General features: G+C 66.7%; 53 protein-coding genes (2 of these 53 cut by a window edge). 19 read left to right on the top strand and 34 right to left on the bottom strand.

Translation table 11 applies throughout. The annotated features are described in order from the left end of the window. A protein-coding gene (gene tyrS / locus ED208_RS02275) for a tyrosine--tRNA ligase (protein WP_123210220.1) crosses the window boundary here: on the bottom strand, positions 1-518 show its start. Its footprint begins 697 nt before the window's first position; 518 of the gene's 1,215 nt are visible here — the first part of the coding sequence; it begins with the start codon at positions 516-518; its stop codon lies beyond the left edge, outside the window. Positions 519-707: 189 nt separating this feature from the next. On the opposite strand from tyrS, the gene ED208_RS02280 reads away from it, so the two are divergent. Both ED208_RS02280 and ED208_RS02285 read left to right on the top strand, forming a co-directional pair. Continuing rightward, entirely contained in the window at positions 708-2,102 is a 1,395-nt protein-coding gene (locus ED208_RS02280; protein WP_123210221.1) for a M23 family metallopeptidase, read from the top strand. Positions 2,103-2,133: 31 nt separating this feature from the next. Then, a complete protein-coding gene (locus ED208_RS02285; protein WP_123210222.1) occupies positions 2,134-3,273 on the top strand; it encodes an anhydro-N-acetylmuramic acid kinase in 1,140 nt (379 codons plus the stop codon). A 7-nt stretch (positions 3,274-3,280) separates the two neighbouring features. Here ED208_RS02285 and erpA read toward each other — a convergent pair whose 3' ends face one another. The 4 genes from erpA to argC are packed head-to-tail and all read right to left on the bottom strand — an operon-like array spanning position 3,281 to position 5,963. Beyond that, positions 3,281-3,646 (bottom strand): iron-sulfur cluster insertion protein ErpA, encoded by a 366-nt coding sequence (gene erpA, locus ED208_RS02290; protein WP_123210223.1) that lies wholly within the window; start codon positions 3,644-3,646, stop codon positions 3,281-3,283. 59 nt (positions 3,647-3,705) lie between these two features. Next, positions 3,706-4,152, bottom strand: a complete 447-nt coding sequence (locus tag ED208_RS02295) for a bactofilin family protein (RefSeq protein ID WP_233574747.1) — start codon at positions 4,150-4,152, stop codon at positions 3,706-3,708. Between the two features lie 4 nt (positions 4,153-4,156). Next, positions 4,157-4,906: a DUF6776 family protein gene (locus ED208_RS02300; protein ID WP_123210224.1), complete on the bottom strand. Its 750-nt coding sequence runs from the start codon at positions 4,904-4,906 to the stop codon at positions 4,157-4,159. Between the two features lie 19 nt (positions 4,907-4,925). Then, positions 4,926-5,963 (bottom strand): N-acetyl-gamma-glutamyl-phosphate reductase, encoded by a 1,038-nt coding sequence (gene argC / locus ED208_RS02305; protein ID WP_123210225.1) that lies wholly within the window; start codon positions 5,961-5,963, stop codon positions 4,926-4,928. Positions 5,964-6,055: 92 nt separating this feature from the next. Here argC and ED208_RS02310 point away from each other — a divergent pair, with 92 nt between their 5' ends. Next, positions 6,056-6,490, top strand: a complete 435-nt coding sequence (locus tag ED208_RS02310; RefSeq protein WP_123210226.1) for a CopD family protein — start codon at positions 6,056-6,058, stop codon at positions 6,488-6,490. 57 nt (positions 6,491-6,547) lie between these two features. On the opposite strand, the gene bfr is transcribed toward ED208_RS02310, so the two are convergent. The 3 genes from bfr to ED208_RS02325 all read right to left on the bottom strand — a co-directional run bounded on the left by bfr (position 6,548) and on the right by ED208_RS02325 (position 8,018). Then, a complete protein-coding gene (gene bfr / locus ED208_RS02315) occupies positions 6,548-7,030 on the bottom strand; it encodes a bacterioferritin (RefSeq protein WP_123210227.1) in 483 nt (160 codons plus the stop codon). Positions 7,031-7,153: 123 nt separating this feature from the next. Next, positions 7,154-7,372, bottom strand: a complete 219-nt coding sequence (locus ED208_RS02320) for a (2Fe-2S)-binding protein (RefSeq protein ID WP_123210228.1) — start codon at positions 7,370-7,372, stop codon at positions 7,154-7,156. A 127-nt stretch (positions 7,373-7,499) separates the two neighbouring features. Beyond that, on the bottom strand, positions 7,500-8,018 hold the full coding sequence (locus ED208_RS02325; protein ID WP_199720481.1) for an RNA pyrophosphohydrolase: 519 nt from the start codon (positions 8,016-8,018) through the stop codon (positions 7,500-7,502). Between the two features lie 124 nt (positions 8,019-8,142). Between ED208_RS02325 and ED208_RS02330 the strand changes: the two genes are divergently transcribed. Continuing rightward, positions 8,143-8,793, top strand: a complete 651-nt coding sequence (locus ED208_RS02330) for an HAD family hydrolase (RefSeq protein ID WP_123210230.1) — start codon at positions 8,143-8,145, stop codon at positions 8,791-8,793. 20 nt (positions 8,794-8,813) lie between these two features. Here ED208_RS02330 and pdxH read toward each other — a convergent pair whose 3' ends face one another. Beyond that, positions 8,814-9,434, bottom strand: a complete 621-nt coding sequence (gene pdxH / locus ED208_RS02335) for a pyridoxamine 5'-phosphate oxidase (protein ID WP_123210231.1) — start codon at positions 9,432-9,434, stop codon at positions 8,814-8,816. Between the two features lie 63 nt (positions 9,435-9,497). Between pdxH and ED208_RS02340 the strand changes: the two genes are divergently transcribed. Continuing rightward, the gene (locus tag ED208_RS02340; protein WP_123210232.1) at positions 9,498-10,508 is read left to right on the top strand and encodes a YhdH/YhfP family quinone oxidoreductase; all 1,011 of its coding nucleotides are present in this window, start codon (positions 9,498-9,500) and stop codon (positions 10,506-10,508) included. Between the two features lie 17 nt (positions 10,509-10,525). Here ED208_RS02340 and ED208_RS02345 read toward each other — a convergent pair whose 3' ends face one another. The 6 genes from ED208_RS02345 to ED208_RS02370 all read right to left on the bottom strand — a co-directional run bounded on the left by ED208_RS02345 (position 10,526) and on the right by ED208_RS02370 (position 19,550). Beyond that, positions 10,526-11,668, bottom strand: a complete 1,143-nt coding sequence (locus ED208_RS02345; RefSeq protein WP_123210233.1) for a tetratricopeptide repeat protein — start codon at positions 11,666-11,668, stop codon at positions 10,526-10,528. A 140-nt stretch (positions 11,669-11,808) separates the two neighbouring features. Beyond that, a complete protein-coding gene (locus tag ED208_RS02350) occupies positions 11,809-12,879 on the bottom strand; it encodes an alkene reductase (protein ID WP_123210234.1) in 1,071 nt (356 codons plus the stop codon). 125 nt (positions 12,880-13,004) lie between these two features. After that, complete coding sequence (locus tag ED208_RS02355; protein WP_123210235.1) at positions 13,005-14,399, bottom strand: efflux transporter outer membrane subunit; 1,395 nt, start codon at positions 14,397-14,399, stop codon at positions 13,005-13,007. 14 nt (positions 14,400-14,413) lie between these two features. Further along, entirely contained in the window at positions 14,414-15,133 is a 720-nt protein-coding gene (locus ED208_RS02360; RefSeq protein WP_123210236.1) for an SDR family oxidoreductase, read from the bottom strand. 22 nt (positions 15,134-15,155) lie between these two features. Next, positions 15,156-18,332, bottom strand: coding sequence for an efflux RND transporter permease subunit (locus ED208_RS02365; RefSeq protein WP_123210237.1), 3,177 nt, complete (start codon positions 18,330-18,332; stop codon positions 15,156-15,158). Positions 18,333-18,344: 12 nt separating this feature from the next. Continuing rightward, complete coding sequence (locus ED208_RS02370) at positions 18,345-19,550, bottom strand: efflux RND transporter periplasmic adaptor subunit (RefSeq protein WP_123210238.1); 1,206 nt, start codon at positions 19,548-19,550, stop codon at positions 18,345-18,347. 193 nt (positions 19,551-19,743) lie between these two features. Between ED208_RS02370 and ED208_RS02375 the strand changes: the two genes are divergently transcribed. Then, positions 19,744-20,379: a TetR/AcrR family transcriptional regulator gene (locus ED208_RS02375; protein WP_123210239.1), complete on the top strand. Its 636-nt coding sequence runs from the start codon at positions 19,744-19,746 to the stop codon at positions 20,377-20,379. Between the two features lie 46 nt (positions 20,380-20,425). Here ED208_RS02375 and ED208_RS02380 read toward each other — a convergent pair whose 3' ends face one another. Continuing rightward, entirely contained in the window at positions 20,426-20,746 is a 321-nt protein-coding gene (locus ED208_RS02380) for a (2Fe-2S) ferredoxin domain-containing protein (RefSeq protein ID WP_123210240.1), read from the bottom strand. 22 nt (positions 20,747-20,768) lie between these two features. Beyond that, positions 20,769-21,581, bottom strand: coding sequence for a DUF481 domain-containing protein (locus tag ED208_RS02385; protein ID WP_158608396.1), 813 nt, complete (start codon positions 21,579-21,581; stop codon positions 20,769-20,771). A gap of 73 nt (positions 21,582-21,654) precedes the next feature. Here ED208_RS02385 and ED208_RS02390 point away from each other — a divergent pair, with 73 nt between their 5' ends. Beyond that, the gene (locus ED208_RS02390; protein WP_123210242.1) at positions 21,655-22,845 is read left to right on the top strand and encodes a (Fe-S)-binding protein; all 1,191 of its coding nucleotides are present in this window, start codon (positions 21,655-21,657) and stop codon (positions 22,843-22,845) included. Here ED208_RS02390 and ED208_RS02395 read toward each other — a convergent pair. Together ED208_RS02395 and leuS are read right to left on the bottom strand one after the other, a co-directional pair. Next, complete coding sequence (locus ED208_RS02395) at positions 22,802-23,356, bottom strand: LPS-assembly lipoprotein LptE (RefSeq protein ID WP_123210243.1); 555 nt, start codon at positions 23,354-23,356, stop codon at positions 22,802-22,804. The genes ED208_RS02390 and ED208_RS02395 overlap by 44 nt on opposite strands. Positions 23,357-23,361: 5 nt before the next feature. Beyond that, on the bottom strand, positions 23,362-26,019 hold the full coding sequence (gene leuS / locus ED208_RS02400; protein WP_123210244.1) for a leucine--tRNA ligase: 2,658 nt from the start codon (positions 26,017-26,019) through the stop codon (positions 23,362-23,364). Positions 26,020-26,133: 114 nt separating this feature from the next. Here leuS and ED208_RS02405 point away from each other — a divergent pair, with 114 nt between their 5' ends. The 5 genes from ED208_RS02405 (at position 26,134) to ED208_RS02425 (ending at position 31,780) form a co-directional block, all read left to right on the top strand. Continuing rightward, positions 26,134-27,435 carry a nucleotide sugar dehydrogenase gene (locus ED208_RS02405; RefSeq protein WP_123210245.1) on the top strand — a complete coding sequence of 434 codons (1,302 nt, stop codon included), beginning with the start codon at positions 26,134-26,136 and terminating at the stop codon, positions 27,433-27,435. Positions 27,436-27,689: 254 nt separating this feature from the next. Then, the gene (locus ED208_RS17530) at positions 27,690-28,115 is read left to right on the top strand and encodes a pilin (RefSeq protein WP_123210246.1); all 426 of its coding nucleotides are present in this window, start codon (positions 27,690-27,692) and stop codon (positions 28,113-28,115) included. 296 nt (positions 28,116-28,411) lie between these two features. Then, positions 28,412-28,837 carry a pilin gene (locus tag ED208_RS17535; RefSeq protein WP_123210247.1) on the top strand — a complete coding sequence of 142 codons (426 nt, stop codon included), beginning with the start codon at positions 28,412-28,414 and terminating at the stop codon, positions 28,835-28,837. Between the two features lie 121 nt (positions 28,838-28,958). Continuing rightward, positions 28,959-30,884: a hypothetical protein gene (locus ED208_RS02420; RefSeq protein WP_123210248.1), complete on the top strand. Its 1,926-nt coding sequence runs from the start codon at positions 28,959-28,961 to the stop codon at positions 30,882-30,884. Then, a complete protein-coding gene (locus ED208_RS02425) occupies positions 30,881-31,780 on the top strand; it encodes a glycosyltransferase family 2 protein (protein WP_123210249.1) in 900 nt (299 codons plus the stop codon). The genes ED208_RS02420 and ED208_RS02425 overlap by 4 nt, the downstream gene beginning before the upstream one ends. A 182-nt stretch (positions 31,781-31,962) precedes the next feature. Here the strand turns inward: ED208_RS02425 and ED208_RS02430 are convergent, their stop codons facing one another. The 8 genes from ED208_RS02430 to ED208_RS02465 all read right to left on the bottom strand — a co-directional run bounded on the left by ED208_RS02430 (position 31,963) and on the right by ED208_RS02465 (position 41,714). Further along, positions 31,963-33,069 carry a glycosyltransferase family 4 protein gene (locus ED208_RS02430; protein ID WP_123210250.1) on the bottom strand — a complete coding sequence of 369 codons (1,107 nt, stop codon included), beginning with the start codon at positions 33,067-33,069 and terminating at the stop codon, positions 31,963-31,965. After that, positions 33,069-34,238, bottom strand: coding sequence for a glycosyltransferase family 4 protein (locus ED208_RS02435; RefSeq protein WP_123210251.1), 1,170 nt, complete (start codon positions 34,236-34,238; stop codon positions 33,069-33,071). The genes ED208_RS02430 and ED208_RS02435 overlap by 1 nt, the downstream gene beginning before the upstream one ends. Beyond that, positions 34,235-36,142, bottom strand: coding sequence for an asparagine synthase (glutamine-hydrolyzing) (gene asnB / locus ED208_RS02440; protein WP_123210252.1), 1,908 nt, complete (start codon positions 36,140-36,142; stop codon positions 34,235-34,237). The genes ED208_RS02435 and asnB overlap by 4 nt, the downstream gene beginning before the upstream one ends. Positions 36,143-36,176: 34 nt before the next feature. Further along, a complete protein-coding gene (locus ED208_RS02445) occupies positions 36,177-37,163 on the bottom strand; it encodes a class I SAM-dependent methyltransferase (RefSeq protein WP_158608397.1) in 987 nt (328 codons plus the stop codon). A gap of 69 nt (positions 37,164-37,232) precedes the next feature. Next, positions 37,233-38,213, bottom strand: coding sequence for a methyltransferase domain-containing protein (locus ED208_RS02450; protein ID WP_123210254.1), 981 nt, complete (start codon positions 38,211-38,213; stop codon positions 37,233-37,235). A gap of 15 nt (positions 38,214-38,228) precedes the next feature. Then, on the bottom strand, positions 38,229-39,395 hold the full coding sequence (locus ED208_RS02455; RefSeq protein ID WP_123210255.1) for a glycosyltransferase: 1,167 nt from the start codon (positions 39,393-39,395) through the stop codon (positions 38,229-38,231). Beyond that, complete coding sequence (locus ED208_RS02460) at positions 39,361-40,638, bottom strand: lipopolysaccharide biosynthesis protein (protein ID WP_123210256.1); 1,278 nt, start codon at positions 40,636-40,638, stop codon at positions 39,361-39,363. The genes ED208_RS02455 and ED208_RS02460 overlap by 35 nt, the downstream gene beginning before the upstream one ends. Next, a complete protein-coding gene (locus ED208_RS02465) occupies positions 40,635-41,714 on the bottom strand; it encodes a UDP-N-acetylglucosamine 2-epimerase (protein WP_123210257.1) in 1,080 nt (359 codons plus the stop codon). The genes ED208_RS02460 and ED208_RS02465 overlap by 4 nt, the downstream gene beginning before the upstream one ends. 703 nt (positions 41,715-42,417) lie before the next feature. On the opposite strand from ED208_RS02465, the gene pilB reads away from it, so the two are divergent. The 6 genes from pilB (at position 42,418) to ED208_RS02495 (ending at position 47,975) form a co-directional block, all read left to right on the top strand. Further along, on the top strand, positions 42,418-44,160 hold the full coding sequence (gene pilB, locus ED208_RS02470) for a type IV-A pilus assembly ATPase PilB (protein ID WP_233574748.1): 1,743 nt from the start codon (positions 42,418-42,420) through the stop codon (positions 44,158-44,160). Between the two features lie 40 nt (positions 44,161-44,200). Next, complete coding sequence (locus tag ED208_RS02475; protein ID WP_123210259.1) at positions 44,201-45,448, top strand: type II secretion system F family protein; 1,248 nt, start codon at positions 44,201-44,203, stop codon at positions 45,446-45,448. Between the two features lie 15 nt (positions 45,449-45,463). After that, complete coding sequence (locus tag ED208_RS02480; protein WP_123210260.1) at positions 45,464-46,321, top strand: prepilin peptidase; 858 nt, start codon at positions 45,464-45,466, stop codon at positions 46,319-46,321. Further along, positions 46,318-46,914, top strand: a complete 597-nt coding sequence (gene coaE, locus ED208_RS02485; protein ID WP_123210261.1) for a dephospho-CoA kinase — start codon at positions 46,318-46,320, stop codon at positions 46,912-46,914. Before ED208_RS02480 ends, coaE begins: the two co-directional genes overlap by 4 nt. 90 nt (positions 46,915-47,004) lie before the next feature. Next, on the top strand, positions 47,005-47,784 hold the full coding sequence (gene zapD, locus ED208_RS02490; protein WP_123210262.1) for a cell division protein ZapD: 780 nt from the start codon (positions 47,005-47,007) through the stop codon (positions 47,782-47,784). Continuing rightward, positions 47,781-47,975: a DNA gyrase inhibitor YacG gene (locus tag ED208_RS02495; protein WP_123210263.1), complete on the top strand. Its 195-nt coding sequence runs from the start codon at positions 47,781-47,783 to the stop codon at positions 47,973-47,975. Before zapD ends, ED208_RS02495 begins: the two co-directional genes overlap by 4 nt. On the opposite strand, the gene ED208_RS02500 is transcribed toward ED208_RS02495, so the two are convergent. From ED208_RS02500 to ED208_RS02515, 5 genes are all read right to left on the bottom strand, one after another. After that, positions 47,960-48,907, bottom strand: a complete 948-nt coding sequence (locus tag ED208_RS02500; RefSeq protein ID WP_158608398.1) for a Nudix family hydrolase — start codon at positions 48,905-48,907, stop codon at positions 47,960-47,962. The genes ED208_RS02495 and ED208_RS02500 overlap by 16 nt on opposite strands. 7 nt (positions 48,908-48,914) lie before the next feature. Next, positions 48,915-49,046, bottom strand: a complete 132-nt coding sequence (locus tag ED208_RS17665) for a hypothetical protein (RefSeq protein ID WP_267897938.1) — start codon at positions 49,044-49,046, stop codon at positions 48,915-48,917. Beyond that, positions 49,043-50,260 (bottom strand): bifunctional glutamate N-acetyltransferase/amino-acid acetyltransferase ArgJ, encoded by a 1,218-nt coding sequence (gene argJ / locus ED208_RS02505; protein ID WP_123210265.1) that lies wholly within the window; start codon positions 50,258-50,260, stop codon positions 49,043-49,045. The genes ED208_RS17665 and argJ overlap by 4 nt, the downstream gene beginning before the upstream one ends. Positions 50,261-50,337: 77 nt before the next feature. Beyond that, positions 50,338-53,097 carry a preprotein translocase subunit SecA gene (secA, locus tag ED208_RS02510; RefSeq protein WP_123210266.1) on the bottom strand — a complete coding sequence of 920 codons (2,760 nt, stop codon included), beginning with the start codon at positions 53,095-53,097 and terminating at the stop codon, positions 50,338-50,340. A gap of 148 nt (positions 53,098-53,245) precedes the next feature. Beyond that, the gene (locus tag ED208_RS02515) at positions 53,246-54,175 is read right to left on the bottom strand and encodes a M23 family metallopeptidase (RefSeq protein ID WP_123210267.1); all 930 of its coding nucleotides are present in this window, start codon (positions 54,173-54,175) and stop codon (positions 53,246-53,248) included. A 28-nt stretch (positions 54,176-54,203) separates the two neighbouring features. On the opposite strand from ED208_RS02515, the gene ED208_RS02520 reads away from it, so the two are divergent. Further along, positions 54,204-54,530 (top strand): DciA family protein, encoded by a 327-nt coding sequence (locus ED208_RS02520; RefSeq protein ID WP_158608399.1) that lies wholly within the window; start codon positions 54,204-54,206, stop codon positions 54,528-54,530. Between the two features lie 96 nt (positions 54,531-54,626). Here the strand turns inward: ED208_RS02520 and lpxC are convergent, their stop codons facing one another. Together lpxC and ftsZ are read right to left on the bottom strand one after the other, a co-directional pair. Beyond that, the gene (gene lpxC, locus ED208_RS02525) at positions 54,627-55,541 is read right to left on the bottom strand and encodes a UDP-3-O-acyl-N-acetylglucosamine deacetylase (RefSeq protein ID WP_123210269.1); all 915 of its coding nucleotides are present in this window, start codon (positions 55,539-55,541) and stop codon (positions 54,627-54,629) included. 234 nt (positions 55,542-55,775) lie between these two features. Next, positions 55,776-56,419, bottom strand: partial view of a cell division protein FtsZ gene (gene ftsZ / locus ED208_RS02530; protein WP_199720483.1) — the 3' portion only. 616 nt of this gene lie beyond the right edge of the window; only the last 644 of its 1,260 coding nucleotides appear in the window; the start codon falls outside the window, past its right edge; it ends in the stop codon at positions 55,776-55,778.

A 56,419-nucleotide genomic window follows, 5' to 3' on the forward strand; every position in this document is an offset into this window, starting at 1 on the left:
GGGTACAGGAACTCGTGGATCGCGATCGGCTGGCCGGTGGCGTAGCGCTTGGTGAAATCGTCGCGCTCGAGCATGCGCGCGACGGTGTGCTGCGCCGCCAGCCGGATCATGCCCTCGGCGCCCAAGGGGTCGAGCCAGGCGCTGTTGAAGGCGATGGTGGTCTTTTCCGGGTCCAGGATCTTGAACACCTGTGCCTTATAGGTCTCGGCGTTTTCCTGGACCTGCTCGCGCGTCAGTGGCTTGCGCGTCTCGTTCTTGCCGGTGGGGTCGCCGATCATGCCGGTGAAGTCCCCGATCAGGAAGATTGCCTCGTGGCCGGCCTCCTGAAAGGCACGCAACTTGTTTAGCAATAGGGTGTGTCCCAGGTGCAAGTCTTTGGCGGTGGGATCGAACCCGGCCTTGATCCGCAGTGTCTGCGCTTTCGAGCTTGCCTCACGGATACGGGCGCGGAAGTCGGCAGCAGGAATGATTTCGTCGGTTCCGCGTTCCAATTCGGCGATCAGGGCATCGAAAGTCATGGGAAGGTGCAGGAAATGTTGTTGATATGGAGGAGGAAGTGTGGCCCGGAAACGCTTGCAAACAAAGGAAAACTATGTTTCCTTAGGTTCAACAACACGCGGAATGCCGATAACCAGCAATAACCAAGAGCATCTGCGCGGAAGCACGCCCCGGCAGGCGTGCAGAGTTCAAAAATTACGGCTTGAAGCATGAAATTTGATTATATCCCGGGCGCTTCTCCCGCCCGGCCGCAGCGTCGGCGCCTCGGTCTGGTCGCTGTTCTTGGCCTGTCGGTAACTGCCGGCTTGATCCAGCTGGGCGTCCGCGAGGGCAGCGCCGTTGCCGGCAATTCGCAGCCGGACAGCTCCGGACTGCATCAGAACCTCGCCGCCTCGGCGTTGGAGACCAACTCCGCCGCTGGCGGCCAGGGCGGCGCTGATTTCGACGGGATCATCCAGACCGCCGTCAAGGACGCGCTCACGGTCCCCGAGGCGAGCCAGTGGACGACCGTTTCCGTCAAGTCCGGACAAAGCCTGTCGGTTATTTTCGACGCCCTCGGCCTGGCCCACGACGAAGTCTTCAGCCTGCTCTCGCTCGGCGGCGAAGTGCAGCGCCTGAAGAAGCTCAACGCTGGCGATGAGTTGCACATCCGGGTGGCGGATGATCGTCTGGAAGGCCTGACCTACGCCCTGGACGAGCGCCGCACCCTGGAAGTGCGTCGTGGCGATCACGGCCTGGAAGCCGTCACCCTGACCGCCGAGATCGAGCGCCACAGCACCGAAGTGGCGGGCGAGATTCGCGACTCGCTATTCCTCGACGGCCGTCGCGCCAAGCTTTCCGACCGGCTGATCATGGAACTGGCCGACATCTTCGGCTACGACATCGATTTCGCCCAGGACCTCCACCCCGGCGACCGCTTCGCGGTGGTCTACGACCAGCTCTACAAGGGCAACAAGAAGCTCCGCGACGGCGACATCCTCGCCGCCGAGTTCACCAATCAAGGCCGCAAACTGCGCGCCGTGCGCTTTACCACGCCGGACGGCAACACCGCCTACTACACGCCGCAAGGGCAGTCGCTGCGCAAGGCCTTCATCCGCACGCCGGTCGATTTCGCGCGCATCTCCTCGCCGTTCAACCTGCGCCGCCTGCATCCCATCCTGCACACCATTCGCGCGCACAAGGGCACTGACTACGCCGCCGGCACCGGCACGCCGATCAAGGCCACCGGCGATGGCAAGATCAGCTTCCAGGGCAAGAAGAGCGGTTACGGCAACGTGGTAATGATCAAGCACGGCTCCGGCGTTGAAACCCTCTACGCCCACATGTCGCGCTTCCGCTCCGGGCTGTCGGTTGGCAGCCGGGTGCGCCAGGGCCAGGTGATCGGCTACGTCGGAAACTCCGGTCTCGCCACCGCCCCGCATCTGCACTACGAGTTCCGCATCGACGGCATCCACAAGAACCCGATGACGGTGCCGCTGCCCCGCGCCAACCCGGTGGACCCCCGCTACATGGCGCGGTTCCGCACCGACTCGGCCACCATGGTCGCGGCCCTCGAACGCGCCGACACCCGCCTGGCCAGCGCCAGTCCGGCCAACAAGAAGTAGCGCCAACTGATACCGCAGCCGCCGGCCGAGCATGCCGCAGCGTGAGCGCTACATCGGGCTGATGTCCGGCACCAGTGCCGACGGTGTCGATGCCGTGGTGGCGAGTTTCGAAGCCGGGCGCTACTCCGGGCTGCAGGGCGCGTTCCATCTCGACTACCCCGCCGATCTGCGCGAAAGCCTGATCGCGCTGGGCCGCGCCAGCAACGCGACTCTCAGCCTGCATGAACTGGCGCGACTCGATGTTGCCGTGGGCGAAGTGTTCGCCGAGGCAGCCCTGGGCGTGCTTCGCAGCGCCGGACTCGCCGCCGCCGACGTGGCGGCCATCGGCAGCCATGGGCAAACCGTCTTCCATGACCCGCGCGGCGTACACAGCAGTCTGCAGATCGGCGATCCGCACCGCATTTCCGCGCGCACTGGCCGCCCGGTGGTGGCCGACTTCCGCCGTGCCGACATCGCCCTGGGCGGCGAGGGCGCCCCGCTGGTGCCTGCGTTCCACCACGCGGTGTTCGCCGCCGCCGAACCACGCACCGTGGTCAACATCGGCGGCATCGCCAACGTCACCTGGCTCCCCGGCGCCGAAAGCGGCGCGGTGCGCGGCTTCGATTGTGGTCCCGGCAACGGCCTGATGGACGAGTGGATCCTGCGCGTGCAGGGTCGGCCGTATGACGAGGACGGCCGGCTGGCGGCCAGCGGCTGCGTCAACGAGTCGCTGCTGCAGGGCTGGCTGCGGGAGCCCTACTTCAGCGCCCCGCCACCGAAGAGCACCGGGCGCGCGCAGTTCAATCTGGACTGGGCCCGGCAACACGCGACGGTTCCGCTGGAGCGGCTGTCCGCTTCGGACGTGCAAAGCAGCCTCTGCGAGCTGACCGCCCGAAGCATCGTCGATGCCCTAGCTCCCGGCAGCCGGCGCGCCCTGGTGTGCGGGGGCGGCGCGCGCAATCTGTATCTGATGGATCGCCTGCAAAGCCTGGCACCGGCGGTGCGCTTCGAGACCACGGCGGCCTACGGCCTGCCCCCGGAGTGGGTGGAGGCGGCCGCGTTCGCTTGGCTGGCACGGCGGCGACTTAACAACGAACCGGGCAATCTGCCGGCGGTAACCGGCGCGATGTGCGCGACGCCTCTGGGCGCGATCTTTCAGGTCGCCGCCAGCGACCTCTGCGCCGTTCCCTGAAACGCGCTCAGACCGAGAACGAGGAACCGCAGCCGCAGGTGCTGGAAGCGTTCGGATTGCGGATCACGAACTGTGCGCCTTCCGCCGTTTCCTTGTAGTCGATCTCCGCGCCTTCGAGGTATTGCAGGCTCATCGGATCGACCACCAGGGTCACGCCAGCGTTGGCGACGCGATAGTCGTCCTCGGCCGGCTTTTCATCGAAGTTGAATCCGTACTTGAAGCCGGAGCAGCCGCCACCGGTCACGAACACGCGCAGCACCTGCTCGGGGTTGTCTTCCTCCGCCAGCAGTTCCTTGACCTTGTAGGCCGCCGAGTCGGTGAACACCAAGCTGGTCGGGGCAGCCACCAAGGCTGCGGAATCATTGAGGTCCATGGAACGCACTCCTGACAGATATTGCCAACATCGGGCCGAACCGCCCGCATTCAATGCTATCAGGCCACCCGGCTGAGGCCCGCCAGGCCGGAACCCGAGGCCTTGGCCTCGTCCTGGCCGGCGTCACCCTTCACATGGGTCAGCGCGGACATCACTTCGGTGCCCTCGTAGATCAACTGGCCGTTGACCAGGGCTCCGGCCTCCATTTGCAGGACCCGGTAGCGGACATCGCCGACGATCCGCGCCTTGGCGCCGAGGGTGAGCCGCTCGGACGCGCGCACCTCGCCGACGATACGGCCGTTGACCAGCACGTTGGGCACCCGCACATCGCCTTCGATCACCCCGGTCTCCGACAGCGACAGCGCCGCCGCCTTGTCGCCCGCCGACTGCACACCGCCCTTGATGCGACCATCAACATGCAGGCCACCGGCGAAGCGCACATCGCCGAGAATTTCGGTCTGCCGGCCGATCAGGGTTTCCATGGCCGCCGGCTTGGATCCGCCCATTCCTTTAATCATTACTGCGCTCCTGTAGGGATTCGATAGCGGCCCAGTCGTACTGATCCACCACGCTGGGACGGTCGTTCGCGGGCTTGAGGGTGACCAGCACGCGGGTGGGCTTGAAGCCCGCCGGCAGCCGAAACTCGCCGCTGAACTCCTCGAAATACTTGAAGGAAAATACCAGATTCTTGTCGCCGCTCGTGACCAGCTCCGCGAGTGGAATCTGGGTATTTTTCGCCCCCTGGACGCCCTCGATGCTGAGCTCGACATTGCCGGCGATGCGACTTTCCTCGCGCACCGACTGGATCAGCACCAGCTCGTACTTCCAGCCGGCGCCGGCCTTGCGCATCTTCAGGTCCTGCACCCGCACCCCGGCGCGCGCCTCCTTGGGCGAGACGATGCCGCGATAGAAGGCCAGTTGCTCGCGCAGCGAAGCCGACTCCGCCTCCAGCTTCGACAGCGAGTCCTTGACCGTCTTGCAGGCATCGCCGTCGATGGTCTTGGACTGCTCCGCGTAGGCCAGGGCATCGCGCAGTTCGCCGATCTCCTTCTTGGCGGCGCGCAGTTGCTGGCTGAGCGCGCGTCGCTCGTCCAGCAACCGGTCCCGCTCGCTGGTGGCTTTCTCGAAATCGGCCACCGCGCTTTTCTTGGTGTAGCGGTACAGCCCCCAGCCGGACAGCGCCAGAGCCATGGCAATGGCGGCGGTTAGCAATAGCCGCAGGCGCGGCCGGTGCCGCCGGATGATGATGGTATGGCGCATGCCCGCAGCTCCGGCCGTCTTAAGGCGCGAGCGCCGGAGCGTCCAAACCCAGGGTTTCGGGCAGGCCGAACATCAGGTTGAAACACTGCACGGCCTGGCCGGAGGCGCCCTTGACCAGATTGTCGATCACCGAGAGCACGACCACGGTTTCGCCATCCGGCCCCAGATGCGGGCTGATGCGGCAGACATTGGCGCCGCGCACGCTGCGGGTTTCCGGGTGGTCACCCACCGGCAGCACATCGACGAAGGCTTCGCCGGCATAGCGCTGGGCGTAGAGCCCGCGCAGATCCGCCAGCGGCTTGCGCAGGCGGGCGTAGAGCGTCGCGTGGATGCCGCGACTCATCGGCACCAGATGCGGCACGAAGGTGATGCCCACCGTCTCGCCGGCGCAGCCGGATAAACCCTGGGTGATCTCCGGCAGATGCCGATGCCCCGGCACGCCGTAGGCCTTGAAGCTCTCGGTCACCTCGCAGTACAGCGAGCCGATCTTGGCCTCGCGGCCGCCCCCCGAAGTGCCGGACTTGCAGTCGGCCACCAGGCCACGGGTGTCGACCAGGCCTGCCTCCAGCAAGGGCGCCAGGCCCAGCTGCACGGCGGTGGGGTAGCAGCCGGGGCAGGCCACCAGCCGCGCCCGGCGAATCGCCTCGCGGTGCAACTCCGGCAGACCGTAGACCGCTTCGGCCAGCGCCGCCGGGGCGCTGTGTTCCAGCTTGTACCAGCGCTGAAACTCGGCGGCGTCCTTCAGGCGGAAGTCCGCCGACAGGTCGAGCACCTTGACGCCGCGCTCGATCAGCGCCGGCGCCATCTGCATGGCGGTGCCGTGCGGAGTGGCGAAGAACACCGCGTCGCAGGCCGCGAGGCGCTCGGGATCGGGCACCTCGAAGACCGCATCGCAGTGTCCGCGCAGGGCCGGGAACAGCGCATCGGCGCGCTTGCCGGCTTCCTGCCGCGAGGTCAGTACCCGCAACTCCGCGCGCGGATGCCGCGCCAGCAGACGCAGCAACTCGGCCCCGGTGTAACCGGTGCCCCCGATAATGCCAATCTTGATGCTTTCCACCGTGATCCTTCCGCTTGGGCTGTCTCCGGCCGCCTTGAGGCGCGGCCGGGCGAGCGGCGATGATACGTGTTCACTTTCGCTTCGTGCGCCCCATGCTCTGGCTCAAAGCACTGCACATCGTCTTCGTCATTTCCTGGATGGCCGGCCTGCTGTACCTGCCGCGGCTGTTCGTCTACCACACGGAAGCCACCGACGAGGTCGGCCATCAGCGCTTCTGCGTGATGGAAAAACGCCTCTACACCCTTAGCCTGATCGCCATGATCGGCACCTGGCTGTTCGGCATCGCCACCCTGCTCTCGGCCGATGCCGGCTATGCGAAGGTGACCTATTGGAGCATGGGCTGGCTGCACGCCAAGCTGGCGCTGGTGCTGGCGCTGTCCGGCTACCAGGGCTGGCTGAAAGGCCGCTTGCGCGATTTCGCCAACCGCAAGAACACCCGCAGCGCCCGCTATTACCGGATCGCCAACGAGTTGCCGGCGGTGCTGATGGTGGTGATCGTGATTCTGGTGGTGGTCAAACCGTTCTGACCTCCCTCAGACATGAAAAAGGCCGCGACAGCGGCCTTTTTCATGCGCGAACCAGCCTTAGGAACCGCTCGGCGGCTCCATCTGGCTCTGGCAGTAGTTCTGCAGACCGACCGTCTCGATCAGCTTGAGCTGCTCCTCGATGAAGTCGATGTGCTCTTCCTCGCTCTTCTGGATCTGCACCAGCAGCTCGCGGGTCACGTAGTCCTTGACGGCCTCGCAATGGGCGATGGCGGCGGCGTACAGGGGATGCGCTTCCAGCTCCAGCTTCAGGTCGCACTCCAGCAGCTCCTTCACGTCCTCGCCGATGTAGAGCTTGCCGAGATCCTGGAGATTGGGGAGCCCTTCGAGAAACAGGATGCGGCCGATCAGCTTGTCGGCATGCTTCATCTCGTCGATGGACTCGTGGTACTCGTACTTGCCGAGCTTCTTCAGGCCCCAGTTTTCCAGCATGCGGGCATGCAGGAAGTACTGGTTGATGGCGGTCAGCTCGTTCTTGAGCGCGAGATTGAGATATTCGAGAACTTTCGCGTCGCCGCGCATGGCCGTGCTCCTGGGGTATCGAAGCCGCAGGTTACGTGCACCGAGATAGTTTCACAACCTATTGTTTTGTTTTGATATTCAACTGCTTTTGCGTGCGATTCTCAGTCGCCCGAAAAGACCAGCTCAGGCCGCGATCAAGCCCGGAGCAGAAAACAGCGGCTGCTCGGCCGCAGCACGGCGGGCGGTCGCTTCGGTCAGCGTCCGGCGCGCATCGGGGACGCACTTGCCACAGCAGGTACCCAGACCAGTGAGATTCTTGAGGTCGCGCAGCGACACGGCACCCTCGTTCACCGCGCGGTGGATGTGCTTGTGGCTGACGGCTTTGCAGACGCAGACGTACATGGCGGCGAAGGACTTCGGATTTCCGGGCGCAGGCGGGACTGCACTGCGCTTCGCAGCCTATTGCCAATGAGAATTGTTGTCAAACAGGAACGGGATGCAGTGCGCACTGGCACCGCGCCGAGCCGACTTAGTCCGCGAATTCTCCCGGCGGCGGCGCATCCGGCGCACCGGCGATCCCTGCCAGTTCCTCCAGCGCCTGCCGATAGACCTCGCGCTTGAAGAACACCACTTCGCGCGCCGGCTGCCAGTAATCCACCCAGCACCAAGCATCAAACTCCGGCCGCTCGCCGGCATCCAGGCGCACGTCGGCTTCCTGCGCCAGCAGGCGCAGCACGAACCAGCGCTGCTTCTGGCCGATGCAGACCGGCCGCCGGCCACGGCGCACCAGATGCTTGGGCAGGCGGTAGCGCAGCCAGTCGCTGGTCACGCCCAGCACCTCGACGTGCTCGGGCAGCAGGCCCAGTTCTTCCTGCAATTCGCGGAAACAGGCCTGCTCGGGGGTCTCGCCACGCTTGATCCCGCCCTGTGGGAACTGCCAGGCCTGCTGGCCGATGCGCTTGGCCCAGAGGACCCGCGCCCGGCCATCGGCGGGCATGCCGAGCACGATGATGCCGACATTGGGGCGGAATCCATCGGAGTCGATCACGTACACATCCCTGTAATTTGCACCGCATCTTTCCACAGGCGCTTGGCGAGCAGCAATCACAGGTAAAGGTGAGGCTCCGGTCCACTGGTATCCTGCGCCCCCGTCCTGCCCCGCCCCAGCACTCATGCACCTCGCGGTTTTCGACCTCGACCACACCCTGCTCGCCGCCGACAGCGACTACCTCTGGGGCCAGTTCCTCTGCGACCAGGGCCTGGTCGACCGCGAGCACTACGAAACCCGCAACCGCCAGTTCTATGCCGACTACGCCGCCGGCCAGCTCGATGTCGACGCCTTCTACCGGTTCTCGCTGGCGCCGCTGATGCTGAAGAGCCTGGCCGAGTGGCAGCCGCTGCGGCAGCGCTTCGTGGAAGAGCAGATCCGTCCCCGGGTGGCCCGGCAGGCGCCGGAACTGCTGGCGCACCATCGCGACCGGGGCGATCTGCTGCTGATCACCACCGCCACCCAGCGCTTCATCACCGAGCCGATTGCCGAGTTGCTCGGCGTCGAACATCTGCTGGCCTCCGAGCCGGAGATCGCCGACGGCCGCTTCACCGGCCGGTTGCGGCGCGCCAACTTCCAGGCCGCGAAAGTCAGCAGCCTGCAAGCCTGGCTGGCGGAGCGCGCCGTCACCCCGACCTCGATCACCGCCTACTCCGACTCCCGCAACGACATCCCGCTGCTGGAGCTGGCCGACCGCGCGGTGGCGGTCGATCCCGACCCGACCCTGCGCGCGCATGCCGAGAGCAAGGGCTGGTCGGTCATCAGCCTGCGCTGAGCTGCTTTGGCCCGGCGCGACTAGGGCTCCAGCCGCTCCAGCAACCAGCTTTCACCGGCACGGCGGTAGCGCAGACGGTCGTGCAGACGATTGAGTCGCCCCTGCCAGAACTCCACCCGCTCCGGCACCAAGGCGTAGCCGCCCCAGTACGGCGGCAGCGGCACCTCGCCCTCGGCATAGCGACGCTCGTTGTCGGCCAGCCGGGCGTCGAGCTGCTCGCGACTGGCCACCACCTGCGATTGCCGCGAGGTCCAGGCACCGATCTGCGAGCCGCGCGGCCGCGAGTGGAAATACTGCTCGGACAGTGACTCCGGCAACTTCCGCACCTGTCCCTCGAAGCGCACGCTGCGCTCCAGGCGATCCCACCAGAAGGTCGCCGCCGCGCGCGGATTGGCCGCCAGCGCCTCGCCCTTGCGCGAGTCGTAGTTGGTGTAGAAGCACAGCCCGCCCTGGTGCCAGCCCTTGTACAACACCACCCGCGCCGAAGGCTGACCATCGGCATCCACGGTGGCCAGCACCATTGCCGTCGGCTCGACCAAGCCGGCGCCTTCGGCATCGGCAAACCAGCGTTCGAACTGCGCGAGCGGGTCGGACAACACCGCAGTCTCGATCAGCGGCGGATTCTTGGTGTACTGGGCCATGGACTTCCTCTGCGGGCTTCGGCCGTAAACTTCCGGTCCCGTCCATTTTCTCAGGAAACCCGCATGTCCGACGTTCCGTCCAGCTTCCGTGCCCTGCGCGTCCGCAGCGAGGGCGGCCACAGCGCCCGGTTTGAAAATCTGGGGATCGGGGAACTCAGCGCTGGCGAGGTGGTGGTGCGGGTCGCCTACTCCGGCATCAACTACAAGGACGCGCTGGCGGTGACCGGCAAGGGCAAGATCCTGCGCGGCTCGCCGCGCACGCCGGGCATCGACCTCTCCGGCGTGGTCGCCCAGAGCAGCGACCCGCGCTATCCGCCCGGCACCCCGGTACTGGTCACCGGCTGCAACATCGGCGAGCAACTGGACGGCGGCTACAGCGAGTACGCGCGGCTGCCGGCCGAGGCCATCGTGCCGCTGCCTGAGGGGCTGAGCCTGGCCGAGGCCATGGCCATCGGCACCGCCGGCTTCACCGCCGCGCTGGCGCTGCGGCGGATGCTCGAGAACCACCAGTCGCCGGAGATGGGCAGCATCCTGGTCACCGGCCCCACCGGCGGCGTCGGCAGCATCGCCATCGCCCTGCTCAAGCGCGAGGGCTTTCAGGTCACCGCGCTCACCGGCAAGCCGGAGGCGGCGCGCGACTATCTGCAGGCGCTCGGCGCCGATGTGATCCTCGACCGCAACAGCCAGGCCATGGGCGGCAAGCCGCTGGAGACCGCGCTCTGGGGCGGCGCGGTCGACAACCTCGGCGGCGCCACGCTCAACTGGCTGACCCGCACGGTGAAACCCTGGGGCAACATCGCCAGCATCGGCCTGGCGCAGGCGCACACGCTGGAAACCACGGTGATGCCCTTCATCCTGCGCGGCGTCTCGCTGCTCGGCATCCACTCGGTGGAGTGCCCGCGCGCCTGGCGGCTGGCGATCTGGGACAAGCTGCGCGCCGACTGGAAGCCGGCCGGACTGATGGAACGCATCGTCGCCCGCACCATCGACCTCGACGGGCTACCCGCCGCCTGCGAGGACCTGATCGCCGGCCGGGTCACCGGCCGCACACTGGTGCGCATCCACGGCGACTGAACGCCGAAGGCCGGCCTTCAGTTGAGTTGCAGCTCGCGCAGGTGATCGAGCTTGGCGGCGTAGAGGTCGCGACTGCCGCGGGTGGTGCTGCTGTCCCGCGCCAGCCGGAGTTCCTCACTGGCCAGACGCGCCTCGCCGAGTTGCAGATAGGTCATGGCCAATGCGAAGTGGATCTCGTGCGCGTAGGGCATCCGGGCCAGCTCCTTGCGGAACAGGCGACGGGCCTCGCGGTAATCCCGGCTGCGCAGCGCCGCCAGCCCCAGATCGAAGTAGTGGTAGGGCGGCTCGGCGTCGATGCGCGCCAGCCGGGTGCGTAGCGCTTCGGCCTCGGTCCGCCGACCCTGCTGATCCAGCAGCCCGGCCAGATTCGACAGCGCCTCGGCGTCCCCCGGCTGCCGCTGCAAGGCATGCCGCAGTGCCCGCTCCGCCTGCGCCGGAAGTTCCTTCTTCAGATACACCACCGCCAGCGTGTTGTAGGCGTTCTGAAAATCGGGCGCGGTCCGCAGCGCCGCGCGCGCCCACCAGTAGGCCTGATTGAGGTCCCGCTGGGCGAGGCTCTCGGCGGCTCGGTTATTCATGTACATCGCCAGCACCGTGGCTTCGGAAACCTCCTGCCGATGCTGACCACGCAGCTCTTCGGGCGGCAGGAAATCAATCGTCGTCACCGACTGCTCGCCGTCGCGGAACCGGTCGCGGCCGGTTGCGCCCAGACCGATGTTGATGTGCCCGCTGAGCACCAGCATGCCTTCGCCGCGACTCCAGGTGTCCTGCCCAAAAACGTTCTGGTAGTGCACCGGAATGCCCAGCGGCCGGGCAAACGCTGCGGTCATGATCACCAGCGACAGACAGTTGCCAGCGCGCGCCTCGAAGGCCTGCGCGGCGTTGCGGGTCATGGTCGTGTCGTATTCCAGCCGCAGGTTGTCGCGCAGCGCCTCGAACAGGCCGTTGCGCGGCCCCAGCTCGCGGACCCGGTCGGCGATCACGCCATCGAGATAAGCCTGCATGGCCGGGCTGAGCGCGAACACGGAGCCGGCGTCGACCGGCTCGGCAGGGGCCGCGAACAAGGGGTCGGCGAACAGGCCGTCGGTGGGCGGCAGCAGCGGCCGGCTGGCGCAGCCGGAAACCAGCAGGACACTCAGCAGCGCAACGCTGGCTCTCATCCCGATTCTCCTCGCTCACCGCCGGCGGGCCCGCAACCCCGGGCGCGCCAGCCTGCGGCTGACGATAGAGACTCCCGGCCAGGATGAAAAGCCAGCCCCGGCGACCGGCCCTGGTCAGGGCCGGCGCGGCGGGGTTGGCCTCAGGCAGCCAGGGTCGGGTAGTCGGTGTAGCCCTTGGGACCGGGCGTGTAGAGCGTCGAGAAGTCCACCGCATTCAGCGGCGCCTTGCTGGCGAAGCGCTGCACCAGGTCGGGATTGGCGAGGAAGGCCTTGCCGTAGACGACGGCATCGGCACGGCCCTCGCGGATCGCGGCGTTGCCGCTGTCGGCGTCGAAGCCGCCATTGAGCAGCAGCGGGCCCTGGAAGTGCGCGCGGGCGATGCGCGCCAGTTCCTGCTCGGCGGGCAGATCCCACTGCTCGTGACGCAACTCCAGATGGCCGACGCCGCGCTTCTGCAGCTCCTTGGCGAGGTATTCCACCAGCGCCTGCGGCTGCGACTCCGCCATGTCGTTGAAGGCCACCAGCGGCGAGATACGCACGCCGACCCGGCCAGCGCCCAGCACCGAGATGCAGGCATCGACGATCTCCAGCAGCAAGCGCGCGCGGTTCTCGATGGAGCCGCCGTACTGGTCGTTGCGGTCGTTGACCGAATCGCGCAGGAACTGGTCGATCAGATAGCCGTGCGCGCCGTGGATCTGCACCGCGTCGAAGCCGGCGGCCTTGGCGCGTTCGGCGCCCTTGCGGAACAGCTCGACGATGCCGGGAATCTCCTCGGTGCGCAGCGGACGCGGCGTCTCGTAGGGCACCTTGCCCTTGGGCGTGTGGGTGAGGTCGTTGCGGATCGCCTTGTTGCTGGCGCTGATCGGCTGCACGCCGTTGATGTCGGAATGCGCGGCGCGGCCGGCATGCCAGAGCTGGATGGCGATGCGCCCGCCAGCGGCGTGGACGGCGTCGGTGACGCGCTTCCAGCCGGCCTGCGTGGCCTCGTCGAACAGACCGCCCTCGCCCAGGTAGGCGCTGGCATCGGGGGTGATGAGGGCGCACTCGGTGAAGATCAGTCCGGCGCCGGCACGCTGACGGTAGTACTCCACCATCAGATCGTTGGGGATGTGGCTGGTGCCGGCGCGGGTGCGGGTCAGCGGCGCCATCAGGATGCGGTTGCGCAGCTCGACATCGCCGAGCTTGAGCGGGCTGAACAGATCGAGGGACATGGAGACTCCAGAAGGTTTTCTTGAACTGAGGAAGGCCGCCGACCCAACCGGCGCCTCCGGCAAGGGAGAAGCTAGCAGGCCGGGCATCGCCGCGTATAACGCCTTGAACAAGCGCTCGGATTCGTTCACGCGCGTTCAGCCTCGGGCTCGCCGCCCCAGCCACCGCCCAGCGCCTTGTAGAGCGCCACCGCAGCGGTGTTGACGGCGGTCTCGCTGGCGGCAACGGCGTCTTCGGCAGCCAGCAGGCTGCGTTCGGCGTCGAGCAGCACCAGGAAGTCGATCACGCCGGCCTTGTACTGGATGCGCGCCAGCTCGGCGGCCCGGCGTGCGGCGGCGGCCTGGTCCAGCGTGTGCCGCAGGCGCTGGCGCGACTGGCTCACCGCCACGAAGGCGTTCTCGGTTTCCTCCAGCGCGGTCAGCACGGTCTGCTCGTAGCGCGCCGCCGCGCCACGGCTGCGGGCATCGGCGGCATCGACGCGGGCGGCGACACTGCCTAGGTCAAAAGCGGCCCAGGACAGCGTCGGCCCGGCGCTCCAGGCGCGGCTGGCGGCGCCGAGGTCGCCGAAGCTGCCGGCGCTGAAGCCCGCGAAACCGCTCAGGCTCAGACGCGGGAAGTAGTCGGCCGTCGCCACGCCGACGCGGGCCGTGGCGGCGTGCAGCTCGGCGGCGGCGCGGGCGATGTCCGGCCGCCGGCGCAGCAGCTCGCCGGCTTCACCGACCGGCAGCGGCCGGTTGAGCGCGGTGATCGTCGCCGCAGCCGGCGGCTGCCAGACACCGGGGCGCTGCCCCAGCAGCACCGCCAGCCGGTGCTCGGCGCGGCGGCGCTGGGTTTCCAGCAGCGGCATGCCGGCCTCGGTGGCGGCGAGGCGGGCGCGGGCGCTGGCGACATCCAGCTCGGTGCCTCGGCCGGCGTCGTAGCGCACCTGGGTCAGGCGCAGCGTCTCCTGCTGGCTGTCGCGGTTGCGCTCGGCGACATCCAGTTGCTGGGCGCTACCACGCCACTCGAAGTAGTTGCGCGCGACCTCGGCGGCCACCAGCACCTGCGCCTCGTGCAGGCTGGCCTGGGCCGCTTCGGCGTCGGCGCGCGCGGCTTCGGTGCCACGACGCACGCGGCCGAACAGATCCAGCTCCCAGGCGGCGTCGAAGCCCAGGCGCAGGCTCTCGGTCTGGCCGCGCGGACCGGTGCTGCTGGCACCGAGCTGCGCCGCCTCGCCCTTCTGCGCGCTGCCGCTGGCGGTGACCACCGGGAAAGCATCGTTGCGCTGGTCGCGGAACAGGGCGCGCGCCTCCTCGACGCGACTGACCGCCAAGGCCAGGTCACGGTTGGCGTGCAGCGCCTGCTCGACCAGCCCGCTCAGCGCGGGATCGCCGAGCTGCGTCCACCAGCGCGCTTCCAGGCCAGCGCCGACCACGGTGTCGGCCTCGGCGCGGGCGAAGCTGGCCGGCGCAGTCTCCGGCGCCCGGTAGTCGGGGCCGACCGCGCAGGCAGCCAGCGCGAACGCCGAGAGCGCGGCCGCCATTGGCACCAGCCGGCTTACCACGGCAGGGTCTCGCCCTGGTGGAAGTAGCCGCCGTTCGGGCCTTCGGCCGGCAGCGTCGCCAGCCAGACGCTGGTCCTGGCGCCGTCGGGAATGCTCATCGGCGCCGCCGCGCCGCCCATGTCGGTCTGGACATGTCCGGGATGCGCGGCGTTGACCTTGTGCGGGGTATCGCGCAGTTCGTAGGCGAGATGCACGGTCCAGGCGTTCACCGCGCTCTTGCTGACGTTGTAGGCCGGCACCTTGTAGTCGTAGATCGGCGAGCCCGGGGTCTGATGCAGGGTGTTGCTGGCCAGGATGCTCGACAGATTGACGATGCGCGCGCCGCTCGATTTCTTCAGCAGCGGCAGAAAGGCCTGGGTGACGGCGATGAGGCCGAAGACGTTGGTGTCGAAGGTCTGGCGCCAGGTTTCCAGCGACTGCTCGGACGGCTTCTTGTCGCCCGCGTCGAGCAGCACGCCAGCATTGTTGACCAGGACATCGAGGCGGCCGTGCTTCTGGCCGATCACCGCGACGGCGGCCGAGATGGACGCCGCGTCGGTGACATCCAGTTGCAGGGGCTCGACCTCGCCGCCCAGCGACTTGGCGGCTTCCACCGCCTTGCTGCGATCACGCGCGGCGAGGATGACGTGATAGCCCAGGGCGGCGAGCTGCTTCGCGGTTTCCAGGCCGATGCCCTTGTTGGCGCCGGTGACGAGACTGATGGGTTTGCTCATGGGATTTCCTTTGTTCGTGGGTTTAGTGGGCTTCAAGGCCGGCCAGGGAATAGGCGGCGACCGGTTCGGGCTTGCGCTGGGCGAGCTTGCGGATGACCAGATAGAACACCGGCGTCATCAAGAGGCCGAAGAAGGTGACGCCGATCATGCCGGCGAACACCGCCACGCCCATGGCGTGACGCATCTCGGCACCGGCACCGCTGGCCAGAACCAAGGGCACCACGCCCATGACGAAGGCCAGCGAGGTCATCAGGATCGGCCGCAGGCGCAGGCGGCAGGCTTCCAGCACCGCGTTCCAGGTGCTGACGCCGGCCTCCTCCTGCTCCTTGGCGAACTCGACGATCAGGATCGCGTTCTTGCAGGCCAGGCCCACCAGCACGATCAGGCCGATCTGCGTGAAGATGTTGTTGTCGCCGCCCGACAGCAAGACGCCGGTGATCGCCGAGAACAGGCACATCGGCACGATCAGGATCACCACCAGCGGCAGGCTCCAGCTCTCGTACTGCGCGGCCAGCACCAGAAAGGCCAGCAGCACGCAGAGCGGGAAGATCAGCAGCGCGGTGTTGCCGGCGAGGATCTGCTGGTAGGTCAGCTCGGTCCACTCGTAGGCCATGCCGTTGGGCAGCTCGGCCTTCACCAGCTCCTCGATGATCTTCTGCGCCTGGCCGCTGGAATAGCCGGCCGCCGGCGCGCCATTGATCTCGGCGGTGACATAACCGTTGTAGTGCATCACCCGGTCCGGCCCGGCGGTCTCCTGGACCTTCAGGAAGGCGCCCAGCGGCACCATCTCGCCGGCACTGTTGCGCACCTGCAGACGGGTCACGTCCTCCGGCTGCAGGCGGAAGCGCAGATCGGCCTGGGCGTTGACCTGGTAGGTGCGGCCGAAGCGGTTGAAGTCGTTGACGTAGAGCGAGCCGAGATAGATCTGCAAGGTTTCGTTGATCGCCTGCAGGCTCACACCCTGCGCCTTGGCCTTCTCGCGGTCGATGTCGGCGTAGATCTGCGGCACGTTGACCTGGTAGCTGCTGAACACGCTGCTCAGGCCCGGCGTCTGCCGCGCCTTGTGCAGGATGTTCTGGGTCACCGTGTACAGCTCGTCGAAGCCCAGGCCGGCGCGGTCTTCGAGCTGCAACTTGAACCCACCAATCGTGCCCAGCCCCTGCACCGGCGGCGGCGGGAACACGGCGATGAAGGCTTCCTGGATGCCGCCGAACTTCTCGTTGAGCGAAGACGCGATCTCTGCCGCCGATAAACCTGGCCCCTTGCGCTCGTCGAAGCCCTTCAGCGAGGCGAAGACGATGCCGGCATTGGGCGCATTGGTGAAACCGTTGATCGACAGGCCCGGGAAGGCGACCGCCGAGGCCACGCCCGGCTGTTCCATCATGATCCGGCTCATCTCGCGGATCACCTGCTCGCTGCGGTCCAGCGTCGCCGCGTCCGGCAGGTTGGCGAAGGCCACGAGGTATTGCTTGTCCTGCTGCGGCACGAAGCCTTCCGGCACCGCCTTGAAGCCCAGCGCGGTCAGACCCAGCAGGCCGCCGTAGACCATCAGCACCACCACCGCGCCGCGCAGCAGGCGCTGCACGCCGCCGACGTAGCCGCGACCGGCGCGGGCGAAGAAGCGGTTGAAGGGCCGGAACAGCCAACCGAAGGCGGCGTCGATGCCGCGCTGGAAGCGGTCCTTGGGCGCGTCATGGCCCTTCAGCAGCACGGCGGCCAGCGCCGGCGACAGGGTCAGCGAGTTGAAGGCGGAGATCACCGTCGAGATGGCGATGGTCAGCGCGAACTGCTTGTAGAACTGGCCGGTGAGGCCGCTGATGAAGGCGGTGGGGATGAACACCGCGCACAGCACCAGGGCGGTGGCGACGATGGGGCCGGTGACTTCGCGCATGGCCTGCCGCGTTGCTTCCAGCGGGGTCTTGCCCAGCTCGATGTTGCGCTCGACGTTTTCGACCACGACGATGGCGTCGTCCACCACAATTCCTATCGCCAGCACCAGGCCGAACAGCGACAGGGCGTTGAGCGAGAAGCCGGCGGCATGCATCACCGCGAAGGTGCCGACCAGCGACACCGGCACGGCGGCGAGCGGGATGATGCTGGCACGCCAGGTCTGCAAGAACAGAATGACCACCAGTACCACCAGCAGCAGCGCCTCGAACAGGGTGTGCACCACCGCCTCGATGGAGCCGCGCACGAACACCGTCGGGTCGTAGACGATCTCGTAGTCGATGCCCTGCGGGAAGTCCTTCTTCAGCGTCTCCATCTTGGCGCGCACGCTGTTGCTGATCTCGATGGCATTGCTGCCCGGCCGCTGGAAGATCGGCAGCGCCACCGCCGACTTGTTGTTGAGCAGGGAGCGCAGCGCGTAGTTGGAGGAACCCAGCTCGACGCGGGCGACGTCCTTGAGCCGGGTGATGGCGCCGTCGGCGCCGACCCTCACCACGATGTCGCCGAACTCCTCCTCGGTGGTCAGGCGGCCGGCGGCATTGATGTTGAGCTGGAAGTCGGCGGCATTGGGCGCCGGCGGTGCGCCGAGTTGCCCGGCGGCGACCTGCTGGTTCTGCTCGCGGATGGCGGCGATCACCTCGCTGGCCGAGAGGCCCCGGCTGGCGACCTTCTCGGGGTCGAGCCAGACCCGCATCGAATAGGCGCCGGCACCGAACACCTGCACATCACCAACGCCATCAATGCGCGCCAGCTCGTCCTTCACCCGCAGGCGGCCGTAGTTGGCGACGTAGAGATCGTCGTAGCGGCCATCGGGCGAGAGCAGATGCACGACCATGGTCAGGTCGGGCGAGGCCTTCTGGGTGGTGACGCCGAGGCGCTGCACTTCCTGCGGCAACTGCGGCAGCGCCTGGGCGACGCGGTTCTGCACCAGCACCTGCGCCTTGTCGATGTCGGAGCCGATGGCGAAGGTGATGGTGAGCGTCATCGCGCCGTCGGAGGTGGCCTGCGAGAACAGGTACTGCATGCCCTCGACGCCGTTGATGCTCTGCTCCAGCGGGCTGGCGACGGTCTCGGCGATCACCTTGGGATTGGCGCCCGGGTAGGCGGCGCGCACCACCACGGTGGGCGGCACCACCTCCGGGTATTCGCTGATCGGCAACTGGCTCAGCGACAGGGCGCCGGCAATGAAGACGATGGCCGACAGCACCGCCGCGAAGATCGGCCGGTTGACGAAGAACTGGGAGAAATTCATGGCGCGCTCCGCTTACTGCGCGGCCCGCGCCGTGCTGCCGGCGACGGCCAGCTTCACCGGCTCGTCGTGGCTGGAGACCTGAGCGACACCCACCCGGCCCTCGCCCATCGCCACCAGTTGCGGTGCCACCGCCGAGCCGGGCTTCACCCGCTGCAGACCGTTGACGACGATGGACTCGCCGGGCTTCAGACCGCTGCGGATCACCCGCAGGCCGTCGATGCGCGGCCCGGTGCTGACCTGCCGGTACTGCGCCAGCTTGTCGGCGCCGACGGTGAGCACGTACTTGCGGTCGAGGTCGGTACCGATGGCGCGGTCATCGACCAGCGCCGCCTCGAAGCTCTGGCCGGCGACCAGCTTCACCCGCGCGAACAGCCCCGGCGTGTAGCGCCCGCTGGCGTCGTCGAGGGTGGCGCGGACGCGGATCAGGCCGTTGTGGCTGGCGTTGTCGATGAAGTCGAGCTTGGCGGCGTGCGGCGTGCCGGCCTCGTCCATCAGGCCGACGTAGACCTGGGCGGCATCGTCGTGCGCGAGGGTGGCGAGGTAGCTCTGCTCGTCGAGATCGAAGGACACGTACACCGGATCGACGCTGACCACCGTGGTCAGCACGCTCTGGGCGCTGACCAGATTGCCGGCGGTGATCAGCGCGCGGGATACCCGGCCGTCCAGCGGCGCGGTGACCCGGGTGTAGGAGAGATCCAGCCGCGCCGCGCGCAGCGCCGCCTGCACCGAAGCGACCTCGGCGGCGGCCACCGCTTCGCCGGAGCCGAGCCGGTCGTGCTCCTCGCGGGAGATCGCGCCCTGCTCGATCAGCAGCGCCGAGCGCGCCCGGTTGGCCTGCGCCAGGCGGTACTGCGCCTGGGCGCGGTCGAGTTCCGCTTCCAGGCGCTCGACCTGGGCAGCGAAGGGGCGCGGGTCGATCTGGAACAGCAACTGGCCCTTCTTCACCAGCGCGCCTTCCTGGAAGGGCGCCGATTCGATGAAGCCGGAGACCCGGGGACGGATCTCCACCTGCTGCACCGCTTCGATGCGGCCGGTCAGCTCGCGCCAGTCCTTGAGGGTCTTGAACGGCACCTCGGCGACACTGACCTGAGGGGCGCTGGCCCTGGGGCTTTCGCTGGCCTCGGAGGCGCCGCAAGCGGCCAGGCTGAACAGGCCGAGCGAGAACAGCCCGAGCAGGGCGGCCTTGCGTGCGGTGGAGGCGGTGAGGGTATTGGGCATGGCGGACTCCCTGGTCTGGCCGTAAGTGGTCGCCACCGTCGGGGGATCAGGTCTTGCCGTGCATCTGCTGCGGCTTGACACTGCGCCGTCACAACCCAATGATGCGGATGTGACTATACCGTTCGGTAACATCTGGCGAGGATGTTAGTGACCGGTCAGTATCATTTCAAGCCAGTTGTGCGAGGAGGTCCCGATGTCCAGCCCAAGTGTTTCAGCCGAAAAGGAATTTGCCGCCAAAGCAGCGGCCAGCGCCGGCTGCGCAACCGCCAAGGCCAGCGCCCGCGACCGCATTTTCGCGGCCGCCCGCGACCTGTTTTACCGACAGGGCATCCGCGCGGTGGGCGTGGAATCCATCGCCCAGGAAGCCGGCGCCACCAAGATGAGCCTGTACCGCGCCTTTCCCTCCAAGGACGAGCTGGTGGCCGAGTGCCTGAAGCAGTCGGAGCGCGAGTTCTGGGTCTGGTGGGACGAGACCACCGCCCCGCATGCGAAGAACCCGGAAGCAGCGGTGCTGGCCCTGTTCAAGGGCATGAGCGCCAAGGCCAAGACCTGCGAGAAGCGCGGCTGCGCGATCGGCAACGCCTCGGTGGAGCTCACCGAATCCGATCACCCCGGCCGTCACGTGGTCGAGGCCTACAGCCGCGAGAAGCGCCGCCGCCTGCGCGAGTTGTGCGTGGCGATGAACGCTCAGGACCCCGAAGGTCTGGCCGATGGCCTGCTGCTGCTGATGGACGGCGGCTACTTCAGCCGGCTCAGCCTGGGCCCGAGCGGCCCGACCGCCAGCATGGCCAAGGCGGCGCAGGCGCTGATCCGCGCGCATACCGCCTGAGCGGACACCGCTACCTCCGCACACGGCGGAGGCGGTCGGCGCGGCGCTAGATCTTCAGGCGCTGCACCGGCTCGCCGTTGGCGAGATGCTGCTCGACGATCTCGTCGATGTCTTCGCGGTTCTGGTAGCGATACCAGACCCCTTCCGGGTACACGACCGCCACCGGCCCCAGCTCGCAGCGGTCCAGGCAGCCGGCCATGTTCACCCGCACCCGGCCGGTGCCGGCCAGCCCGCGCTTCTTCACCTGCTGCTTGCAGTAGTCGCGTAGCTCGTTGGCGCCCTTGTCGGCGCAGCACTCGCGACCGTCCTCGCGGCGGTTGCAGCAGAAGAAGATGTGGCGCTGGAAGTAGGGATCGGACGTGCTCATGGGAACCAGTGGTCGATAAGGCTTACTTCTTTTCGCCGAAGCCGTAGCCGAGATTCACCGAGGTCAGCGTGTCGGTCTTGCGGGTGCCGTCCGGCACTTCGGAGTTGAAACGCAGCTCGTAGCCCAGGCTGGCGAACAGATTGCCGGCGACCGTGAGCTTCAGCTCCGAAACCGGGTTGATATAGGTGGTGGTGCGCGAGCGCTCCACCTTCAGCCCCTGCGAGAACTTGCTGGTGGCGCTGATCTCCCAGACGTACTTGGCGTTGAGCAGAGCGACCGCCGAACTTTCCCGACCGGCCGGCTCGGCCAGCTTGATCTGGGTGGCACCGACGCCGACCTCGGCATCCAGACTGTGCGCGGGCAGCGTCAGCAGCCGCCGGCCATAGCCCAGCGCCTCGGTGGTGCGTTCGGCGATACCTGCGAAGCGGTCGTTGTCGTAGTCCAGCGTCAGGAACACGTAGTTGTGGGCGTCGAAATCGCGGCTGAGCTTGTAGCCCAGGCTGTAACGCTCATCGGTGGTGAGATTGTCCTGCTGGGCGCTCACCGCAGCGGCCTTGCCCTCGTGGGTCCAGGGGCCACCGACGTAACTCAGTTGCAGCTTGCCATTGGCGGACCGGGTATCGGTATTGCCCGAGGTGCTCAGCAGGCCCAGCGAGGCGTCGCCGGAGTAGCGGCCGGGCAGGTCCGCCTGGTCGGGGTTCAGCACCGGCGGCGTGGGCGCGATCTCCGCCAGCGCCTCGGTATCGGTGATCGCGGTGCGCGCCAATTGGGGCGCGGCCAGCGCCACCGGAACCACACCACACAGAACGACAGCCGCACAAGCAAATGACTTCATCAGCAGTTCCTGACCGGGAAACGGGGGTGGGGAGTATGCCAGTCGCGCTGACCCACTCGCGATACGATGCGCCATGGATGCCGCAAACCTGCTAGCCGACGCAGACCGCTGCGTGAAATGCGGCCTCTGCCTGCCCCACTGCCCTACCTATCGCCTCAGTCGCAGCGAGGCGGAAAGTCCACGCGGCCGCATTGCGCTGGCGCAGGGTTTGGTCCAAGGCCAGTTACCGGCCTCGGCCACGCTCGCCACGCACATCGACAACTGCCTGTCCTGCCGCGCCTGCGAGGCGGTGTGCCCGGCCAAGGTGCCCTACGGCCGCATCGCCGATGCCACCCGCGCGCTGCTGGTCGAGCCCGGACGCAGCCGCGCGACCCGGCTGCTGTCCATGCTGCTGGATCAAGCCTCCGTCCGCGCGCTGCTGCGCGCCAGTTTGTGGTTGTCGCAGCGGCTGCTGGGCGCCCCAAGCGGCTCGCCACGATGGCCTCGCCTGCTGCGCTACCGCCCGGCACCACAGCGCCTGCGCGCTGTGTCGGCGCCCGCCACTGGCAAGGTCGGCCTGCTGGTCGGCTGCGTCGGCGACGTGCTGGAGCGGGCGGTGCTGGCCGACACCCTGCGCGTGCTCGCGGCACTGGGCATCGAGGCGGCGGTGCCGCCGGACCAGGGCTGCTGCGGCGCGCTCAACCAGCACGCCGGACTCGCCGCCGCCGCCAGCCGCCAGGCCGCGCGCAATGCCCAGGCCTTTGCCGGCTGCGAAACCGTGCTGGCGCTCGCCAGCGGCTGCGGCGCCAGCCTGCGCGACCTCGGAGGCGCGGCCGGGGCGACACCGGCACTCGCACCCAAGGTGCAGGACCTCTGTAGCTATCTCGCCGACCGCCTGGAAACCCAACCGCTGCCGCTGCGCCCACTGCCACTCCGGGTGGCGATCCACAGCGCCTGCACGCAAACCAATGTGTTTGGCGCCGGCGGCGCGATCCGCCGGCTGCTACAGGCCATTCCAGAGCTGGAGCTGGTGGATCTCGCCAGCGACAGCGGTTGCTGCGGGGCCGCCGGCACTGGGTTTCTCAGCGCACCCGAACAGGCCGACCGTCTGCTGGCACCGAAGCTGGACGCCGCCGTCGCGCTGCAACCGCAGGTGATCGTCTCCGCCAACATCGGCTGCGCCCTGCACCTCGCGGCCGGGCTCCGCAGCCGGGGGCTGGAGATCGAACTGCTACACCCGGTCAGCCTGCTGGCGCGGGCACTGGCACCAAGGGCACCACGTTAGCGGGCTCGGGCGGCGTCTCGCGCAGTCCCACTTCCAGGCGCAGCAGCAGTAGCTCCGCCATCTCGCCTTGCAGAAACTCGCGCAACTGCGCTTCTTCCGCCTCCTTGGCGAGGATGCGGTTGGGCTGGAAGCTGTAGTCGCGCGAGACCGACAGCGTGTCCGCCGGCAGCAGCAGCTTGCCGGCACGGCGGACTTCGTAGCGCACCGAGATCACCAGCCGGTATTCCAGCGCCTTGCCGTCGGGGCCCAGCGACAGCGTCTCGCGGCGCTCGACCAGATCCCAGAGCCGCAACTGGGTTTCGGCCTGGTCGGCGCGGGTGGCGACTTCCGCCCCGCGCTGGCTCAGACGGGCGCGCAGCGCGGTCTCCAGCGGCGGCTCGGAGACCCGGTAGGGCACTTCGACATCGACATAGATGCTGTCCAGCACCGCCGGCAGCGGCCGGCTGCCGGCGAACTGAAAGCCACAGCCGCTCAGCAGTGCCAGCCACAGTCCCGTCAGTGCGATGCGCATGGTGGTCAGATCACGAAGTTGACGAGTTTTCCGGCCACCACGATCTCCTTCTTGATCGTGCTGCCGGCGAGGAATTTGACGACATTCTCCTCCGACTTGGCCGCCGCCAGTATGGCCTCGTTGGAGCTGCCGACCGGCACCTCGATCTGGCCACGCAGCTTGCCGTTGACCTGCACCACCAGCTTGATGGCGTCGCTGACCAGCGCGGCAGCGTCGGCTTCCGGCCAGGCGGCGTCGATGACGGCGCCGGCATTGCCCAGCGCGGTCCACAGCGTGTGGCTGATGTGCGGGGTGATCGGCGCCAGGCAGGCGACCAGGGCGTTGAGCGCCTCCTGGCGCACGGCACGATCCAGGGGCTCGCCGCCCTCGAACTTCTGCAGGGCGTTGACCAGCTCCATCGCGGCGGCGATGGCAGTGTTGAACTGATAGCGGCGGCCGACATCGTCGCCGAACTTGGCGATGGTCTGGTGGGTCTTGCGGCGCAGGTCTTTCTGCACCGCGCTCAGCGCGCCCACATCCGGCGACGCTGCCGGACCGCCGGCGACATGCTCGGAAACCATGCGCCACAGGCGCTTCAGGAAGCGCGCGGCGCCGTCGATGCCGGCATCGCTCCATTCCAGGCTCTGCTCCGGCGGCGAGGTGAACATCATGAACAGGCGCACGGCATCGGCACCGTGGCTGTTGATGATGGTCTCGGGATCGACGCCGTTGTTCTTCGACTTCGACATCTTCTCGCGGCCGCCGATCAGCACCGGGCCACCGTCGGCACGCAGGGTGGCGGAGAGCGGCGCGCCGCGCTCGTCGTACTGCACATCGACGTCGGCGGGGTTGATCCAGTCCTTCTTGCCGCCGGGCAGCTCGCGGTAGTAGGTGCCGGCCACCACCATGCCCTGGCAGAGCAGGCGGGTGAAGGGCTCATTGCCCGCCACCGGCAGGCCGGAGTCGCGCATCAGCTTGTGGAAGAAACGCGCATAGAGCAGGTGCAACACCGCATGCTCGATGCCGCCGACGTACTGGTCCACCGGCAGCCAGTACTTGGCGCGCTCGTCGAGCATGCCCTGGTCGTAGTCCGGGCAGGCGTAGCGGGCGTAGTACCAGCTCGACTCGAAGAAGGTGTCGAAGGTGTCGGTCTCGCGCCGCGCCGGTTTGCCGCAGCTCGGGCAGGCGCACTCGTAGAAGCTGGGCGTGCGGGTCAGCGGGCTGGCGGCGCCATCGGGTTGCAGATTTTCCGGTAGCACCACCGGGAGCTGCGCGTCCGGCACCGGCACCGCGCCGCAGTCGGCGCAGTAGATGATCGGGATCGGGCAACCCCAATAGCGCTGACGCGACACGCCCCAGTCGCGCAGGCGGAAGTTGGTGCGGCGACGGCCGGCGCTCTTCTGCTCCAGCGCGGTGGCGATGGCCTCGAAGGCGGCGTCGAAATCCAGGCCGTTGAAGGCGCCGGAGTTCAAGAGAACGCCGTGCTCGGTGTACGCGGACTGGGAAATGTCCGGCGCTATCGCCCCGCCCCGCTGCGCAGGGGATGGCGTCGAAAGCCCTCCCCCGCCTGCGGGGGAGGGTTGGGTGGGGGCGTTGGCGGCGATGACGATCTTCTTGGGCAGACCGTAAGCGCTGGCGAATTCCCAATCGCGCTGGTCGTGCGCCGGCACCGCCATCACCGCGCCAGTGCCGTAGCCCATCAGCACGAAGTTGGCGGCCCAGACCGGCACCTTCTCGCCGGTCAGCGGGTGGATCACGTCCACGCCCAGGGCCACGCCCTTCTTCTCCTGCGTGGCCAGCGCCGCTTCAGCGACGCTGGACTGCTTGGCCTCTTCGACGAAGGCGGCGACCTTGGCATCGCGCTCGGCGGCGGCGAGCGCCAGCGGGTGCTGGGCGGCGACGCTGACGAAGCTGACGCCGAACAAGGTGTCCGGGCGGGTCGTGTAGACGGTGAGCTTCTCGCCACTGCCGTCGGCGAGTGCAAAGTCGATCTCCACGCCCTGGCTGCGGCCGATCCAGTTGGCCTGCATGGTCCGCACCGCGTCCGGCCAGCCGTCCAGCGTTTGCAGGTCGTCGACCAGTTGATCGGCGTAGTCGGTGATCTTCAAAAACCACTGCGCGATCTCGCGCTGCTCGACCAAGGCGCCGGAACGCCAGCCGCGACCATCGATCACCTGCTCGTTGGCGAGCACGGTGTTGTCCACCGGGTCCCAGTTGACCACCGAGTTCTTCCGGTAGACCAGACCCTTCTTGTAGAGCTGCAGGAACAGCCACTGCTCCCAGCGGTAGTACTCCGGCCGGCAGGTGGCGATCTCGCGCGACCAGTCAAAGGCGAAGCCCAGCTGCGTGAGCTGGCGCTTCATGTAACTCATGTTGGCGTAGGTCCATTCCGCCGGCGGCACGCCCGACTTGATCGCCGCGTTCTCGGCCGGCAGGCCAAAGGCGTCGAAGCCCATCGGGTGCAGCACCGCCTTGCCACGCATGCGCTGGTAGCGGGCGATGACATCGCTGATGGTGTAGTTGCGCACATGCCCCATGTGCAGCCGGCCGCTCGGGTAGGGAAACATCGAGAGGCAGTAGAACTTCTCCCGACCGGCGTCCTCGCGGGCGCGGAAGCTGTCGTTCGCGGCCCAGTAGTCCTGGGCCTGGCGTTCGGTTTCGGCGGGGCGGTATTCGGGCAGCATGGCAGCGACACAGGTGGCACTTTGCGGGGGCGAGAGTTTACCCGCCTGCCAGGGCGCGCGCCTTTCGCGGGCCCTTTGCGGCATGATTCCCGGGCTCCCCTGCCTGCCCGCGCCATGACGCCGTTCGAATCCGCCCTGCTCGCCCCCCAGCCGCACATCGGCATCATCGGCCTGGGCTATGTCGGCCTGCCGCTGGCGCTGCGCTTTGCCGAGGTGGGGCTGAAGGTGACCGGCTTCGACGTGGACCCCGCCAAACCGGCCAAGCTGGCCTCCGGCGAGAGCTACATCAACTACATCCCGGCCGAGAGCTTGCGCGCGGCGGCAGCAGCCGGTTTCACCGCCACCACCGACTTTTCCCGCCTGGGCGAATGCGACGCGCTGGTGATCTGCGTGCCGACGCCGCTGGGCAAGCACCGCGAGCCCGACCTCAGCTACGTGGAAAACACCGCCGAGGCCATCGCCCGTTGCCTGCGGCCGGGCCAGCTGATCTCGCTGGAGAGCACCACCTACCCCGGCACCACCGACGAGGTGGTGCAGCCAATCCTGGAACGCGGCGGCCTCAAGGCCGGCATCGACTTTGGCCTGGTGTTCTCGCCCGAGCGGCAAGACCCCGGCAATGCCCGCTTTGGCACTCACAACATCCCCAAGCTGGTCGGCGGTATCAGTGCCGCCTGCCTGAACGCCGGCGTCGCGCTGTACGCGCGGGTGATCGACCGGGTGGTGCCGGTGTCGTCCACCCGGGTGGCGGAGATGGCCAAGCTGCTGGAGAACATCCACCGGGCAGTGAACATCGGCCTGGTCAACGAGATGAAGCTGGTAGCCGAGAAGATGGGCATCGACATCTTCGAGGTGATCGACGCCGCCGCCACCAAGCCCTTCGGCTTCACCCCCTACTACCCGGGGCCAGGGCTGGGCGGCCACTGCATCCCCATCGACCCCTTCTACCTGACCTGGAAGGCGCGCGAGTACGGCCTGCACACCCGTTTCATCGAGCTGGCCGGCGAGATCAACCACGGCATGCCGGACTACGTGATCGCCCGCACCGTCGAGGCCCTGAACCAGCAGGGCAAGTCGCTGAAGGGTTGCAAGGTGCTGCTGCTGGGCATCGCCTACAAGAGCGATGTCGACGACCTGCGCGAGTCGCCGGCGCTGGAACTGCTGGAAGGCCTGGAGGCCCGGGGCGCGGAGGTGAACTACTGCGATCCCTTTATCCCCAGCATCCCGCCGCTGCGGCGCGGCCACTACCCGCACAGCGCCCTGCCGCTGAGCGCCGAAACCCTGGCCGCCGCCGACGTGGCGATCCTGACCACCGCGCACAGCGCCTTCGACTACGCGCTGATCGCCCGGCACAGCCGGCTGGTCATCGACACCCGGGGGAAGATGCGCCAGTTCGGCGGCACCGTGGTCCGCGCTTAGCGCGCTTTCCAGCTTGATCGGCGACCTTATTCTTCGCCACGGGAACCAGTCCCCTCCCTCGCTTGCGGGGGAGGGTTAGGGTGGGGGCGACGCACTGAGCGAGTTCGCGCTGAGCCCGAACCCTGCGGAGACATTCGCTGCGTCGGCTCCCCTCCCGACTTACAACACCGTAGTTTCCACCCGCGACAAGCGCTGGCACGGCTTATGCCCCCTCCTGCCCGAGGAGCAGCCGGTCGGGCTGCGGGAGAACAGCTATGAAAACGCAGCGCGGCTTCACTTTGTTGGAGCTGATGATTGTGGTGAGCATCATCGGCATCCTGTCCGCCATCGCCATCCCGGCCTACCGCGACTACATCCTGCGCGCGCGGATCCTGGAAGGCATCCACCTGGCGTCGGCGGCAAAAACTGCCGTGGTGGATCACTTTCATACCCATGGCGTCATGCCGGTCGACAATGCGGATGCGCAGGTCGCCTCTCCCACCAGCATTGTCGGCAACAACGTCAGCCGGGTGACAGTGGATGATGGCGCGGTGGTCATCACCTACACCGGCCAGCCGGAAATCGCAGGCAAGACCCTGGTATTTAGCCCCACCACTATCGCCGGCTCGGTGCAGTGGTCCTGCGCAGGCACCGATTCCACTATCGCCAACAAGTACAAGCCCTCGTCCTGCCGCAACTAGCTGGCGAGTCCGTAGCTGGCAGCGGACGTTGCGTGTCTGTTGGGCTCCAAAAATGGTAATTCCCGACAAGCTCCGCCGCCCAAGCAGCATCCGGCACCTTCTGTCACCGCGCGACGGACAACGGCGCCCATTTACGGAGAGAGATGGCAACACAATCTGACTTTTTTTGTCAGTTACGAACCATTTTTCGCCAGACTGACGGCATCCGCAGTCCTTGAATCCCCGCATTTGCAGACGGCCCGACTATTGCTGCTGAATTCTGCGCCCCGCGCACTAACTTTCCCAGGAGACCTCTCATGAAGAAGCAGCAAGGCTTTACCCTGATCGAACTGATGATCGTGGTTGCCATCATCGGCATCCTCGCCGCCATCGCCATCCCGGCCTATCAGGACTACATCATCCGCTCCAAGGTGACTGAAGGCCTCAACCTCGCCTCCGCCTCCAAGACTGCGGTCGCCGAGTACTTCCAGACCAAGGGCACCCTGCCGGGCGACAACGCCACCGCCGGCGTCGTTTCCGCCAACTCCATCACCGGCAACAACGTCAAGAGCGTTGGCATCGGCACCAACGGCGTGATCACCATCACCTACAGCGGCGAAACCGCCCTCAACACCAAGACCCTGCTCCTGACGCCGGCGACCACCAACGGCGCGGTCAAGTGGACCTGCTCCACTGGCGGCGACCTGGCCGGCAAGTACCGTCCCTCCTCCTGCCGTCCGTAATCGGCAAGATGGGAAAAGGCCCGCGCTCGCGGGCCTTTTTTTTGCCCTCATCCCAGCCCAGGGCGAACCCGGTCATCCACACGCAACTTAGACTTGCAGCTTCGCAAAACTGCCCCCCTCCATGCCGCTGGCCGCACACTCTCTGAAGCTCTCTGTTGCACTGGCCTTGCTGCTGATCGTCGGCTTCTTTTCCTTTAGGCCCGGCCTCAGCGGCCCCTTCCTGTTTGACGACATCCCCAATCTGTCTCCCCTGGGGGATTTACCGACAGACACTTCCGCAGGCGCACTGCAGTTCATTCTCGACAACCCCTCGGGCCCGGGTGGGCGCCCACTCTCGATGGCCAGCTTCCTACTGGACGGCAACGACTGGCCGACTGACCCGAGCCCATTCAAGCGCACCAACCTACTTCTGCACCTTTTGACTGGCTTGATTGCCTTCTTGCTAGCCAGGCAATTGCTCCGCGCCGGGCGGATCACGACGGACCGTGCCGACTGGCTGGCCCTGACCGCTGCGGGCCTTTGGCTATTGCACCCGCTGCAAACCGCCACAGTGTTTCTGGTCGTACAGCGGATGACCATTCTGTGCACGGCCTTCGTCATGCTCAGCCTGCTCGCCTTGCTCGCCGCGCGGCAGCGCCTGCTCGACGGCAGGTCCGCGAGTGCTTTGAGGCTCTGCGCGCTCGCCGGGCTTCTTGCCCTGCTCGCCGGGCTTTGCAAAGAAAGCGCGGCCGTGCTTCCGCTGGTCGCCGCCGCCCTCGAAAGGACCGTCGCACCGCTACCAAAGACCGCAGCAGGCCGCCGAGCGCGATGGCTGCTGCTCTGGCTGCCCAGCCTCGCCGTTCTAGCCTACATCGCCTCCGTGGTGGACTTCCTACAGCCCATCGCCTGGCGCGGCTTCAGCCCTGCCCAGCGCCTGATTACCGAAGGACACGTGCTGCTCAGCTATCTGGGCTTGATCCTGCAACCCGGCCTGCGCACCTCGCTCTACTACGACAACTATCCGGTGCACAGCTTGGCGCGCGAGGGACTGATCACACTCTGGCCTTGGCTGTTGTTGCTGGGAGCGGCCCTACTGGCTTGGTACGGCGCCCGTCGCGCGCCCTGGCTGGCGATGGCGGTACTGTTTTTTCTCGCCGGCCACGCTTTGGAAGCCAGCCCGATTCCCCTGGAGTTGTACTTCCTGCATCGCAACTACCTGCCGATGTTCGGGCTGTTGCTGGGCTTGGTCGTCAGCATCCACGGACTGCTGGGAACGCGGCCGCGCCTGCGGGCACTGGCACCGGCGCTCGCCGGATTGAGCCTGCTTCTGCTGGGCACCCTGAGCCATTCCGCCTCGACGGTCTGGGGCGACGAGGGACGACTCTACAACGTCTGGGCGCTGGAGAATCCCGCCTCGCCACGCGCACGCTTGTCCAACGCCAATTACTGGGGAGTGCGCGGCCATGAGGACCGGGCGCTGGCGGAGTTGAACGATCTGCTGGCGAGAAATCCCCGGCACCTGACCGCCGATCTCGCCAGCTACTACATGGAATGCCGGCTGGGACGCGAATCTCCCGCGCACTGGGAACGCGTGCAGCGGGGAATTGCCAACGACGACTACGACTACGACTCCGCCGTGGTTCCCACACTGGAGAAACTGCTGGCGAATATCGAAGCCGGCCACTGCACGCTCGTCAGCGTTGACGACATCATCGCCACCCTGGATGCGCTCTCCGAAAACCAAACCTACGGGAACAAGGATGGCCGCCTGATCTACAACCAGATCGCGCAACTGTTCGCCGCCCGTAACGAGCCCTCCGCCGCCCTGGCCGCCCTGGAGCTGGCCCTACGCACGCAATGCTCGGATCCTCTGTGGAGAGCCGCCGCAGGGCTGAGAGAGGGGCTGGGCGATATTCCCGGAGCCATAATGGCGCTAGAGCAAGCCCGCGACTGCGATCCAAGGCGAGGCCTCGGCCGCTGGCTGATTGACGACAGCCAACGCCGCGCCGAGTTGGATCACTGGATCGGTGAATTGCGTGCCAGACCGCCCGCCACAGCAAACCCATGAGCGCAGAAACCAGCGTCATCATTCCAGCCCGCAACGAATCCGCCAGCATCACGCCCCTGGTCTCCGCCCTGCTGCGCCTCCCGGCCATCAAGGAGGTCATCGTTGTTGACGATGGCTCCAGTGACGACACCGGCGCCCGCGCGGCGGCGGCCGGCGCGCGGGTGATCCGCCACCCGGTCTCACGCGGCAACGGTGCCGCAATCAAGTCCGGAGCCCGGGCCGCCAACGGCGAATGGCTGGTGATGATGGATGCCGACGGCCAGCATCGCGCCGAGGACGTGCCACTGTTGCTGAGCCGCTTGGCCGAGGGGCACGACCTGGTGGTCGGCACTCGCTCCGCGCAGGCCCACGCCAACCTGCCACGCAGACTCGCCAACGGGCTCTACAACTGGCTCGCCAGTTGGCTGACAGGGCAGCCGATCCTCGACTTGACCTCGGGATTCAGGGCGGTCCGTCGCCGGGCCTTTGTCCAGTTTTTGCCGCTGCTGCCAAACCACTTCTCGTACCCGACCACCAGCACGATGTGCCTGATTCGCGCCGGCTACGGCGTGCATTTCGAACCCGTTACCGTGCTCGCGCGCACCGCAGGCACCAGTAGCCATATCCGCCCGCTCAAGGACGGAGGGCGCTTTTTCATCATCATCTTGAAGATCGCCACGCTGTACTCGCCGCTGAAGGTTTTTGGCACCGTGGCGGCGACCCTGTTCGCAGCTAGCGTTTGGTACTACGCCTACACCTATGTCGTCGCCGGCCGATTCACAAATGCAGGCGCGCTGCTGTTCACCACTTCGATCCTGGCATTTCTGATCGGCCTGGTCTCCGAGCAGATTACCCAGTTGCTGTACGCCACGACCCGAGCGCCCGAGGACGGGCATGTAGATAGCAGTACCAACTGAATACCCCCAGCCCACCGCACCGCTGCGGGGGCGAGGCTGACGCGCTCGTGCGCGACCGCCCCCTCGCTGATGACTACCGCCCGATGCTCGTGCAGACATCGCAGGACGTACGGCAAAGTGCCATCAACAACCTGCGCAACGCGCTCCGGCGCCTGCTGCGAACCTGAGCCGGGGCGCCCCGCCTAAGCAGCCACGTCGGCAAGGATCTGTTCGACTACGGCGCTCCAATCGCCCCAGCCCGGGACCACAATGTCAGTCGTAGGCCGAGGCGCGATCAACTGGCCGGCGATACGGCGTGCAAGGTCGACTGGGTCGCCAGGCTCATAGAGACGTCCGGGGGTATCAGCAAGGAGCGTCGCAACGTCGCCGACACGGGCCACAACTACCGGGGTGCCACAGGCGGCGATTTCGTGGAATTTCTGCGGGAAACAGCAACGCCCGAAAGCCGAGTTTCGATTGCAGACGACTGCGACGTCGAGGGCCGAGATGAGCTCGGGAACCTGCTCAAGCGCCAACACGCCGAGATCGATAATCCGCGGATGGCGGTAGCAGGCCGGCGTGCCGTCGCGGCAACCAGCGACGACCAGATGGAGTAAGGGATCGGACTCGGCGAGCGCGAGGAACGCTTCGAACAAAACCCCAATGTCGCGGTCAGCGCTAAGCGAGCCGGCGGTGCCAACAAGCCGCGCATCGACCGGCAAGCCAAGCGCCGCTCGTGCCCACCGTCGGTCTCTCGGATAGAAGAGGTCACGGCGGACGCCATTTCCGACGACGGCCGGTTGCGCCTGGATGCCATAGTCGGCAACCACGCGGTCACGCAGGGTCCGGCTGACCACCGTGAGGCCGGCGGCGCGACGGCAGGCGGCACGAAATGCCGGCGCGACGCCCGGCAGCCCGGTCGCGGCGTAGCTCTCGAAGTCGTCGTAGAGGTCAATCACCAATGGCACGCCGGTCGCCCGCGAGAACAGGGCACCGAAAATCGCGTGAAAAGCATCAGAACAGGCCCAGACGACGTCGGGCCGAAAGTTGTCGGCGATCCGCGCGAGCTGCCACGGGTAACGCCAGACGCCCCAGGGCAGCGCGTTGAGCCCGAGCCAGGCGATGCCAGGGCGAGAGTCCGTGTCACCAAAGTAACAACGTTCGTCGCGGCACCGATAGCTGAGCGCCACGCCGATCACCTCGTGGCCGCAAGAGGCAAGACTTGCCGGAATCTCGTAGAACCGGCCGTAACGGTCGTCGAGCAGGTCTTTCCCCATGTACTGGCGCTTGCTGAGGACGAGTATGCGCATCACGCCTCCTCGTGGCAGGTCGCCACGCTCGCGGCTGTTGCGACGGCCGCGAGCAGTTCGATGTTGCGCCGCGCGACAGCATCGATACCAAACTCATGCTCGGCCAACACCCGTGCTCGTCGCCCCCTCGCGAGCAGGTCGGCGTCAGGCACGTCGAGCAGGCGGCAGAGGGAGTCGAACAACGACTCGACGTCCTCGGGAGGACAAATCCAGCCGACGGTGTCGTCCACCCAGGCATCGATGCCACCACAACGGGTCAGGAGCAAAGGCAAGCCGGCCTCCATCGCTTCGAGCGCCGCGTTCGACATGCCCTCGTAACGCGACGGCAGCACGAAGGCATCGGCGGACTCGAGTCGCCCCCGGATCTCATCGCGGTGCAGGGGCCCGGTGAAGACGACATGACCAGCCAGGCCCAGCTCCCGACAGCGGCCGACGAGCATGGCCGCATCTGGTCCATCGCCGACCAGTTCGACCCGGAAGTCGCGACCCGACGCAACGACCCGGGCCAGTGCCACCAGCAGAAGGTCGAGTCCCTTCTGTGCGCACAGACGCCCGGTCCAAACGAGCCGCCGTACCGGACCAACCACGGTCCGCTCGAGCGGCGGCGCCAGCGCGATGCCGTTCGGAATCCGCGACAGGCTCGGCGTGACGACGCCAATCTCTGCAAGGTCGTCGGCAATCGCCGGCGCGATCAGGTTTATCGCGTCGCAGTGGCGGTCGATTACGGCGGCGATCCGCCGCCAGCCTGGAACCGAGCGGATGAAGGCCGCGTCGCCGGCGCCGCGGGCGTTGATTGGGCAGGCAACGAGCGGCAGGCGCGTAAAGCCGGCGGCCTTCAGGAGACAGATCGAGATCGCCGCGTCGCCGAGTCCACGCGCATAGACGACGTCGAATCTAGTGCCGATGCGCGCGAGTAGCCGAGCGAGCGAGACGAAGTAGCTCGCAGCACGGCCTGCACGGCCGAGGCGATCAATCACCGCGATCCGGTGGGTGCGTACGGCGGCCACCCCGAGTCGGGCCTCGCCGTCGGGAATCCGGTGCCCGGCAACCTCGACCTGGTGACCGAACCCGGCCCAGGCCTCAACGAGCCGCGCCACCTGGTTCTCGGCGCCGCCGAGGACCCAAGGCGGGAGATTGGCGACGACGAGTATCCGGAGCGCGCCGCTCATCCGAAGCGCCGCCGCCAAGCCTCGAACATCAGCAAGGGCCACAGCGCAAAGCCGTTGCGCCCCCGCCCCGCCAGGTGGTCGGCGACCAGCACAGAGACCGCTTTAGCGTTGATCAGTCCCTCGCGGCGCAGCACCGACGGATCGAGCAGATCGAGCATCCACGTACGTAGCGGCCCGCGCAGCCAGTCGTCCACCGGAATCTCAAAGCCCTGCTTCGGGCGATCAACGATCTCCCTAGGCACGTGACGGTAGAGAAGGCGCCGCAATACCGCCTTGCCTGTGGCGCCGTCGCGGCGGCAGCCGTCCGGCAGCCGCCAGGCGAATTCGACGATCCGATGGTCGAGCAACGGCACCCGCAGTTCGAGGCTCGCCGCCATGCTGGCCCGGTCGGTCTTGACCAGGATGTCGTCGGGTAGGTAGGCCTGCTGGTCGGCGAACATCATCCGCATAGAAGGGTCTGCGAGAGCGGCCGGAAACACCAGGGCACCGGGCAGCCCCTGCGGCCATATGCTCGCAGCGGTCGGCTCTAGGGCGACCGACAAGAGGTTGGCGTAATAGGCGTCGAAGTCGGCGGCGTCGATCCGGCGGCCGAGGCGGCGCAGCCGGAAGCCGAGGTTGCCTCCCACCATTCGTCCGGCACCGCCGAGCCCGGCGGCCACACCCCGGCGCAAGCCCGGCGTCCAGCCACCAATGCGGTCCCAGATCGCGAGCGCATCTCGATAGCGGCCGTAGCCGAAGAACAATTCGTCGCCACCGTCGCCCGACAGGGCAACAGTGACGTGCTCGCGGGCGATCGCCGAAACGAGCAGCGTCGGAATTTGCGACGCGTCGGCGAAGGGCTCGTCGTAGACCTGGGGTAGCTGCGGGATGACGTCGAGCGCTTGATCGGGTGTCAGGTGGAGCTCGGTGTGGTCGGTGCCAAGGTGCTCGGCAACCCGGCGCGCGTGGCGTGCCTCGTCGAAGCGCGCGTCGTCGAACCCGATAGTGAAGGTGCGGATCGGCCGCGACGCCGTGCGCTGCATCAGCGCCGCCACCAATGACGAGTCGACGCCACCCGAAAGTAGCGCACCGACCGGGACATCGGCTTCCATACGCCGCGCAACCGCGTCGGCAAGCAACGGTTCGAGGGCCGACGCGGCGGCGTCGGCATCGACGGCGAAGGGATCTGAGACCCCGGCCGCAGCGACTGCGGCGAGTCCCCAATAGTGGCGAACGCGGGCGACGAAGTCTTCGCGGCCAAGCGGCGCCGCAGCGTCGTCCGGCGTAAAACTGACCGTGGCGGCGGCGGGCAACTTGAAGATTCCCGAGTGAATCGACCGCGGAGCCGGCACGTAGCCATAGCGCAACAATTCGGACAGCGCCTCCGTATCCACCGTTTGCTGCCATCCGGGCAGCTCCCGAAGCGCTTTGATCTCGGAGGCAAAAGCAATGACACCACCAACACGACCTACGTAGAGCGGCTTTTCGCCCATCCGGTCGCGAGCCAGCGTCAGCCGGCGCTCCGCCCGATCCCAGACCGCGAAGGCAAACATGCCATTGCAGCGAGTGAGCGCCCTGTCGACCCCCCAGGTGGCGATTGCCTCGACCAGCACCTCGGTGTCGGAATGGCCGCGCCAGCAAGACGGGTGGTAGGCGTCAAGCTCACGACGCAGGTCGCCGTGGTTGTATATCTCACCGTTGTAGCAGAGGACGAAGCGGCCACAGGCGGAGGCCATCGGCTGAGCGCCCTGGGGCGAGAGATCGAGAATCGACAGCCGCCGATGGGCAAGACCGATACCGCCCGCCGCATCGGTCCAGATGCCGCCGGCATCGGGGCCACGGTGGACGAGCGCCAAGGCCATTGCCTCAAGTCGCGGCTCAAGGTCGGGCAATGCGTGGCCGATGACGCCAGCAATACCGCACATCGTCAGGTCCGCCGGGCTGGCATAACCGAAGACCTCATCCGGGCTTCCGGCAGAAGGCCTCTACGCCGTTACCGCCTGCGGTTACGACCGGCTCGGAGGACGGGCACGGACGCAGAGACCGCAGGAAGCGGTACATCTGGCCGGGGGTGCGCCGGTGTTTATAGGTGTCGGTCATCGCGTCGTGGGTGTCGAGCAGCATCCACTCGTAATACATCTGGCGGTCACGCAATCCAAAGTGCGGGTAGTACATGACCACGGGCGAGAAGCGGGCGATCACGAACTGGGCGAGCTTCGAGTCCCGGAACCGCCACATCAACGGAAACCAGAAGTCCACGATTCGCTTGACCGCCGCGAACTGACGATCACCCGGCAGCCGCAGAATTATCCAGCGGTAAACCATGCCGGCGACGCCAATTGGCGGCGGGAGATAGTTGCGGAGCTTGCGGCGGTAATGATCGATTACCAGCACGCCGCCTGGCTTCACCATTTCCCACAGGCAGCGAATGCTTTGCTCGGGGTCCGGCGTGTGTTGGAGGACGCCAAGGCAGACCACGACATCGTAGCTCGCCTGCGGGAACGGAATCCGGCGGATGTCGGCCTGGACCAACGTCAGCTTCGGATGATCACCATTGTTCTCGGCATTCGCATCGACGGCAGCCGAGTAGTCGAACGAATCGACGGTCGCACCGTACTTGAGAAGCACCTCAGTGAATCGCCCGGCGCCCGACCCTGCCTCGAGCACCCGTTTGCCAGCGAGCCCCCCGAGTTCGCCGCGCAGGCAGCGTGCGAGCCGGTCCTCCGACAGCCGGAGCCCAGTGTAGGAATCAAGCTGGGTCTTCGGAAACCGTTTCCACTGCAGGCCGAAGGCCAGGGCATAGTTTTCAGGCGGAACGAAGCGCGGGATGCCGCCTATGACCGGATAGCGCCGGCCGCCGGCGCCGACCAATGCATCCGCACCAGCAACGGGTCTGATCGACTCCCCGCTATCCGGGTCGACGAGGCGCGACAGGTCCGAGTTCACGATACTTCTCCCTTCGATGGCCGCGCTCGACAGTTCTTAGAGCCATTTTGCCTTGGCGGCGAGCGTCCGTCAGTGCCCAAGCTTGTCTCCAGCCGGCTTGCGCGCGACGACGAAAGCGCTCGCGGTCGTCAGGTCGTCGTCGCCGATGCTGCGGAAGCGCCGGGCCAACTGTGCCCGGCGCAGCTGCGACGGCTTGCGCACCCGCTCGACTGAAAGAATTTCGAAGCCGGCATCGGCCATCCCCTGAAGATGGACAGCACAGGGCTCGCGGTTCAGCAGATAGGGCCGGCGGCCCCGGAGTAGCCGCCAAACGAGGTCTGGGTATGCCCAGTGACCATTCCAGACTCGGGACGTGCCGTGGGACTTGAAGTCAACATCATGTGACGTGATGGCCCCGGGCTTGAGCCATGCATGGCAAGCGCCATAAGTCCCGATCAAGTCATCCACATGTTCCAGGACTGCTTGGGAGAACACCCAGTCCACGCTATTGGCCTCAATCAAGGCCTCGGCCGTATTCGGATCCACGTAGCGAACCAGCGGTTCACCAACCTCGGGTCCCTCGCCCAGCAACGAGGCCCTTATCGCCGCAAGCCGCTCAGCCGCCAGACTCCTGGCCAAGCATTGCTGATCAAGGATCTCTTCCGGAAAAGCGTAGTCATCAAGATCGGGTTTGATCAGCGGAAACTCTTGACCATCGGGGATCGCAGCTCTTTCGCTAAACAGACGAACCAACTCGTCGAAAACAGCCAAGTTATGGATAGCGCTCGCATGCGAAACCACATCTACTGCGATGTACTGACGAGCCCCCGACAGCAGCGCGGCAAGTCCCATGCCCAGCGAATCTCCCGGACCCAGTTCGACTACAACGCCATCGAGAGGCACCTTTCGGTACATCTGGGTTCTGACGACATGACGCAGCCAGACTGAATAGCAGTAACGCGCGGATTCCGATCCTCGGGTCCCGCGTCGAAACAGCCTCTTCCCCCCGGGAACCAGCGATAGGCAACCTTCCAAGATGGCTTTGAAGTTATATGTCGCGATTTGCAGCATGTCGTTCCAGAACCCTTACGCGATAGTGCCGACGCGGTCCCCGACCAACAACTCTAGGTAGCGATCCACGATGGTCTCCACATCGAACAAGCGAACGCTTTCCTCCGGGTTGGTCGCTACAAAATTCCCTGTCAGAACCCGGCTCATAGCCTCGGCCAAAGCATTGGAGTCCTCGACCGGAACTAGTTGGCCATACTTTCCCCCATCGAGAATCTCTTTCGGCCCACTCGGACAGTCAGTGGAAACAACCGGAACTCCAGCGGCCAGCGCCTCCACCACTACGTTTGCCAACCCTTCCCAGCGGGAAGACAAAGCAAACAGCGCAGCTCGGGAAAAAAAGGCGTGGGGATTGGCGACAAAACCAGGTAGATCGACATCGTCCGCGACCCCGAGCACCCGACAAAGCTGCTCTAAATCCGCCCGGCCCTCTCCTTCTCCAAGAATGATCAAACGGGCCGTCTGTCGTTTCCTGAGCTGTGAGAACGCTCGAATTAGGTTTCCGAAATCCTTTTGCCTTGCCAAACGACCAGCGCCGACGATAACGGGAGGGCCTCCGCCTTGAAGCCAGCGATGGCTGACGGCCTCTCGCGACAAACGAGCCAAATCCGATGACACAATCGGGTTGTAGACGACGGAAATCGACTCGCGTCGTAGGTCTATTATGCGCGCCAGATCGTCGGCAACTCCGTGGGATATGGCGACAACGGCATGAGCTCGGGGATAGAAGTACCTCAGGAGCGCGAGAACAACCATCCGGTTCGACCACGACGAATTGGCGAGATCAACACTCAGCGTACATTGCTCGCAGACCACGCAGCGCGTTGAGCTGCGGGCGAGCCGAACCGCCAACTGCGCCGCAATATTGGCGCCAGTCAATATCGACAAGAGCGCGCCCGGCCGCTCAGCCCTCAAGTATCGGGACAGCGCCGGCACTGCGGTGAGGGGGCGCGATGCGCCAAGATCCACGACCCTGACACTAGGATGAACCTGCCCCAGGTAGGCCCCCTCTGCCCTCGCCAACACAAGATCCACGGAGTAACCACGGGCCGCAATTCCTGCAGCCAAGTTGATCGCAGCCCTTTCCGCCCCTCCGCCAGCCAACGAAGGCAAGAACAGAGCAATACGACAGACAGGCAAAGCACTTGGCTCACCCACTTCCGGTCCCCTGAAAAGGCATTGCATTTCTTTCCAGCAGAGCAATGGCCGCGATAGGCATTAAGGCCAGAAGAGACTGAGAAGAAAGCATCGCCAAGACGGCACCCTGCGCTCCCCACAAGGGAATCAAGACGATATTGAGTCCGACGTTGGCACCAAGTGCGATCCATTCAAGCTTAACTCGAGTGCGTTGGCGGCCAGAGGCTGAGAGGACATTTAACCCAAGTTGCGAAACTCCCACCAGCAATGGGAGAAGAGCCAGCCAGCAGACAAACCGCAGTGTTTCAGAATACTCAGCCCCGAAGACCCAGGGAAGTAACGGCGCGCAGGCGACCAAGCCGGCCGCCACAGCAATTCCATAGACGAGGATTGGAGGCAGTAAGCGCAAGGCCAGCGCGGCTGATGTTCCCTGCTGCCCCTCGCGGAAAAGCCTGGGCACGGCGGCCAGGATGTAGGCTATCAGCGGCATGGCCGTCGCCGACACGACCCGATTGGCGAGCGAGTAGTTTCCAGCAGCTGCCGCACTTCCAAGCCGCAAGAGCAACGCCTTGTCGAGTTCGCCGTGGGCAGTGTTGGCAACGACGCTCAGCGAGAAGAAAAGCCCTTCGCGAAAACGGCCAGAAAGTCCGCTTTGCCGCCATTCCGGCGTACCGAACGCCTGATGAACTTGGACGAACGACAGCGCCGCCGCCATCACCGTCGCACCGAAGTAAGCCCAAGCGAATTCAAGCAGCCCACCTCTCCCGAGCGCGGCCAGCATTGCGACGGCCCCGAACCGGACGAGATTGAGCTGGACGTGGTTGAACATAGTCCAGCCGAGCCGCTCATGCCCTAGGTAAGCTTGGGAGCCGGCCACGACCAGCGGCATCGCGATGAGTTCGGCGGCGGCGATCAGCAGGATCACAGTCCAGTGGCTTTCCACCGGCAGCAGCAGCGGCGCCAGCGCCAGCATGAAGGCAGCCGTGATCGGCCCCGACAGCGCGACCGCCCTCAGCGCCTTGGCCCAGAACTCGGGGAAGCGCTGCGGCGAGCGGGAGACCTCCTGCACGAGGATCATCCCGTAACCCCAGCCGACCAGCGGCGACAGACTCGCCGCCAGTGCGAGGCTACCAGCGAACACGCCGTAGTCCTCGACACCAAGCACCCGGGCGACGAGGATCAGGTAGGCGAACTGGAGCGCGAGGCGCACGCCCTGCCAAGCGGTGGCGAGCGCTGTGTTGCGCGCAAGCGCCCCAGGCTTCCAGCGGCGCGGCGCCCAGTCCGCCGTCATTCAAACTCCCGGCAGCGGTCAACGATCAACTCCGACGCCGACCGCAACGGAAAGCGCGGCGGTCGCTGGTGTTCCGCCCAGCCAGCCACGAAGCGGTCAACAACCTCCAGCTCGTAGCCGCTCAGCACACAATTCTCGCCCAACCCTTCCTGGCGCTCGGTTGCCTTCCTGAGCAGCAGTATTGGTTTGCCCAGGTAGAAGCACTCCTCCTGATTGCTGCCTCCGTCGCTGACGACGAAGTCAGCGGCTGACACAAGCTTTATGAACCGGAAGTAGTCGTAGCGCGGCCGCAGCTCCACGCCGGGCAGCGCCGCCAAGCGCGCATCGAGGCCGAACTCCCGGAGCTTCTTCGCGGTCGGGGGGTGCAGTATGAACAACAGGCGGTGGCTACGAGCGATCCGTTCAACGATCGCCACGACGCGCTCGAGAGCCGTTCGCGAGTAAAGGTTCTCGAAACGGTGCAGCGTCACCACCGCGAAGGGCTCGGACGGGATGTCCACATCGTCGACCCCGGTTGCCACAACGGCGTGGCGCAACGCGTCGGCGAGCGTGTTGCTGCCAGTGTCGACCTTCTCGGCACGAACCCCCGAGACGTTGGCGACCGCCCAGGGGCCGGCGCAAAAAAGGATGTGCGACAGGCGGAAGGTGGCGAGCCGGATCGCCTCCTCGGGAAACGGGTGGAACAGGTTGAACGACCGCAAACCCGACTCGACATGACCGACCGACAGCCCGGCGACGCGCCCCATTAGGGCGCCGAGCAGGGTGGAAAAGGTATCGCCATGAACGAGGACGATGCCGCGACCATCGCCGCCGAATATCTCGCGCCGCTGGCGCAAGGTCCGCCAAAGGATGCGCAGCGCCCACACCGCCATCGCCAGCACTGAGGTGATGTCGCGGCCCGCGTAGAGCCGGTAGTCAGGCCCCGGCAGACCAAAGTTGGCGAGCAGATCGTCCATCGTCTCGCGGTGCTGTCCGGTCGAGATGAAGCGGTACGGGAGACCTGCGGTGCGCAGCACCTGCATCACCGGCGCCATCTTGATCAGCTGGGCCTTAGTGCCGAGAACGATGTAGATCATTGCGCAAAGGGCGCCCGACGAGCCAAACAAAATTGCCTGAATCTTTGGCCAGCAACACCTCGTTGGGGCCGCCTTTCTGCCTGGGCCTCGTTCATCGTTTGACCGGCTCGAAGTTGACTATCGCTAGCGGTCCCGCGCCGGTCGGCTACGGCCAAACGCGCGAACAAAGCGCACGATGCGAAAATCGGGGTTGGCATTTACTTTTCGTGGCGCCCTTTCGCTGGGTTAGTCCGATGGGAATCAATCAGCCTCGCCTCAAGGCTGCCGGAGAACCAACCACATCACCTCGATTTTTGCGGAACCCCTCAGAAAACCACGTCCGCATCGTACAGCCGCCCCCTAGGAAGATAAAGCCGATCTGCGACGACATCCTGAACACGGCGCCACGGAATCGCGAGGGAAGCGCCGATGAACATTCCAACAGCGACCAGCGCCCGGGGCGGCAGCTCTGGTTCGGGCGGCGGCGCTGGCCAACCAGCAATGCCGAGGGCCGGGCAGCCGGCGGATCAGCCACTCAAGCTTTGGAATAAGCCAAATGACGGCGCCATAGAGCAGCATGCACAGGGCGCGGAAGCCCAGGCAGGCGATGAGCCGGCGCTGGTAGCTGGGTCGCATCGCTCCGACGCCTCACAAGGACTCGGAGTCCGGCTAGTATCGTTGTCGTTGTCTCCTGTCGATAGACCAAGCCTGCTGGGGAATGCCCGTGTCCGCAATCAATCCCGGTGCCCCGGTGGCGCCGCAACCCTATCTCGGTGGTCTGGCCCGGCGGCTGCTCAACGACAAGCTGATCAGCGACGAGCTGGCCCGTGACCTTCAGCAGAAGGCGATCAAGCAGAGCCGCTCGTTTGTTGAGCTGCTGGTGGAGAGCAAGCAGCTCACGGCGGCGCAGGTCGCCGAGGTGGCCAGTGCCGAGTTCGGTTCGCCGCTGATCGACCTCAGCGCCATCGAGCTCGATAGCCAAGCCGCCAAGGACGTCGGCGAGAAGCTGCTGCGCAAGCATCGCGCGCTGCCGCTGTTCAAGCGCGGCAAGAAGATGTTCGTGGGCATTTCCGACCCGATGAACGTCCAGGCGCTGGACGAGTTCAAGTTCGCCACCGGGTTCGTCACCGAGGCGATCCTGGTCGAGGACGACAAGCTCGGCAAGGCCATCGAAATCGCCGCCAGCGCCGCCGATACCTCGATGATGATGGGCAGCGATGACAGCGATCTCGAAAACCTGGAAGTGGCCGACGAGGACGATGGCAAGGAGCCGGATGTCTCCCGCTCCGATGCCGACGACGCGCCCATCGTCCGCTACGTCAACAAGATCCTGGTCGATGCCATCAGCCGTGGCGCCTCCGACATCCACTTCGAGCCCTACGAGAAGTTCTACCGCATCCGCTACCGGCAGGACGGCGAGCTCAAGACCGTGGCCCAGCCGCCGATCAGCCAGGGCAATCGCATCGCCGCGCGCGTGAAGGTGATGAGCCGCATGGATCTGGCCGAGCGCCGGGTGCCGCAGGACGGCCGCATCAAGCTCAACCTGTCGAAGTCCAAGGCCATCGACTTCCGCGTCAACACCTGCCCCACGCTCTGGGGGGAAAAGATCTGCGCCCGTATCCTCGATGCCTCCAGCGCCATGCTCGGCATCGACGTGCTCGGCTACGAGCCGGAGCAGAAGGCCGCCTACATGAAGGCGCTGGAGCAGCCGCAGGGCATGATCCTGGTCACCGGCCCGACCGGCTCCGGCAAGACGGTGTCGCTGTACACCGGGCTCAACATCCTCAACACCGACGACATCAACATCTCCACCGCCGAGGACCCGGCGGAAATCAACCTGCCCGGCATCAATCAGGTCAACGTCAATCCCAAGACCGGCCTGACCTTCGCGGCGGCGCTGAAGGCCTTCCTGCGTCAGGATCCGGACGTGATCATGGTCGGCGAAATCCGCGACCTGGAAACCGCCGAGATCGCGATCAAGGCGGCGCAGACCGGTCACTTGGTGCTCTCCACCCTGCATACCAACGACGCGCCGCAGACCATCGTGCGCCTGATGAACATGGGCGTGCCGGGCTACAACATCGCCAGCACGCTATCGCTGGTGATCGCCCAGCGCCTGGCGCGGCGGCTGTGCAAGAGCTGCAAGCGGCCGGCCAACATCCCGCGCGCGGAGCTGATCCGCAACGGCTTCAAGCCCGAGCAGCTCGACACCCCCGGCGCGCAGATCATGGAAGCCGTGGGCTGCGACCAGTGCGACAAGGGCTACAAGGGCCGCACCGGCATCTACCAGGTGATGCCGTTCTCGGACGCCATGGGCCGCATCGTGATGGAGGGTGGCAACGCCATGGACATCGCCGACCAGGCCCGCAAGGAAGGCATCAAGGATCTGCGCGAGTCGGCGCTCAAGAAGGTGCTGGACGGCCACATCGACCTGCTCGAGGCCAACCGCTGCACGGTTTCGGAATAAGCTGTAGGCAACGTCGGCACACCCCTTTCGGAATAGGCTCATGGCTACCGCAGCGAACCCCGCCAAGACCGGCATCAAGCCGGCCGCCAAGGACTACACCTTTGTCTGGGAAGGCACCGACCGCAAGGGCAACAAGCTGAAGGGCCAGATGATCGGCCCCAGCGACGGTCACGTGAAGTTCCACCTGCGCAAGCAGGGCATCAATCCGATTCGGGTCAACAAGAAGCTGCAACTGCTCGGCAGCGGCAAGAAGCCGATCACCGGCCAGGACATCGCCATCTTCAGCCGCCAGATGGCAACCATGATGAAGGCCGGCGTGCCGCTGGTGCAGGCGCTGGAGCTGGTCGGCCGCGGCAACGAGAACAAGTCGATGGCGGAGATGATCATGCAGATCAAGGCCGGCATCGAGGGCGGCCTGTCGCTGTCGGAAAGCCTGGCGAAGTTTCCGGTCTATTTCGACGATCTGTTCGTGAATCTGGTCGAGGCTGGTGAAAAGTCCGGCGCGCTGGAATCCCTGCTCGACAAGATCGCCACCTACAAGGAAAAAACCGAGCAGATCAAGAAGAAGGTCAAGAAGGCGCTCACCTACCCGGCAGCGGTGGTGGTGGTGGCCTTCGTGGTCACCGGCATCCTGCTGTACTTCGTGATCCCGCAGTTCGAGGACCTGTTCAAGGGCTTCGGCGCCGACCTGCCGGCCTTCACCCAGATGGTGGTGCAGCTGTCGAAGTTCGTGCAGGCTTACTGGTGGGTGGTGATCGGCTCGGTCGCCGGCGCGGTGTTCGCCTTCAAGCAGGCGCATCTGCGCTCCGAGAATTTCCGCCGCTTCCTCGACCGCGCCTTCCTGAAGGCGCCGCTGTTCGGCGACATCCTCTACAAGTCGGCGGTGGCGCGCTTCGCCCGCACGCTCTCCACCATGTTCGCCGCCGGTGTGCCGCTGGTGGATGCCATGGACTCGGTGGCCAAGGCCGCCGGCAACATCGTCTACACCGAAGGCATCCAGCGCATGAAGGACCAGGTGTCCACCGGCACCCAGTTGCAGCTCACCATGTCGCAGTCCAACCTGTTTCCGGCGATGGCGATCCAGATGATCGGCATCGGCGAGGAGTCCGGCTCGCTGGACGCGATGTGCGCCAAGGTCGCCGACTTCTACGAAGAGGAGGTCGACAACATGGTCGACAACCTCTCCAGCCTGATGGAGCCGATGATCATGGCCTTCCTGGGCGTCATCGTCGGCGGTCTGGTGGTGGCCATGTATCTGCCCATCTTCAAGCTCGGCCAGGCCATCTAGAAAGGGACACCTTCCATGCTCGCAGTCCTGGCGGCGGAGCCGCTGCTGTTGATCGGCCTCTGCGCCGTGCTCGGCCTGTTGGTCGGCAGCTTCCTCAACGTGGTGATCTACCGCCTGCCGGTGATGATGGAGCACCGCTGGCAGCGCGAGAGCCGCGAGATCCTCGGCCTGGAGCCCGGCGAAGACCTCCCCGCGTTCGGTCTGGCCCGCCCCGGCTCGCGCTGCGGCGCCTGCGGCGCGCCGATCCGTGCCTGGCAGAACATCCCGGTACTGTCCTGGCTGCTGCTGCGCGGCAAGGCCGCCTGCTGTGGCGCGCCCATCGCCCTGCGCTATCCGCTGGTGGAGCTGCTCACCGGCCTCGTCAGCGGCATCTGCGCCTGGCACTTCGGCTACGGCGCCGCGCTGCCCGGCGCGCTGCTGCTGAGCTGGGCGCTGATCGCGCTGGCCTTCATCGACCTCGACACCCAGCTGCTGCCCGACGACCTCACCCTGCCGCTGCTCTGGCTGGGTCTGCTGCTGGCCGTGGTCGGCGCGCCGGTCACCGGCATCGACCTGCCCTCGGCGGTGATCGGCGCGATGGCTGGCTATCTGGTGCTCTGGCTGGTGTTCTGGGCCTTCAAGCTGGTCACCGGCAAGGAAGGCCTCGGTTACGGCGACTTCAAGCTGCTCGCCGCCCTGGGCGCCTGGCTGGGCTGGCAGGCGCTGCCGCAGATCATCCTGCTCTCTTCCCTGGTGGGTGCGGTCAGTGGCATCGCCATGATCGCGCTCCAGCGCCAGCAGCGCGGTGCCGCCATGCCGTTCGGCCCTTACCTGGCGGCTGCCGGCTGGCTGGCGCTGGTCGGTGTCGACGTGCTGGCACTGTTCGCGCCGTGAGCCTGGCTATCGGCCTCACCGGCGGCGTAGCTAGCGGCAAGAGTTATGTCCAGGGCCTGTTCGCGGAACTCGGCGTGCCGATCATCGAGGCCGATGACGTCGGCCGCGCCGTGGTGCAGCCGGGCGAGCCGGCGCTGGCGGAGATCGCTGCCCGCTTCGGCGCCGACATGCTGCTGGCCGATGGCCACCTCAACCGGCCCCGGATGCGCGAGCGGGTGTTCCAGGACGCCGCCGCCCTGCGCGAGCTGGAGGCGATCACCCACCCCCACATCCGCGCCCGCCTGCGCGCCTGGCGCGATGCCCAGACCGCGCCCTACTGCCTGCTCTCGGCCGCCATCCTGCTGGAAAGCGGCATGTCCACGCTGGTCTCGCGGGTACTGGTGGTGGACGCCCCCGAGCAGGACCAGCTCAGCCGGCTGATCCGCCGCGACGGCATTGCCGAGCCGCTGGCGCGCGCCATGCTGGCCCGGCAGTGGACTCGCGCCGAGCGTCTCGCCCGCGCCGACGACCTGATCGACAACCCGGAACCCGCCGGCGACCTGCGGCCTGCGGTGCTGGCGCTGCACCGACGCTATCTGGGGCTGGCCGGGTGAACCCGGCGGCCGGCGGGCACTGGCAGAAAAAGCGGTTGGCGCGAGGGCGCACATCGTCCAGAATGCGAACTGGTTCTCAGTAGTGCCCGCGTGTCCGAGTTCACCGACGCCATCGTCTTCGAACAGCCCCTCAGCGAGCGGGTGAGGACTTTCCTGCGCCTGGAATTCCTGTTTCAGCAGCGCCGCCACCATACCCTGGACTCCTCACCCTGGAGCCTGCGCGCCAGCCTGCAGGCGCTGCTCGACATCATCGCGCTGACCGCCCGCTCGGACCTGAAGAGCGAGGTCATCAAGGAAATCCAGGAACAGCAGATCGCGCTCAGCCGCCTGCCCGGCGTGCTGGTCGGGCTGGACATGGCCAGCGCCCAGCAGCAACTGCACGACGCCCTGCGCGGGGTGCAGCGACTGTCCACCCACTTCGCCGGCTCGGTGCTGCGCAGCCACGAGTTTCTCGACGCAGTCGCCAAGCGCAGCGCCATTCCCGGCGGCGCGGCGCCGTTTGACCTGCCGGCGGTGCACCGTTGGCTGGCCGAGCCGCCGTTACGGGTGCGCGACGACCTCGGCCGCTGGTTCGCGCACTTCGCGCCTTACGAGACCGCCATCGAGGTCTGCCTGAAGGTGTTGCGCCACTCCGGTCGCGACCAGACCCTGACTGCTCACGGCGGCGTGCACCTGCACATGCCGCAGAGCGCGCACCAGTTGCTGCGGGTTTCGGTGGTCGCCGATGGCGCGCTCTACCCGGAGATCAGCGCCGGTCGCCATCGCTACAGCCTGCGTTTCATGCAGCAGCGCGATGTCGACAGCCGCGCGCAGCAGGTCAATCGCGACGTGCCCTTCCGGCTGCAGTGCTGCTCGCTGCTGATCGCATGAACCCACCCCGCATCGGCGCCTGTCCGACCTGCCGCAAGTCGTCTTCGCTGGAGGCCGGCAATCCCTGGCGGCCGTTCTGCAGCGAGCGCTGCAAGCTGATTGACCTCGGCGCCTGGGCTAGCGGTCGCTACTCGATTCCGGTGGTGGAGAGCGACGAAGCCGAACCGCGTCCGTCTCAGGACGACCAGTAGGCGCTGATCCCGGCCACGCCCTGAGCGTGCTGTCCCTGGGCCTGCTCAAGATCGCCCGGCCCCAGACCGCCGAGGGCGTACACCGGAATCGGCGCCAGACCGCGCCGTTCGGCGAACCCACTCCAGCCCAATGCCGGCGCGCCCGGATGGCTGGCGGTCGGCAGAACCGGGCCGAGCACGGCGGCGTCGAAGCCCAGCTCCACCGCCCGTTGCAGCTCGGTGGCGTCGTGGACCGAAGCGATGCACAGCGCCAGTCCGGGCGGGCGGGCTGACAAGCTCATCAAGGTCCGGCTGTCGGCATGCCAGCCGGCCGCTCCCAGCGTCTCCGCCAGGGCGGGATCGCGGTCCAGCAGCAATTGCAGACCGGAGCTGCGGCTGGCGGCGATCCATTCGGTGGCCACGCGCGCGTAATCCCCGTCGCTCAGGCCCGGCCAGCGCAGGCGCAGCAGCGCGCCGGCAGGCAAGCACGCCAGCTGCGGCAAGCACTGTCTCGGCTCGGCGTCCGGCGGCGTGAAGACGTAATGCGGCGCCAGACGCAAGGCCTGGGCAATCGGCGCCACCGTCGGCAGGGCCGGCTCCTGCGTTGCCAGTTGGGATGGCGGCAGCCAGGCGAAGGCCTGTTGCTCCCGCGACTGCGGCGCTCCATCGAAGGCAGTGACCAGCCAGGTATCGAGTACCACCCGGCGGTTGCTGTAGTCGTGGGCGAAGCGGATCAGCGGCTGCGCCGCGCGCAGTTCCACACCCAGTTCCTCGTGCAGCTCGCGCTTGAGCGCCTGCAAGGGGGTTTCACCGGCCTCGATCTTCCCGCCCGGAAACTCCCACCAACCAGCGGCGATCTTGCCCGCCGGCCGCTGCGCCATCAGCACCTGACCATCCGGGCGGCAGAGCACGCCGCAGGCGACATGGATAGTAGGCCGGATAAGGTCAGACACGGGAGCTTCAGTCGCCGTTGTGAGCGAAGGCAGGCGAGGTGAATAGCAGCGCAGCAACCGCAGCGTGGCAGCGCCACGTGAGGATTGCGAGCAGCGCATGAACCTTGCCTACCGAGCGCAGCAGGCGAATGAGGCTCACGTCCGGTACTCGGCGTTGATCTTCACGTAGTCGTAGCTGAAGTCGCAGGTCCAGACCGTGGCGCTGGCCGCGCCACGCGCGAGGCCGACACGGATCAGGAACTCATCCTGCGCCACCACCGCCGCGCCCTTGGCCTCGGCGTAGTCCGGATGCGGCTGGCCGCCGACGATCACCGGCACCGCGTCGAGTGAAATATCGACGCGGCTGACATCCAGGCCCTCGACGCCGGCCTTGCCAATCGCCATGGCGATGCGGCCCCAGTTGGCGTCGCTGGCGAACAACGCGGTCTTCACCAGCGGCGAGTGGGCGATGGACAGCGCCACCGCACGCGCCTCGGCGCGGTCGCGGGCGCCGCCCACTTCGATGCTGACGAACTTGGTGGCGCCCTCGCCGTCGCGGACGATGGCATGCGCCAGTTCCAGGCAGACCGCCTCGACGGCGGCAGCGATCAGCGGGTAGTCGCGATGGCCGGCATCAACCTCGGCGCTGCCCACCTGGGCGGTGGCGAACAGCACGCAGGCGTCGTTGGTGGAGGTGTCGCCATCGACGGTCACGCAGTTGAAGCTGCGGTCGGCGACCTCGGCGATCAGCGTCTGGGTCGCGGCCGGGGTCAGCCGGGCATCGGTGCCGATGTAGGCGAGCATGGTCGCCATGTTCGGGTGGATCATGCCCACGCCCTTGGCGATGCCGGTAACGGTCACCTCGCCCTGACTGGTGACGACGCGGCGGCTGGCGCCCTTGCCGACGGTGTCGGTGGTCATGATCGCCCGCATCGCATCCAGCCAACCAGTCTCGCGCAGGTCGGCGACCGCCGCCGGCGCGGCGGCGACCATGCGCGCCACCGGCAATTGCTGGCCGATGACGCCAGTGGAGAACGGCAGCACCGCCTCGGCGCTCAGGCCCAGTGCGCTGGCGACCGCCGCGCAGCTCTCGCGCGCCGACTGCAAGCCCTGCGCGCCGGTCGCGGCATTGGCATTGCCACTGTTGACCAGCAGCGCGCGGATCGCGCCGGCGCCGAGGCGCTGACGGCAGACCTGCACCGGCGCGGCGGCGAAGGCGTTCTGGGTGAACACGCCGCCGACACGACTGCCCTCGGCGAGCGCGATCACCAGCAGATCCTTGCGCCCCGGCTTCTTGATCGCCGCCTCGGCGACGCCCAGGCGGACGCCGGCAACCGGCAGCAGTTCGGTGGGTTCGCGGTAGTTGACGGGCATGGGGATGAAAACCGGGAAAACGGAAAGATACCGAGAGAGCCCCCGCTCAGAGCCGAGTCGCCTCGGCCCTCAGACGCTCAGTCCAGCTTGCCGTGGCACTGCTTGTACTTCTTGCCGGAGCCGCAGGGGCAGGGATCATTGCGACCGACCTTGGGCGCGGCGCGCACCGGCGCCAGCCGGGCTTCCGGCGGCCCAGCCCGCACCGCGCCCTGCGCCGGTTCGACCGCAGCCGCCGGCTCGGCAGCGCCATGCAGCATGTCCGGGGCATTGGCGTGCTGGAACTGCATGCGCTGCTCGGCGGCTTCGGCGGCGGCGCGGCGCTCGGCCTCGACCCGCTCGACCTCGGCCTCGGTCTGGATCTGCACCCGCGACAGCACGCTGATGACTTCGTGTTTGAAGCGCGCCAGCATGTCGTTGAACATGTTGAAGGCCTCGCGCTTGTACTCCTGCTTGGGGTCCTTCTGCGCATAGCCACGCAGATGGATGCCCTGGCGCAGATAGTCCACCGCCGCCAGATGCTCGCGCCAGAACTGGTCGATCACCTGCAGCAGGATGGCCTTCTCGAAGTGCTCCAGCACCGCTGCGCCGACCTTGGCCTTCTTGTCCTGGTAGGCCGTCACCAGCGCTTCCAGAATGCGCGCGCGCAGGCCCTTCTCGTCCAGGCTGGAATCTTCGTCGAGCAGCTTCTTGACCGGGAAGTCGAGCGCGAAGTCCTTCTTCAGCGCCGCCTCCAGGCCGTCCGGATTCCACATCGACTCCACCGTCTGCGGCGGGATGTAGGCGTCGATCACCGCATTGACCACGTCGGGGCGGATGTCCTCGACCATGCCACTGAGCTGTTCGGCGCTCATCAGCTCGTCGCGCAGCTCGTAGATGGCCTTGCGCTGATCGTTGGCGACGTTGTCGTATTCGAGCAGGTTCTTGCGGATGTCGAAGTTGTGCGCCTCGACCTTGCGCTGCGCGGTCTCGATGGCGCGGGTCACCCAGCGGTGTTCGATGGCCTCGCCTTCCTCCATGCCCAGCTTCTGCAGCATCGCCCGCATGGTCGGCGGGGTGAAGATGCGCATCAGAGTGTCGTCGAGCGAGAGGTAGAAGCGCGTCGCGCCCGGATCGCCCTGGCGGCCGGAACGACCACGCAACTGGTTGTCGATGCGCCGCGACTCGTGGCGCTCGCTGCCGATCACCAGCAGACCACCGGAGGCCTTCACGGCTTCGTGACGCTCCTTCCAGGCGGCGCGCGCGGCCTCGCGGGCGGCGCTGTCGTCTTCCGGGATGGCATGCAGCTCGGCTTCCAGGGAGCCGCCGAGCACGATGTCGGTGCCACGGCCGGCCATGTTGGTGGCGATGGTCACCTTGCCGGGGCGGCCGGCGTTGGCGACGATTTCGGCCTCGCGCTCGTGCTGCTTGGCGTTCAGGACCTCGTGCGGGATGTTCCGCTGCGTCAGCAGGTTCGAGAGCAGCTCGCTGGTCTCGATGCTGGCGGTGCCGACCAGCACCGGCTGCTGCTTGGCGTTGGCCTCGACGATGTCCTTGATGACAGCATTGAACTTGTCCTTGGCGTTCATGAACACCTGATCGCCACGGTCCTGGCGCACCATCGCCCGGTTGGTGGGGATCACCACCACTTCCAGGTTGTAGATGCTCTGGAACTCGAAGGCCTCGGTGTCGGCGGTGCCGGTCATGCCGGCCAGCTTCTTGTAGAGACGGAAGTAGTTCTGGAAGGTGATCGAGGCCAGCGTCTGGTTTTCCTGCTGGATCTTCACGCCTTCCTTGGCTTCCACCGCCTGGTGCAGGCCGTCGGACCAGCGCCGGCCGGCCATCAGGCGACCGGTGAACTCATCGACGATGATCACCTGGCCGTTGCGGACGATGTACTCGACATCCTTCTTGTACAGGTGGTGCGCGCGCAGCAGGGCGTTGAGGTGGTGCACCAGGATGATGTGGCTGGCGTCGTAGAGCGAGTCTTCCTCGCCCAGGAGGCCGATCTGGCGCAGCAGGTCCTCGGCCTTCTCGTGGCCGGACTCCGAGAGGTGTACCTGCTTGCCCTTCTCGTCGGCGAAGAAATCGCCCTCGCCCTCTTCTTCCTGCTGCGGTTTCAGGCGCGGAATGATGGCGTTGATCTTGCGCCACATCTCCGGGTCATCGTCGGCCGGGCCGGAGATGATCAACGGCGTGCGCGCCTCGTCGATCAGGATCGAGTCCACCTCGTCGACGATGGCGTAGTGCTGGCCGCGCTGCACCTTGTCGGCGAGCGAGAAGGCCATGTTGTCGCGCAGGTAGTCGAAGCCGAATTCGTTGTTGGTGCCGTAGGTGATGTCGGCCTGGTAGGCGGCGCGCTTCTCTTCCTGGCTCTGGCCGGAGACCACCACGCCCACCGACAGGCCCAGGAAGTTGTACAGCCGCCCCATCCACTCGGCGTCACGGCGCGCCAGGTAGTCGTTGACGGTGATGACGTGCACGCCCTTGCCTTCCAGCGCGTTCAGATAGGTCGGCAGGGTGGCCACCAGGGTCTTGCCCTCGCCGGTGCGCATTTCCGCGATCTTGCCGGCATGCAGCACCGCACCGCCGATCAGCTGCACGTCGAAGTGCCGCATGTTCATCACCCGCTTGCCAGCCTCGCGGCAGACCGCGAAGGCGTCGGCGCGGATGGCATCCAGGCTTTCGCCCTTGGCGAGGCGCTCGCGCAGCACTGTGGTCTGCGCGGTCAGCTCGGCGTCGGAGAGCGCGGCGTACTTGGCTTCCAGCACGTTGACGCTATCGACCACGCCTTTGCGGAACGAGGTGACCAGGCGCTGGTTGCGACTGCCGAAGACGGAGGTGAGCAGCTTGTTGATCATGGCCTATGGGCTCTGATGCGAAAACGCCGCCCGATGGGTGGCGGCGCATCGTGTCAAAAATGGGGGTCCATTATGACTGATGGGGCGACCACGGCCCTATTTCAAGGACCGTGGCCTGGGGCAGCACCGCCTTGGCGGTCGGGGCGCCTCAGCGCGAAGCCTGGATGTACTGTTGCGGATTGACCACCGAGCCGTTCAGCAGCACCTCGAAGTGCACATGCGGGCCGGTCGAGCGCCCGGAGCTACCCATCAGCGCCAGACGCTGGCCCTTGCGGACGGTCTCGCCCGGCTTCACCAGCACCCGCTGGTTGTGCCCGTAGCGGGTGACGTAGCCGTTGCCGTGATTGATCTCGACCAGCACGCCGTAGCCGGCGCGCTCGGCGGCGTAGCTGACAATGCCGGCGGCGACCGCCAGCACCGGCGAGCCCTCGCGGCCGGCGAAGTCGACGCCTTCGTGGTAGGCGGCACGGCCGCTGAACGGGTCGGTGCGGTAGCCGAACAGCGAGCTGATGAAGCCGGAAGCCACCGGCCAGCCGGAGGGCCGGACTTCCTTCTGCAGACGGCCGGCGAGCAGCAGGTCTTCCAGCACCCGCAACTGGCGCTCACGGTCGCTGAGCTTGGACTCGAAACGGTCGAGCGCCAGCATCAACGGATCGCCGGCGGCGGCGGTCTCGATCTCTTCGGTCTCCGGGCCGCCGACGGCAGGCGCCTGGTCGAAGTTGAATTCCTCGGCGTCGAGGTCAGCGACCTTGACCATGCGCTCGCCGGCGGCGTCCAGACGCATCATCTGCGCATTGAGCTGGGCGATGCGGCGCGCCAGGGCGCGGGTGTTTTCCTCGGCGGCATTGCGGGCAGCGGCCAGTTCGGCACGCTGGGCCTGGATCTCGTGGCTCCAGGTCTTGGCCAGGGCGGTCGGCATCAGGCCGGTGTGGCCGTTGGCCCAGTAGCCGGCACCGAAGCCCAGGCCAACCAGGGCCAGCACCACGGCGAGGGCCGGCAACCAGGAAAACACCTGGGTCAAACCCAGGCGCAGGCGCCAGGTCCGGCCCCGCTTGTGACTGACTAGTATGATGTCCATCGACTGCCGCAATCCTTAAATAACCTTCGTGAGCGCCGAGCGCCTAGACGCCCATCTGCATCGTTCCGCCGTACTGCAGCGGGGGCTGCTTGCCCGCGCCGCCCGGCTGGCGGAGCTGGATCGCGCCTTCCGGCAATGGCTGTCTCCGCTGGGCCCCTGGGCCCGGCACGTCCGTCTGGCCAACCTGGAGGGCGAGCGGGTGGCCTTGCTGGTCACTTCCGCGGCGGCCCTGACTCCCTTGCGCTACCGCCAATCCGAACTGCTGGACTGGTTCAGTGCACGCACCGGCTCGTCTTGCACCCGGCTGAACATCACCGTCAGATCGTCAGCGACGACCGGACGGCTGGGAGTGTAAAAGCAATTTTTGAGCCGTGGCAAGCAAACGGCCGCTCATTAGGCCAAAAAAGCAAGACTAATCGGTCACATTTCAGCAACCGAAGGCGAGCAGATTTCAGGCCGCGAGGGCGCGCATCGAAGTAACGGCGGGGGCCGCAGCGGCGGCATCGTCAAAGCTGGCGAATTCCCAGGCCTTGCGGTCATTGAGCAGCGCGCAGGCCAGCTGGTTGTTCAGCGCATGGCCGGACTTGTAGGCGCTGTAGGCGCCCAGCAGCGGATGGCCGGCCAGGTAGAGATCGCCCACCGCGTCGAGAATCTTGTGGCGGACGAACTCGTCGTCGTAGCGCAGGCCGTCGGGATTGACCACCCGGTAGTCATCGAGCGCCACCGCGTTGTCCAGCGAGGCACCCAGCGCCAGATTGCGCGAGCGCATCATCTCGAACTCGCGCATGAAGCCGAAGGTGCGGGCGCGCGAGACTTCCTTGATGTAGTTGGCGGTGGTGAATTCCAGCGTCGCGGTCTGCGCCGAGGTCTTGAACGCCGGGTGCTTGAACTCGATGCCGAACGACAGCCGGAAGCCCTCGTAGGGCTCCAGGCGCGCGTACTTGTCACCCTCGCCGACCTGCACCGGCTGCAGGATGCGGATGAACTTGCGGGGAGCGTTCTGCTCGACCACGCCGGCCGATTGCAGCAGGTACATGAACGGTGCGGCGGAGCCGTCCATGATCGGAATTTCCGGGCTGGAGAGTTCCACCAGCACGTTGTCGATGCCCATGCCGGCCAAGGCCGACATGATGTGCTCGACGGTCGCCACCTTGACGCCATCGCGCACCAGGGTGCTGCACAGCGTGGTCTCGCCGATCAGCAGGGCGCTGGCGGGGATGTCCACCGCCGGCGACAGATCGACGCGCCGGAACACGATGCCGTGATTGACCGGCGCCGGCAGGATCGAGATGTAGACCTTGCGTCCACCGTGCAGGCCGATGCCGCTGGCACGTATCGGGGACTTGAGGCTGCGTTGACGGATCATGGGTCCTAGGTGCGAACGCCAGACGGTCGTTCAAGACCGCCTGGCGCACACCCGCTGTATCGGGAAGATTGAGGCAGTTTATCACGCTGCCTCCGGCCTTCCGCCGCCCCAAGCAGGGGCGACGGCGGGGTCCGGGGCGGAGGCCGAACACCGTCAGCGTCCAGGGCAAGACGCTGACAGCACAGCCCAGGGCGGTGGCCGCTCACGGCTCCGCCTCGGACCCGCCACCGATTCCTAGTCCGCCTGCGCGCGCAGGAAGGCCGGGATGTCGATCACGTCGTCGGACAGCTCCTGCAACCAGTGCGCGCCGCTGGCGGCACCGGCCGCCGCAGCGGCGGGACGGTTGTAGCTGCCCATCTCCGGCATCGGCCGCAGACCCGGCACCCGAGGCGGCAGGTTCATCTGCGGCGAGGCGTGGTGATTGGTCGGCGCGCCGTAGGAGCTGGCGGCGTAGGCCGGCGTCGCCACCCGGCGCGGCTCGAAGCGCGCAACATGCGGCGGCAGCTCTTCGCGCTTGCTGCTGTTGAGGCCGGTGGCGACCACCGTCACCCGCAGCTCGCCGTTGAGACTGGGGTCGATGGAGGTGCCGCACTTGATGTCGGCCTCCTCGCTCGCCACGTCGCCGACGTGCTGCATGATGTAGTCGTGCTCGTCCAGGGTCAGCGACTCGTCGCAGGTGATGTTGACCAGGATGCCGCGAGCTCCACGGATCTCGATGTCGTCGAGCAGCGGGCTGGACAGCGCCGCTTCCACCGCGCGCTTGGCGCGGTCCTCGCCGGTGGCCTTGCCGATACCCATCATCGCCATGCCGCGCGCGCCCATGACCGTGCGCACGTCGGCGAAGTCGAGGTTGATCTCGCCCGGCCGGGTGATCAGGT

It is taken from the genome of Stagnimonas aquatica (genome assembly GCF_003730135.1).
GTDB lineage: Bacteria > Pseudomonadota > Gammaproteobacteria > Nevskiales > Nevskiaceae > Stagnimonas > Stagnimonas aquatica.

What these genes read in the sequence shown, in the direction of transcription:
- ED208_RS02375 (WP_123210239.1), top strand. Translation starts at nt 19,744, where the DNA reads ATGTCCAGCCCAAGTGTTTCAGCCGAAAAGGAATTTGCCGCCAAAGCA.
- ED208_RS17530 (WP_123210246.1), top strand. Translation starts at nt 27,690, where the DNA reads ATGAAAACGCAGCGCGGCTTCACTTTGTTGGAGCTGATGATTGTGGTG.
- ED208_RS02365 (WP_123210237.1), bottom strand. Translation starts at nt 18,332, where the DNA reads ATGAATTTCTCCCAGTTCTTCGTCAACCGGCCGATCTTCGCGGCGGTG.
- asnB (WP_123210252.1), bottom strand. Translation starts at nt 36,142, where the DNA reads ATGTGCGGTATTGCTGGCGTCATCGGCCACGCATTGCCCGACCTTGAG.
- ED208_RS02295 (WP_233574747.1), bottom strand. Translation starts at nt 4,152, where the DNA reads ATGGGCGGATCCAAGCCGGCGGCCATGGAAACCCTGATCGGCCGGCAG.
- ED208_RS02300 (WP_123210224.1), bottom strand. Translation starts at nt 4,906, where the DNA reads ATGCGCCATACCATCATCATCCGGCGGCACCGGCCGCGCCTGCGGCTA.
- ED208_RS02355 (WP_123210235.1), bottom strand. Translation starts at nt 14,399, where the DNA reads ATGGCGGCCGCGCTCTCGGCGTTCGCGCTGGCTGCCTGCGCGGTCGGC.
- ED208_RS02310 (WP_123210226.1), top strand. Translation starts at nt 6,056, where the DNA reads ATGCTCTGGCTCAAAGCACTGCACATCGTCTTCGTCATTTCCTGGATG.
- ED208_RS02455 (WP_123210255.1), bottom strand. Translation starts at nt 39,395, where the DNA reads ATGCAATGCCTTTTCAGGGGACCGGAAGTGGGTGAGCCAAGTGCTTTG.
- ED208_RS02460 (WP_123210256.1), bottom strand. Translation starts at nt 40,638, where the DNA reads ATGACGGCGGACTGGGCGCCGCGCCGCTGGAAGCCTGGGGCGCTTGCG.
- secA (WP_123210266.1), bottom strand. Translation starts at nt 53,097, where the DNA reads ATGATCAACAAGCTGCTCACCTCCGTCTTCGGCAGTCGCAACCAGCGC.
- ED208_RS02425 (WP_123210249.1), top strand. Translation starts at nt 30,881, where the DNA reads ATGAGCGCAGAAACCAGCGTCATCATTCCAGCCCGCAACGAATCCGCC.
- ED208_RS02465 (WP_123210257.1), bottom strand. Translation starts at nt 41,714, where the DNA reads ATGATCTACATCGTTCTCGGCACTAAGGCCCAGCTGATCAAGATGGCG.
- ED208_RS02430 (WP_123210250.1), bottom strand. Translation starts at nt 33,069, where the DNA reads ATGCGCATACTCGTCCTCAGCAAGCGCCAGTACATGGGGAAAGACCTG.
- ED208_RS02320 (WP_123210228.1), bottom strand. Translation starts at nt 7,372, where the DNA reads ATGTACGTCTGCGTCTGCAAAGCCGTCAGCCACAAGCACATCCACCGC.
- ED208_RS17535 (WP_123210247.1), top strand. Translation starts at nt 28,412, where the DNA reads ATGAAGAAGCAGCAAGGCTTTACCCTGATCGAACTGATGATCGTGGTT.
- ED208_RS02495 (WP_123210263.1), top strand. Translation starts at nt 47,781, where the DNA reads ATGAACCCACCCCGCATCGGCGCCTGTCCGACCTGCCGCAAGTCGTCT.
- ED208_RS02345 (WP_123210233.1), bottom strand. Translation starts at nt 11,668, where the DNA reads ATGAGAGCCAGCGTTGCGCTGCTGAGTGTCCTGCTGGTTTCCGGCTGC.
- ED208_RS02370 (WP_123210238.1), bottom strand. Translation starts at nt 19,550, where the DNA reads ATGCCCAATACCCTCACCGCCTCCACCGCACGCAAGGCCGCCCTGCTC.
- ED208_RS02450 (WP_123210254.1), bottom strand. Translation starts at nt 38,213, where the DNA reads ATGCTGCAAATCGCGACATATAACTTCAAAGCCATCTTGGAAGGTTGC.
- lpxC (WP_123210269.1), bottom strand. Translation starts at nt 55,541, where the DNA reads ATGATCCGTCAACGCAGCCTCAAGTCCCCGATACGTGCCAGCGGCATC.
- ED208_RS02420 (WP_123210248.1), top strand. Translation starts at nt 28,959, where the DNA reads ATGCCGCTGGCCGCACACTCTCTGAAGCTCTCTGTTGCACTGGCCTTG.
- ED208_RS02385 (WP_158608396.1), bottom strand. Translation starts at nt 21,581, where the DNA reads ATGAAGTCATTTGCTTGTGCGGCTGTCGTTCTGTGTGGTGTGGTTCCG.
- ED208_RS02350 (WP_123210234.1), bottom strand. Translation starts at nt 12,879, where the DNA reads ATGTCCCTCGATCTGTTCAGCCCGCTCAAGCTCGGCGATGTCGAGCTG.
- ED208_RS02435 (WP_123210251.1), bottom strand. Translation starts at nt 34,238, where the DNA reads ATGAGCGGCGCGCTCCGGATACTCGTCGTCGCCAATCTCCCGCCTTGG.
- ED208_RS02380 (WP_123210240.1), bottom strand. Translation starts at nt 20,746, where the DNA reads ATGAGCACGTCCGATCCCTACTTCCAGCGCCACATCTTCTTCTGCTGC.
- argJ (WP_123210265.1), bottom strand. Translation starts at nt 50,260, where the DNA reads ATGCCCGTCAACTACCGCGAACCCACCGAACTGCTGCCGGTTGCCGGC.
- ED208_RS02515 (WP_123210267.1), bottom strand. Translation starts at nt 54,175, where the DNA reads ATGGACATCATACTAGTCAGTCACAAGCGGGGCCGGACCTGGCGCCTG.
- ED208_RS02360 (WP_123210236.1), bottom strand. Translation starts at nt 15,133, where the DNA reads ATGAGCAAACCCATCAGTCTCGTCACCGGCGCCAACAAGGGCATCGGC.
- ED208_RS02330 (WP_123210230.1), top strand. Translation starts at nt 8,143, where the DNA reads ATGCACCTCGCGGTTTTCGACCTCGACCACACCCTGCTCGCCGCCGAC.
- ED208_RS02475 (WP_123210259.1), top strand. Translation starts at nt 44,201, where the DNA reads ATGGCTACCGCAGCGAACCCCGCCAAGACCGGCATCAAGCCGGCCGCC.
- ED208_RS02280 (WP_123210221.1), top strand. Translation starts at nt 708, where the DNA reads ATGAAATTTGATTATATCCCGGGCGCTTCTCCCGCCCGGCCGCAGCGT.
- ED208_RS02285 (WP_123210222.1), top strand. Translation starts at nt 2,134, where the DNA reads ATGCCGCAGCGTGAGCGCTACATCGGGCTGATGTCCGGCACCAGTGCC.
- leuS (WP_123210244.1), bottom strand. Translation starts at nt 26,019, where the DNA reads ATGCTGCCCGAATACCGCCCCGCCGAAACCGAACGCCAGGCCCAGGAC.
- ED208_RS02340 (WP_123210232.1), top strand. Translation starts at nt 9,498, where the DNA reads ATGTCCGACGTTCCGTCCAGCTTCCGTGCCCTGCGCGTCCGCAGCGAG.
- bfr (WP_123210227.1), bottom strand. Translation starts at nt 7,030, where the DNA reads ATGCGCGGCGACGCGAAAGTTCTCGAATATCTCAATCTCGCGCTCAAG.
- ED208_RS02390 (WP_123210242.1), top strand. Translation starts at nt 21,655, where the DNA reads ATGGATGCCGCAAACCTGCTAGCCGACGCAGACCGCTGCGTGAAATGC.
- pdxH (WP_123210231.1), bottom strand. Translation starts at nt 9,434, where the DNA reads ATGGCCCAGTACACCAAGAATCCGCCGCTGATCGAGACTGCGGTGTTG.
- ED208_RS02395 (WP_123210243.1), bottom strand. Translation starts at nt 23,356, where the DNA reads ATGCGCATCGCACTGACGGGACTGTGGCTGGCACTGCTGAGCGGCTGT.
- ED208_RS02405 (WP_123210245.1), top strand. Translation starts at nt 26,134, where the DNA reads ATGACGCCGTTCGAATCCGCCCTGCTCGCCCCCCAGCCGCACATCGGC.
- erpA (WP_123210223.1), bottom strand. Translation starts at nt 3,646, where the DNA reads ATGGACCTCAATGATTCCGCAGCCTTGGTGGCTGCCCCGACCAGCTTG.
- ED208_RS02480 (WP_123210260.1), top strand. Translation starts at nt 45,464, where the DNA reads ATGCTCGCAGTCCTGGCGGCGGAGCCGCTGCTGTTGATCGGCCTCTGC.